The following is a 57,671-nucleotide window of genomic DNA, read 5'->3' as shown; positions in this document are numbered from 1 at the left end:
GGTCTAACATATTGAATTTTATTATTAATCTTAATTGAAAAATAATCAGATTTATTTGAAATTGTAGTCATTATTTGAACTAGAAGATGATGATTTGGATAAACTTTAATAATAATTGCTGGTTGAAATCTTTGCTTACCATTTTCATCAAGATTATCTTTTAATGCTACTCAAATCCCTCGCCCTTTTCGCATTTTTTTTAAATCTCATTTTGGATTTTCAATATTATTCATAATAATTTACCTTTCTTTCTTTAATTATTTTTTAACATTAAAATATTCTTACTATAATATTCTTTAAGAAGGAGCAAAATTTCAAACGTCCAACCTTAAATGTCAATTTATTTTTATAACTATATTTATTCATTTTCATATTCTGATAAATTTTGTTCTTTTAGTTGATTTTTAATGATTTCATTTTCATTTTCTAAAATAATTTGATTACTTTTCAATTGTTTAATTTCTAAAGTTAATTTTTCAATTATTTTTCGTTCTATCTTTTTATCATCTTTTAATTGTTTAATTTCTAATGATTGATTTTTAATCATTTCATCTTTCATATCTAGATCTCCTTCATCTTGTTCAAGTGATTCTTGATACTCCATAGTTCTAACTTTTTTAAAAAAATCACTCTTTTTATCAATTTCAATAATCTCACCTTTTTCATCTTTTCACATAAACTTTACATCATTAATATCAACTGTTCGAAAATAAATTGGTCTAATATATTGAATCTTATTATTAATCTTAATTGAAAAAGCATCATATTCACTTGCTTGACTACTCATTAATTGAACTTTAACATGAGTTGGATAAACTTTAGTAATAATTCCTGGCCGATACTTTTGTTGACCATTTTTATCAAAATCACCTTTTAATCCAACTTTAATTCCACAACCTTTTCGAAACTTTTTTCAATATCATTTAAATTTTACAATATTTTTCATAAATTAATTACCCCATTTCTTAATTAAGAATTTATTAAAAATATTTTTAAAAATTTTATTATTTTAATAGATATTATTAAAAGTAATGCTATAATATTATTATTCAAGAAGGAGTAAGCCTTCCGATTCCCAACCCTAGCTGTTGGGCTTTTTTATACCTTTTTATCAATTATTTTATTTGTCCCTAATCTCTTTTATCTTAATACCTACTTATAGTTAAGTATACTCCCAATTCTTGATTGATAATAAAGAAAATTAAAAATTAAGATAAAAATAATATTTTTAAGATATAATTAAATTATTCAAGAAGGAGTAAGCCTTCGCATTCCCAACCCTAGCTGTTGGGCTTTTTTATCCTTTAAAATAAATAAAAAATGGTACTAAATTTAGCACCATTAAATTAATTTATTAATCACTTCTAGCCATTGTTTCATCATCACTTTCAGAAGCAGTTAATGGTTTTTCTGGATGATTTTTTGCTTTTCATCTTTTATATCATTGAAACTGTCCTTCTTCAGGATAACGATGTTTAACTTTTTTACGAATATCTGCCATTTCTTCTTTTGGCAATTTATTTCACTTTACTTTTTTTGTTTTATGATCAACATACTGATTCATTTCTTGTTCTAATAAAATTTCTGCTAACCTTTTGCTACGATGAGTTCCATAAAGCATATCACGATTTCTGCGATAAGCAGCAAGCATTCCAAAACCTAAGAATAAAGCAATTCAAATAATTAAAAAACCAAATTGTTGCATAATATATAAACTATCAGCACTTGTACCATTACCTGTAGCAATGCTATAAATAATTGCACCTTGACCATGAATTGAATAGGTATATGGCGTAATATAACTTAAAACATTAAAGAATGGTGATTGCATAAAGGTAGGGAAAGTTCCTCAACCCGAAGATAAGCTAATAATTAATAATACAATAACTAAAAACTTACCAATTGTTTCATCTTGAACACTGTACCACAAGGCTTGTTGAATAAAAACAAAGACGGTTGCAGTAAACATCATTCATAAGTACATTAATCCGAAACTAGCACCAATTGCTGATCAACCTAAAGCATAAATCGCAATCATTAAAACTGTTGTTTGAATCCATGCCGTAGCGAGCATTAAGGTTGTTTTTGATAAGTATCAAGCCCATGGAGTTGCTTTTTTAACTCGTTTTGCTCGATCATAAATAAAGGTTTGCATTAAGGTACCAACTCAGATACCAATACATAAGAAGAACTGCCCTAAACCAATTCCATATGGATTATATTGACTACCAATAATATTTGTCTTGACAATTCCTGCTAAATTAGGAAAAAAACCATTTTCAGCTAAAGTACTAGGTTCACTCTTATTTTGACTATTACTGTCATTAAAGACTAATGACATAATAGTATTAAAATCAGATTCTAAATTGTAAACAAATGTTCCTTTTTGTGGCTTACTTGTACTACCAAATGGTATTACATAAGCACTTATATCTGCTGGACTTGTTGAACTAGTACTAGATAAAATACTAACTAAACCAAATTGTTGACGCAATATTGGTGCTGCAAGCGCCATAAAACTTTTATAATCTTTAATATTAAAAGGTGTTCCGGCAAAAGCTCCAGTTGCAGTAATAGCAAAGTTAGCATCAGTTTCTGGAATCAAAGTAGCAGATTGTTCTAAGAAACCAGCAATATTACCAGCGGTAGAAAATAATTTCTTGACACCAGCAGCATCAATCGTAATCGTTCCCAAATTAGGTGGCAAACTATCATTAATTTTTTGCGTTAATTGTGCTGATAAAGTTAAAGCAATCAAATCACCGGATGAACCATTCATTAAAAGATTTCATAACTTCGCAAGGAGACTTAAAAATCCATCAGTTCCTCAATCACTAGTAATACTTGTCCCTGTTGTTCCTTCAATACTCATTGGTGGTAGAGTTCAAGTAGAGTGTTGCGCTTTAATTGCTGCTAGCATTTCTTGATTACGAATAACATACTCAGTACCTTTTGTAACTTGAAAATTAGCTGAATGCGTTGTTGTTGAACCATGATCAGCAATCCCAGTTAAAATTTCATCAACAGTTTCAGGAGCAGTAAATGCTACTGCTGCTTTTGCGTTGTTAAGTGTATCTTGCATAATTAATGAAACTAGTTGCATTATCACTTGTGGTCCCATATCAACTAATAAACTACTTTTAAACTCATTAAAAATATACATAAATTGACCAAATAAGAAATTATGTTTATAAGTTGATCAAAATTGAATATTGTTTTGCTTTAAATCAGTTAAAAAATCACTTGCTGATTTTTGTACTGTAACACTGCTACCACCTATTGTCCGATTAAAATTTTGTAAAGTAGCATCAAGATAACCAATAAAATCTTTTGATAAATTTTTTGGCATTTGTGCTTGAACTCAATATTTTTTTTGGTCCTTAACATTTCAAGTACCATCAGAATTTGTTGTTGCTACTGCTGCTGCTTCATCACCAGTTAAATATTTTAGATTTGTTAAAGTCATATTATCATTTACTTTGACCTTAAATTTATCTTTACTGCTATTATAAGAAATATTTTCAACACTACCTGATTTTCAAGCGTTAACTAGATTGTCTACTAATGACATCTTTTTATGAAGTAACATATTAGCAACAGGAATTTCTGTACTTGCTGTTGTCACAAAAACTAAATTACTAGGAGGAGTTGCATCTCAATTAAAGCTATCATCAATAATTGTTTGATTATTTTTATCATCAGTATAATAACTATAAGCTTCTCCAAATGCAAAATCACCAGTTACAGTCGCCCCAGCAATTGTATCAATTGGCATATCATTACTAATAATTGCCATTGGTGCTGATCCAATTTTGGGAATTGGATTTCAAAAGGCTCAAATACAAACAAAAGCATATAAAAAAGGGACAAAGCAAATCGCAATAAATTTAATTACTCTTTTTCTACTACTAAAAACTCGTTCGCCAAATTCTGCTTTAACACTATCAACATAACCATAATATTTTTTCATAGTTTTCTCTTTCATCTTTTATTTTGCTAATCAGTTTAATTTTAGACAAAAATACTAGGTGACTAAAAAGGAATATAACTGAATGCTAATTTAACTATCTTAATATATCACTTTTTTTTTGCTTTATCTATATTTAATATAAAAAAAGATGCTTTTAAAAGCATCTCTTTAAATCCTTATACAAATGTAATAATTACCATTTTTGCATTATCACCAATTCTGGGATTAATTTTAATTAAACGAGTATAACCACCGTTACGATCTTTATAGCGATCAGCAATTGTCGTAAATAAAGTATCAATAACAATGTCTTTATCACTATCTTTGTTAGTAATTTTTCTTAGCTTAGCAATTGCTAATCTTCGTGAATGTAAATCTCCACGTTTAGCTAAAGTTACTAATGGTTCAACAAAAGTTTGTAACTTTTTACCAGTATGTTCAGTAACAACTAATTTACCATGTAAAATTAACTGACTAGATAAATCTCGCAATTTACCATATTCTTTTGTACTAGTATTACCTAAATCATTAATATATGACATTTTTACCTCCTTTATTTGCCTTCTTCTTTATATTCATCAACAATATTTTCTAATGACTTTTCTTTTCATTTATCAAAGTTCTTTTTAAAACTTTTAATAATCTTTTCAATAGATTCTTTGTTGATTTGGAAAACAGTTAAAACAGAAATAATAATATCTTCTAATGATTTATCTCCTAAATTTTCCATATCTTTTAGTTCAATTAATTTCTTGTGATAGAAATCAGATAAAGTCTTGCAACCTTCTCGTTTTAAGCAATTATATGAGCGAGCAGATAAATCTAAATCTTCTAATAATAAATTCAAGTTATCATTTTCTTTATTATCAGAAGTCGCAATTACTTCAAAACTTCTTACTTCGTCATCTAAATTAACAAATAATTCTAGATGACTAAAGAAAATTTTAGCTGCTGTAGCAATCGCTGTTGATGGACTAATTGCACCATTAGTTTCAATTGCTAATAGTAATTTTTCATAATCAACACCTTTAATTGTTTTTGTGATTGGTTCAACCATATAAGTTACTTTTGTTACTGGTGAGAAGTTAGCATCAATCGCAATAATTCCCATACCATTACCAACTAATTTTTTATTTTCTTCAAAACTAGCATAACCACGAGATTTTTTAACAAAAAATTCAATTTCTAATTCAACATTACGATTAGTTGTTCGAAAAATAACTAAATCTTTATTAACAACTTCAACTCCTGTTGGACAAACAATACTTGCTGCTGTCACAATTTGTTCGCCTTTAACAGTTAATGTTAAATTTTCAATTTTGTTTTCTGAAAAAGTATTATTATATGAAGTTAAAACAATATTTTTAACATTCAAAATTATTTCTGAAACATTTTCAACTACACCTTTAATTGTTGTGAATTCATGAGTTACACCATTAATTTTAATTGCATAAATTGCAACTCCTGGAATTGAAGATAAAAGTGTTCTTCTTAAAGCATTACCTAAAGTTGTCGCAAACCCTCGCTCTAATTGATTAACATTAAATTCCATGTAATTATCATGGTTATTTTCTTGATTTAAAAGAAATTTTGGTCTTAAAAATTGATTCATTTCAATATCACCTACTATTTTCTTGGTTTCTTTGGTGGGCGACAACCATTATGAGGTAATGGTGTTACATCACTTAACTCATGTAATTCAAAATTTAATGCTTGTAAACTACGAATTGCAGGTTCTCTTCCTGGTCCTGTTCCATTAACATAAATTGATAAAATTTTTACACCATGTTCCATAGCAATTTTACCTGCTGCTTCAGTTGCTTTTTGTGCAGCATGAGGTGTTGATTTTCTTGTTCCTTTAAATCCTACTGCTCCAGCACTTGATCAAGCAATAACATTACCATTAATATCAGTAATAGTTACAATAGTATTATTAAAAGTTGCTTTAATATAAGCTTTAGCTTTAAGGAAATTAGGATTAATTTTAATTTTCTTTTTTGTTGTTGATTTATTAACCATTTTAATATGTTCCTCCTATGCTGCTTTCTTCTTATTAGCTACAGTTTTTCTTCTACCTTTACGAGTTCTGGCATTAGTTTTAGTTGATTGACCATTTACAGGTAATCCTTTTCTGTGTCTAATTCCACGATAGCAACCAATTTCCATTAAACGCTTAATATTTAATGAAACATCTCGGCGTAATTCTCCCTCAGTTTTGTAGTTTTTTTCAATTTCTGCACTAATAGCACTAATTTGTTTTTCTGTTAATTCAGCAATTTTAGTAGTTGGATTAATGTTTAAACCAGATAAAATTTTAATGGCACTACTACGGCCAATTCCATAAATTCTTGTTAAACCAATATCAGAATGTAAATTCCCTGGAATATTGATTTGTCCAATTCTTCTACTTGTTATATTAATATTTGACATGTAATTCCTCCATATTTATCCTTGGCGTTGTTTATGTTTAGGATTTTCACAAATAATCATATTACGATTTTTGCGTTTAATTGTTTGACATTTATCACAAATTTTCTTTACTGATGATTGTACTTTCATAATTTTTTAACTCCTAATTATTTTCTTGATTAGAATTTGATGATTTTTTTCCTTTATAACGAAAAGTAATGCGACCTTTAGTTAAATCATAAGTTGATAACTCGACACTAACAAAATCTCCCTTCAAAATTCTAATATGATTTAAACGAATTTTGCCAGACGGAGTTGCATCAATAACAGTATTAAACTCTTTTAATAAAACTTTAAATTTTGCATTTGGTAAAACTTCTACTACTTGTGCTTCAAGCATAATAGTATTTGGTTTACTTTTTTCAAAATTATTAGTAGTTTTATTACTATTATTTTTTTTTGTTTGTTGTTTCTTTTTGGCCATTAATTACCTCTTCAAATTATAACATAATTTAATCATTTTTTAAATAGCAGTTAAGATTTCACAACCATCATCAGTCACAAGTAAAGTGTGTTCAAAATGAGCGGTTGGTTTATTATCTAACGCTACTACAGTTCACTGATCATTTAAAACTTTAACTTTATCAGTTGAAGTTTGGACCATTGGTTCAATACAAATGGCCATACCCGCTCTTAATTTAACTCCTGTGTTGGCAATGCCAACATTAGGAATTGCTGGGTCTTCGTGTAAGAATTTACCAATACCATGACCAGTATATGATGTTGGTAAATAAAAGCCTTGGCTTTCAACATAAGCCTGAACTGTTGCCCCAATATCACCAATTCTAGTGCCTGGTTTAACAATTTTAATCGCTTTCATTAATGCCGCTTTAGTAACATTAATAATCTTTTCTTGTGCTGGAGTTGCTTTACCAACTGCCATTGTAAAGGCGGCATCGCAATGATAACCATTAACAGATGCCCCAGCATCAATTTTAACAAGATCATTAAGTTTAAAGGGCTTTTCATTGGGAATTCCATGAATCAATTGTTCATTAACTGAAACACAAATTACTGCTGGAAAACCATGATAATTAAGAAATGATGGTTTAGCTTGATTTTTTTTAATAATTTCTCTTGCTTTCAAATCAAGCATTTTCCCTGTTGTTCCAACCTTAATCATTTTTGCTAATTCTTGATGAATTAATGCAACAACTTTGCCTGCTTTTTTCATATTAGCAATTTCACTAGCACTTTTAATACTAATCATTGTTTGTTCCTTTTGGTGTTCCAATTACTTTTTTTAATTGTTCGTGAACACTTGCTTGGTCTTGATTAGCATCAATTAGTTTCAAATTGCCTTGTTTTTTAAAGTAAGCAACTAAAGGTTGGGTTGATTGTTGATATGTTTTTAAACGAGTAATAATTTTTGCTTGATCACTGTCATCAGTTCTTTGAATTAATGCTGTTTGATCGTTATCGCAAATATTATCAACTTTTGGTGGTGAGCTAATTGTATTATAAGTTGTTTTACAAACTGGACAAATTAACCTTGTTTGTAAGCGCTTAATAACTGCTTCTTTGCTCACTTCTAAATAAATTACAAAATCAATTTTTTGTTTGATTTTTTTTAATACTGTTTCTAAGAACTTTACTTGATCACTTGTTCTTGGATAACCATCTAAAATAAAATTAGTTTTAATTTTAGTTAGTTTACTTGCAACAACTTGATTCATTAAATCATCAGGAACATATTTACCTTGATCAGAATAACTTTGTGCTTTTAAACCTAGTTCAGTTTTTTGTTGAATTTCTGCTCTTAATAAATCACCGGTTGAAAGATGCAGTAAATGATAATGTCTTACTAAAAATTCTGACTGTGTTCCTTTACCGGCACCTGGTGGACCCATAATAATTAAATTCATATTTCTCTTTCCTTTGAACTTATGATCATAAATGTTCTTGTGAAACTTTTTCGTCTTTATAGTTTAAGAATGAATGTTGAGTAATTCGTCCTTTAATTTGTTTTGCTGTATCTAAAGCCACTCCAACCATAATAATAACACCTGTACCACCAATCGCTAATGATGATGGCAAATTAGCAATCTTGGAAATCAAGAATGGTAAGACAGCAACAAAAGTTAAGAATGTTGCTCCAATTGTACTTAAACGATTTAACATTCTTTTAATATATACTTCAGTCTCTTTTCCTGGTTTAATTCCGGGAATATATGTTCCCGATTTTTGGAAGTTTTGTGTCATTTGTTCAGGATTAATTTGAACTTGAGCATACAAGAAAGTAAATAAAATTGTTAAAATCGCAAAGATACTAATCCCTGGTCACGACTGTAACGATAAATAATTCTGCGTAAACTTAGCAAAACCATTATTAGGATTACTACTTTGAACAATTTGAGCAATTGTCATCGGCGCTGTAATCAATGCTGATGAGAAAATAACTGGAATAACTCCAGCTGAGTTAATCTTTAAAGGTAAATAAGACGACTTATCACCTTTTAGTGTCAGTCCGCTCCCTGATTGTTGAATTGGGATATGTCTTTCAGATTCATTGAAAAATACGACAATCAAAATGATAAACAAGAAAGCCAATAAATATAAGGCAAATTGTAATGCACCTTGAAATATGACAGCATTATTTGAATCAGGTGCTACTCAATATTTAAAAGTAGCAGATAAATTGAATGGTAAATTTGCAGCAATTCCTGCAAAAATAATTAATGAAATGCCATTTCCAATTCCACGATTAGTAATTTGGTCTGCCATTCATAATGATAACATAGTTCCTGCTAACAGCACTATTGGTATTAAAAAATAATAAAACATTGCTGGACCAACTCCAGAACCTGATGTTCAATCAACATTAATGATTCCTTGTGATTGTAATCCAAGAATCGTTGCAAATGCTTGCATAATTGCAAATGGTACTGTTAGAATTCGATTCATTAATTCTAATTTTCTTTTCCCTTTTTCTCCTGATTTTGCCCATCTTGTTAAAGTTGGCACAACATCAGATGATAATAACTGCACAATGATTGATGCAGTAATATAAGGTGAAACTCCAAGAGCCAAAAGTGAAAAACGATTAATCGCTCCACCACCTAACATTGAAATCAAGTTAAAAAACTCTAATCCACTGTTATTACTGTTATTTAAATCAGTATTTAAATGAACTCCTGGAGCAGTAATAAAGGCTCCTACTCGAAAGATTACTAAAACAAAAATAGTAAATAAAATTCGAATAATAACTTCTTTATACTGTTTTGTTATTTCGCGAGCGGTTTTAAACACCTAAATCACCTCAGCTTTTCCTCCAATTTTTTCAATTGCTGCTTTAGCAGCATCTGAAAATTTATGTGCTTGAATATTTTTAGCTGTTGATAAAGTCCCTTTACCAAGAACTTTAATTTGATGTTTTTTATCTTTAATAATTTTTAATTGATATAACAACTTTGGTGTTATATCAGTTTCTTTGATTTTATTAATTTGATCTAAATTAATAATACTATAAGTAATAGTTGTTGGATTTGTAAAACCTCGTTTTGAAATTCTACGGTATAAAGGAGTTTGTCCTCCTTCAAATCCTGGTCTTACTCCACCACCAGTACGAGCATTTTGCCCTTTTGTTCCCTTACCGGCAGTCTTACCAAGACCTGAACTAGTACCTCTTCCTTTTCGTTTTGGTTTTTTTCTAGCTAAAGGAGAAGATGTTAATTCATGTAATTTTAATTCCATTTTTTTTACTCTCCTTTTCTATCTTTTACTTTCAGCATTAACTGCTGGAGTTCTTTTTTTAATAACTTTATTCTTAAAAAAGTCTTCTGATTTAAGGGAACTTAAACCTTGAATTGTTGCTCTAGCTAAATTAATTTTATTATTTGAGCCTAATGATTTAGAATAAATATTTTGAATTCCTGCAAGTTCAATAACATCTCTTGCGCTTCCTCCTGCTTTTACTCCAATCCCTTCTTTAGCTGGTTTTAAAATAATATTGCTAGCACCATAATGTCCAATTCCATGGTGATAAATTGAAGAATTTTCATTAATTGCTACTTGTTTTAGATTTTTATGAGCAGCAGCAATACCTTTTTTAATTGCATCGTTAACTTCGTTTGCTTTAGCAACACCAAGTCCTACTGTTCCTTTTTTATTACCAATAACTACGGCTGCTGAAAATCTTAGTCTTCTTCCACCTGTAGTTACTTTATTAATTCTTCTAATTCAAATAACTTTTTCTAAAAATTCACTTTGTTCTTTTGGTTTACGAAAATCTTGTTTTGATCTTTGTGGTCTTTGATGATTTGGTTTTTTATTATCTTGTCCGCGGAATGGTTTTTTATTGTTACTTTGAGTAACTTCAGGATGTTTTGTCATTTTTTCTTTTGACAAAGTTGTCGGGTTATGACCCTTATTAGTTAATTCTTTTTCTGAACTCATTTTTTTAATCTCCTTTTAAAACTCTAATCCGCTTTTTCTGGCAGCTTCAGCAAATGCTTTAATCTTACCATGATATAAATTTCCACCACGATCAAAGACAACTTTTTTAATACTTTTTTCTTTTGCTAATTTGGCGATTTCTTCGCCTAATTTTGTTGCTGCTTCAATGTTTTTCTTTGATTTTAAATCTTTAAAACTCAAAGAAGATAACCCAATAATTGTATGTCCAGTACTATCGTCAATGATTTGGCCATAAAGACTAGTATTTGATCTAAAAATATTTAAACGCGGTTTTGTTTTAGAACCAACAATTTTCTTTCGAATTCGCAAATGACGAATTTTACGAGCTTTTTTTCTATCAAACATATTTTTTTCTCCTTATTCTGTTAAAGGTTATTTACCTTTACCAGCTGATTTTCCTTCTTTACGACGAATAACTTCATCTTGATATTTAATTCCTTTACCTTTATAAGGTTCAGGACTTCTGAATTGACGAATTTGGGCAGCAACTTGTCCAACTAATTGTTTATCAAAACCACTAATTTGAATTAAAGTTGGTTTTGGAGTAACAACTGTAATTCCTTCTGGAATTTGATATTTAATTGGGTGTGAATATCCTAAACTAAGATTTACAATATCACCTTGAGCATTAGCACGATAACCAACACCATTAATTTCTAATTCTTTAATAAAGCCTTTAGAAACTCCAATTAACATCCCATTAATTAAAGAATTAACAGTTCCGTGTAATTGTTTATTTTTTTTAATATCGTTTGGTCTTGTTGTGCTAATAGTGTTTTTTTCTTGATCAATGATAATTTTAATTTCTTTTGGTAGGGTTTTAGATAAAGTCCCTTTACTTCCAGCAATATTTAAAAGATTATTTTCAGTTAATTTAACTTGAACGCCTGTTGGAATTGTTAAAACTCGATTACCGATTCTTGACATATTTCTTTACTCCCTAATTCTATCAAACATAAGCTAGAACTTCGCCACCAAGGCCAAGTTTCTTTGCTTGCTTGTTTGTCATAATTCCTTTTGAAGTTGAAATAATTGCAATTCCATAACCATTTAAAACACTTGGTAAAGTTTTAGCTTGAGCATATACTTTTAATCCCGGGCTTGAGATACGTTTTAAACCAAGAATGTTATTCTTTGCAGTATTACCTAATAGAATTTCTAAGGTAAATTTCTTTGGTTCATGTTCATTAACACGATATTTTTCAATATAATTATTTTTATATAAAATTTCAGCAATTTTCACTAATTGTTTTGATGATGGAACACTAACAGAACGATGTTTGCTTTTATCAGATGATTTAATTGCATTACGAATTACTGTTAGCAAATTGCTAATTGGATCATTTGTCATTTAACATACCTCCTCTTCTTATCATGAAGCCTTTTTTAAGCCAGGAATTTGCCCTTTATAAGCTAAATCTCTAAAGCATAGACGACAAATCATAAATTTACGAATTACTGCATGTGGGCGACCACATCTTTGACAACGAGTATAAGTTCTAGTACTATACTTAGCTTGTTTTCTTTGTTTTTCTTTTAAAGCTGTTTTTGCCATCTTATGCCTCCTGTTTTACTTGGTTTGGTCTTCTCTTAAAGGGAAAACCAAATGCTTCTAATAATCTTATTGCTGCTTCTTTTTCTGTTGTTGAAGTAATAATTGTTACTTCTAATCCTCTGATTTTATCAACATCTTCATAGTTGATTTCAGGGAAAATAATTTGTTCTTTAATTCCAAAAGTATAATTACCATTTTTGTCAAAGGAATTTCTTGATAAACCTTGGAAATCTCTTACTCTTGGTAATCCGATTGAAATTAATTTATCAAAAAAGTCCATCATTTTTTCACCCCTTAGGGTTACTTTACAACCAATTGCCATACCTTCACGAAGTTTAAATCCGGCAATTGATTTTTTTGCTTTTGTAACTACTGGCTTTTGTCCAGTAATTTTTGTTAATTCTGCTACGGCTTTATCTAAAGCCTTTGGTGTCGCAACAGCATCACCAACACCAATATTAATAACAATTTTTTCAATTTTAGGTACTTGCATAATTGATGAGTATTTTAAGTCTTTTTGCAATTGGTGAACAATTGTTTTGTTATATTTTTCTTGTAAACGATTCATATTTAACTATTGTCCTCCTTAATTAACTTCAGATCCAGATTTGCGATAAACCCGAATTTTCTTATCATCTTTAAATACATAACCTAATCTTGAAACTTTTTTTGCTTTCGCATTTTTACCATCAATAATCATTACATTAGAAATGTGAATTGGAGCAGGAACATCAATAATTCCTCCTTCTTTTTCTTCTTGTGATGGTTTTTGATGTTTTTTCATTGTAATACCTTCAAGGACAACACGATTTTTGTCACGTAATACTTTAATAATTGGTGCAACAGTTCCTTTATGTTTTCCAGCAATAACTTTTACTTTATCGCCTTTTTTTAATTTACTATCAAGAATTTTAATTGCTTTAGCTTTTTTCATTAATGCCATATTAATTCTTTTCCTTTAAACTATTTCTTCTGCTAGAGAAGCAATTCGGTTGAAACCTTGATCTCTAACTTCTCTTGCTAAAACACCAAATACTCTAGTTCCTCTTGGTGTTTTATCATCTTTAATTACTACTGCTGCATTATCATCAAATTTTACACAACTGCCATCATTTCTTTTAACACCAAATTTTGTTCGAACAATTACTGCTTTCACAATTTGTCCTTTTTTAATCGCTGAACTTGGTGTTACTACTTTAGCAGAACAAACAACAATATCGCCAATATTAGCAGTCTTCTTATTACTTCCACCTAAAACTCTAATTACCATTGCTTCTTTAATACCCGTATTATCAGCAATATTAATTCATGATAAATTTTGTAACATGATTAATCTTTCTTTGCCTTTGCTTTAGCTTTCGTTGATTCTGGTTGTTCTTTTGGTTTTACAACCTTTAATAAACGAAAACGCTTTAAAGCTGATAATGGACGAGTTTCAATGATTTCAACAACATCACCAACTTGGGCTTGGTTGTTTGCATCATGAGCATGGTATTTTTTAGTTGACTTAAAACGTTTGTTATACATCGGGTGAGTTTTAGATGTTTCAACGCTAACAGTTATTGTTTTGTCATTTTTATCAGAAACAACTGTTCCAATAAAAGTTTTGCGTCTTTTGATAAGAGTATTACTATTTGTCATTGTTATTGTCCTCCTTTGATGAAGATTTAGATTTTGTTGTCTTTGTTGCTGTTGGTTTTACTTTGTTTGTTTTTGTACTAGCTTTAGTTGATGCTTTTTTTACATCTTTTTTACTAGTTTCTTTTGTTTCTTTTTTATCTGTTTTTTTGTTTTGTGTTTTTTTTGCTTTTTTTTCTTCTGGTAGTTCCATTTTTTGAAAATTTAATGGTTTAATCACTTCACCATTTAAAGCGCGATTTGAGATTTCAGTTTTAATTCTTGCGATATCTTTGCGTAGTTCATTGATCTTGTGTGGAGTATCTAACTTACCAATTGCTTTTTGAATTCTTAAAGCAAATAATTGGGCACGAAGTTCTTCTTCGTGTACTTGTAATTCAAGTGTTGATTTAGATTTAATTACTTGCATGTCCATTGCTTTCACCTAATTCTTTTTTAATGTTTTTTATTCCTAATACTGATGCATTATCAGCACGAGTAACAATTTTACATTTAATTGGTAACTTATGCATTGCTAAACGCAAAGCTTCTTTTGCCATGTCTAAATTTGGATAATCAACTTCAAACATAACAGTTCCTTTTTTAACTACTGCCACTCAATGATCAATTGACCCTTTACCAGAACCCATTCTTACTTCAGCTGGTTTTCTAGTAATTGGTAAATGTGGGAAAATTCTAATTCAAACTTTTCCGCCACGCTTCATATATCTTGTCATCGCAATTCTAGCTGCTTCAATTTGTCTTTCAGTAATATAACTACCCTCTTCAGCTCTTAATCCAATCGTACCAAAATCAACAGTTTTACATCCTTTTGCCTTACCTTCATAACTTAAACGATGAACAGCAGGATATTTATATCTTTTCGGAATTGCCATTTTTACTTAGCCTCCCTACGATGATGATTTGGTGTTTGATGATGATGGTTTTGATTACGATTATGTCTTGGTTTGAAATGTGTTGGTTGTCTTAATTTTTCACCTGGTAAAATTTCACCTTTATAAACTCAAACTTTAATACCAATTTTACCTGAAACAGTATTTGCTTCAGCTTTAGCAAAATCAATATTACTTCTTAAAGTTGCTAAAGGAACACTACCTTCAGAATATCCTTCAGTTCTTGCCATATCAGCACCACCAAGTCTTCCTGAAACCTTAGTTTTAATTCCTTTTGCTCCTGCTCTTAAAGCACGGCGAATTGCTAATTTTTGCACAGCACGATGTGATAAACGATTTTCAATTTGTTGTGCAATTGTATTTGCTAAAATTTGTGCGTCTAAGTCGGGGTTAACAACTTCAACAACATTAATTTTGATGCCAATCTTACGATTGTTAATTGTTTTTTGAACTAATTTTGTTAATACTTCAAGGTTTGATGCACCTTGTCCTAAAACTGATCCGACACGAACACAGTGAATGAATAAGGTAATTTGTTGCTTTGTTCTTTCAATTTCAATTTTTGAAACACCAGAATTTTTTAAACTTTTAAGTAAAGCAACACGAATTTTGTCATCTTCGATGATTCATTTTGCCATTTCTTGATCATTAACAGCATATCAACGAGATTGTCAATCTTTATTAATACCATATCTTAAAGCATTTGGACTAACTTTATGACCCATTTTCTTTACCTCCTACTTTTCATCACTAAGAACAATTGTTACATTGCTTGATCGTTTTAAAATTTGATAAGCACGACCATGTGCTCGTGGTCTGTATCTTTTTAATGTTGGATCTTCATTAACATAAATTGTTTTAATTTTTAATTTATCGGCTTCCATACCGTGGTTATTTGTCGCATTGGCAATTGCTGAATTTAATAAATCTCTAATTGGTTTGGCTGCTCTTTTTGGTTCATGAGCTAAAATTGTGATGGCTCTAACAACATGTTGATTACGAATTAAGTCAGTTACTAAACGAACTTTTCTTGGACTCATTCTTAACTTAGTTAATTTTGCTTTTGCTTCCATTACTTAACTCCTATTTCTTTTTCTTGTCATTACCATGACCACCAAATTTTCTTGTTGGTGAAAATTCACCTAACTTATGACCAACCATATCTTCTGTAACATAAACTGGTAAATGAGTTTTACCGTTATAAACTCCAAAAGTGTGACCAACAAATTCAGGGAAAATTGTTGAACGACGTGATCAAGTTTTAATAATTTGTTTTTTCTTTGCTTTATTTAATTCTTCAACTTTTTTAACTAAAGATTGATCTGCAAAGGGACCTTTTTTTAATGATCTTGCCATAATTTATTTTCTCCTTTATCTTTTCTTGGCAGCATGTCTAGTTCTAACAATGAACTTATTTGATGCTTTTTTCTTATCACGAGTTTTTAATCCTAAGGCAGGTTTACCTCAAGGAGTTACTGGAGTTTTTCTTCCGATTGGTGCTTTTCCTTCACCACCACCATGTGGGTGATCGTTAGGATTCATAACACTACCACGAACAGTCGGTCTAATACCTTTTCAACGGTTTCTTCCAGCTTTACCAATGTTTACTAAATTAAAATCTTCATTACCAACAACACCAATTGTGGCACGACAGATACTTAATACTTTTCTTACTTCTCCAGAAGCCATTTTTAGTAAGGTATATTTACCTTCTTCATCTCTTCCTAAGATTTGTAAGCTTGTTCCAGCACTTCTTGCTAATTGTCCACCCTTGCCTGGTTTTAGTTCAACATTATGAATAAATGTTCCTTGTGGAATTTTATTCAATGGTAAACAGTTACCAACAAGAATATCAACTTTTACTTTATCATTGTTACCAGAACTACTAATAATTTTGTCTCCTACTTTAATTCCTTTTGGTGCTAAAATATAACGCTTTTCACCATCTAAGTAATTAACTAAACAAATATTAGCATTACGGTTTGGATCATATTCAATCGTTTTAATGATGCCAATAATATCATCTTTATTTCTTTTGAAATCAACAACACGATATTTTCTTTTATGACCATTACCTTGATGTCTAACAGTAATTTTTCCTTGGTTATTTCTTCCAGATTTGCGAACTAATTTTTCTACTAATGATTTTTCTGGTTTATTAGTAGTAATAACACTTTTATAGTCAAGTACTGTCATATTTCTTTGACCATTTGTGATGGGGTTTTTTGTTTTAATTGCCATTTCTTACTCCTTCTAAACCTTACTATTTGCTTTGTTCATCGCTAAATAGACTTAATTGTTCGCCAGCAGCTAATTTAATAACTGCTTTTTTAACTGCAGAAGTTTTACCAACGAATCTACCAACAGTTTTAGTTTTCGGTTTATTGTTAACAATGTTAACTTTTTCAACCTTAACTTCAAAAATTTGTTCAAAAGCTTTTCTAATATGAGTTTTATTAGCTTTACGATTAACAGAAAATGTATAAATACCATTTGCCATTTGTGCATAGGTCTTTTCTGTTAAGACTGGACCTTTAATTACTTCACTTAAATGCATTATCCTAAAGCCTCCTCAATATTTTTAACTGCTGCTAATGTTAATAAAACTTTATTTGCATTTAATAAAGCATAAATATTAACATTATTGCTACTAATAACTTCTGTTCTTTCTAAATTTCTTGCTGATTTAATTACTGTTTTTTGATTTTCTAAATCACTAATAATTAAAGTTTTATTATTAGCTAATTTTAGTTTTGTCAATGTTTTTAACATTGTACTTGTTGATGGTTTTTCAAATGTTAACTGATCAATAACTACGATATTATCATTTTGTAATTTCGCAGCCAAAGCTGATTTTAAAGCCAAACTACGAACTTTTTTATTTAACTTAATCGTATAGTTTCTTTCAGTTGTTGGACCAAATACAATCCCTCCACCTTTTCATTGTGGTGATCTAATTGATCCTTGTCTTGCATTTCCAGTTCCTTTTTGTTTTCAAGGTTTTCTACCACCACCCGATACTTCAGCACGAGTTTTAACTTTGTGGGTTCCTTGTCTTTGAGCAGCATTATAACTTAATAAACTATCAAACTGAACTTTTTCGTTAGGTTTGATACCTCAAATTTTTTCGTTTAATGTTAATTCACTAACTTTTTTACCAGTATGATCTACAACATTAATTTTTAAATTAGTTTTGTCCATCATTGCCTCCATTTGCCTTACTTTCAACAGTTTGACTAGGATTTACTCATTGGTGTAAGTTAGCTGCTTCTTTTGTTTTTGAATTTTTAATTGCTGATTTAATTACAACAAATCCTTTTTTTGGTCCTGGAATTGACCCTTTAACTAATAAATAATCACTATCAACTTTAATAATTTCTAAATTACTAATCGTTCTTTTTACATGTCCCATTTGCCCTGGCATTGGTTGTGCTTTAAAAACACGATTAGCTGCAATTGAACCAGTTGAACCCATTTGTCTGTGTAATCCAGACCCATGTCCCATTGGTCCACGAGATTGGTTATAACGTTTAACTCGTCCTTGAAAACCTTTCCCTTTTGAAATTCCTGTTACATCAACGAATTCTCCGGGTTTGAAAACATCTCCAACATTAAGAGTATCTCCAACATTAAAACCTTCCATTCCACGAATTTCTCTTACGAAGCGCTTAGGTTGACTATCAACTTTTTTAAAATGACCAGCTACAGCTTTATTACTTAAGTTCAAACGTAAATCAAATGCTGAAAGTTGTAAACTATTGTATTTTTCTTTTTCAGCAGTTTTAGTTTGACTAACAAGATTTGGTTGAACTTCAATTACTGTAACAGGAACTAGTTGTCCATTGCTTAAGAACACTTGTGACATCCCTAGTTTTTTTCCTAAGATTCCTTTCATCTCTTTCTCCTTTAGACTTTTAAAATATTATTTTTTTGCTTTGTTTCTTTTAATATTTTTTTGCTTTTTTGATTGTTGTCTTACAGTTGCTTGATTTTTTGATTCAAGTACTAATGACACACTAACACTACTTGGAAGTTTAATACCACTTAAAGCATTTAAAGCTTTTTGAGATAACTTTGCAGTAATAATTCTCTTGTGAATTCTTCTTTCAAATTGTTCACGAGAATCTTTGTGTTTATGTGGTGAACGAAGAATTGTATACAACTCACGATGAGTTGGTAACGGAATCGGTCCTGACATTTCAACGTTTTCTTCTTTTAACGTATTAGTAAATTTTTTAACAATATCATCAAGTGCTTCTTGATCATATCCTACTAAACGAATTTTTACGCGATCTTCAATGATTGCCATTGATTGTTTCCTCCTATTAGAACAAATTATTGATAATTTTCTTTCAAAATATCAATGAAATAAAAGAACAATACAGGGTTATTTTTTTACTACAACTAATATTGGTGTATCAAAAAAGACACAAAACAACCATGCCTAGTAAGTATAGCATAGATACTATATATATGGGAAGAGCAAAAAGCAAATTTTTTCCTTTAATTTTTATTGATTTATCAAGTAAAAACAATAACAATCTTTTACTTAATTAAAAGTTCAACTAATTTAGTTTTTAATGCTTTAATTTTAACTAAATTATTTTCTAAATCGTATAATGTAGTTGTAATAACATTTGATTTTAAATTTGATTTTTTTAGTTTAATTAATTCTAATGATGAATTATTAATTCCTTGCATTGTAGTTCCGGTTGAAAGATATTCTTTTTGTAATTTAAAATCATCAGATAACATGAATCCTAAAATATGATCATGATATTCAGTTTTAAAGTTAAAGAAACCAGTTGAAAACACTTCTTTTGGTTTTTCTTTAAAATAAAAAATTTTATTTTCTCCGACAAGTTTAGAAAAAATAAATGAATCTTGTAATGGAGAGACATTTGCTCTAGAAGGAATTTTTCCAGAGAGATTAATTATTTTTTGATAATCAATTTCCAATTCACCAACAGCATTTGTGGCAAAATAATTTCTTTGTTCTTTATATTTATTTGATAATATTTTAATTACTGAATTAAAAACAACTTGGTGTTTATTATTTGAATAATTATAAAGATTAATTAGTAATTTAATTAATTTATTTTTAATCCTCATTATATTAATTTCAATGTTTTCTAATGGTTCAATAATAGCAATTAAGTTCTTCATATCAATTTGAACATTTTCTAAAGTGTCTATTCTAATACAATTTGAATACTTTAGAAAAAGCGTTTCATTTTGTTCAATAATGTCAATTATTTGATTTTGCATTTTAATATTAGGCAAATTTATTTCTTCGTTCATTAAATTAGGTCCATAAAAATGCTTTAATACAATACCAGTTCCTTTACTTGAAAAGATGTTTTTATTTTTGTATAAAAAATAAAAAAGATATTTATTTTTTACATATTTGTTATTTGGTTTAATATTTAAAATACCTCTATTAGCCATTACATTAATTTGTAAAATAGATGTAAGACCAATTGAACCGGATTTTGATCAAACAATTGTTCCTTTTTTAAATATTTGATTTTCATTTTTAGCTAAAGATTCGCCTAATGGTGATAAGTGATATTTTGTAAAATAAATATTCTCACCATGTACTAAATCAGCAACTTTTAATCAAGGCATACCATTTTCTGAAAAGTAATTCTCATTTGTGATTTCTGGATTAACATAGCCTTCTGTATAACTACAAATATTACTAAGTTTATTAATAATCATTATAAAAAAAATAAAAAATCATTTTTTCTTATATTTCTTTCATTATATGATTTTTAATTTAATAATTTATTTTTTTAAATTATTTAATTTTATATAAAAATTAAGTAAAATTAAACAAAGAGAGGTTTAATAATGATTATTAATAAACTTAAAGATTTATACAAAAATAAACCTGAATATGGTGCTTCTTTACCTGCTCTTAGAACAGGAAAGTATAAGTATGTTCGACAAACAGATTTGAAGAATAAATTTTTTCCCACATTTGTAAATTCTGGACCTTTATTAAAGAAGAACGATATATTAATTTCAAGAACTGGAGCAAATGCTGGAGAAACTTATATTCATGATTCTTATCAAGAATGTGTATTTGCAGGTTTTTTAGTTAGATATAATTTTGATGATTCAAAATTAAATAATAAATATTTCTATTATTGAACTAAAACTAATAAATACAAAAATCAATTAAAAAAACTCATTGAAGGTAGTGGTCAACCTCAATTTAATCCCTCAACTGTTTCAGAATTAAATATTTTTATTCCCACTATAGAACTACAACAAAAGATAATTGACATTATTGAACAAAATGAAACGCTTTTTCTAAAGTATTCAAATTGTATTAGAATAGACACTTTAGAAAATGTTCAAACTGACATGAAAAACTTAATAGAAATAGTTAAGCCTTTTGAATTATATGAAAATAAAATTTTGAATATAATAAAATTTATTGAAAAATCTTTTTTCTTTAGATCTTTTGAAATTAATAATTTTATTAAAGAAAATATAAATTGAAAATCTGCTGGTTATACATACAAATATTCTGATAAAAATTTACATGGAGTATATAAAATTTTTACTGTTAAAAATATTAATAATAAATTTAAATTTGAGAAAACAAATATAACAAAGAATAACTTAATTAACATTGGAGATGTTATTACAGGTTTATCTGGGACAATTGGAACTGCTTCTATAGTATATGAAAATAATTGAGTTTCAAATCAAAGAACCTTAGTTTTAAGAAGTAATATTCCTTTAAATATTAAAATTGCAATAATAAAACAAAATAACTTTCTAATAAAACATGCTACAGGAGCTGTACAAAAAAATATTACAATTGATGATATTTTAAATTTAAAAATGATTAAAAAAACTGCAAATGATGAATACATTAATGAATTTTATATAAAATTCTTAATTTTAAAAAATAAAATTAAAGAAATTAAAAAATCCATAATAAATCTTTTAATAAAATAATAATTTTTTCTATTTAGTCAATATTTCACTCATTTTTTTGATTTGTTTATTAATTAAATTTATTTGTTGTTTTAAATTTATTTCTAAAATAAAAATATTTTCAAAAATTATTTTTTGTTTAAAATCTAAAATTAATAAGTCTTTTTTTGAATTATTACTATGTTTAATAGTAATGCCAGTTTCATTTAATTTAATAATATTTTGATTAATTTTATGTTTAAGTGAATAATATATTTGTCAGTTAGGTATAGTTTTTGATTCAATTTTATATAAATATCCATTAAAGCCTAATAAATTGTTATTAACAAGACCAATATTACCATCTAGTGAAAGTGTTATATCTTTAGGAAAAATATTTGGTTCGTTATCACAATATTTATTGGGGTTATTATTTGCTGCAGATACATTTAAAAATAATGTTTTTCCTTCTAAAGAATTAGAAACTGACTCACCTTTAACAAAAATACAATTTTTATTCATTTTTTCTAAAATATTATATTGTTTTGATATTAGTTTTAAATATTTTGAAAAACAATTTGATTGATTAATTAAATTATTTTTAAGTATTTCTAGTGGTTTAACTATTTCTATTAAGTTTTTCATGTCAGTTTGAACATTTTCTAAAGTGTCTATTCTAATACAATTTGAATACTTTAGAAAAAGGAGTTCATTTTGTTCAATAATATCTATTATTTGTTTTTGAACTTTTAATGATGGTACAAAAATCAAAGTATTTTCTATATCTGAATTATAAAGTCTTTTTATTGTACCTCATTGAGTGCCTTTAAAAGGTTTTTTTGATAACCAATAATATGTATATTTTTTTATTAATTTTGATGTAGTTAATCAAACTATATTACTATCTTGAAAATAAGCTTCTTTACCATTAAATTCTATAACTTTACCTATTGTTCCACTACAACTAATTAATGAATCACCCAATTCTGGATATCTATATTTACTTTTTAAATATAAAAAAAGTTCTTTCTTGATAAACGAATCAGGTTTGTTTCCTAATGTTCCAATTTTATAAAATGGTATATCTCCATTTTTAGAAGTTTCTTTTGAAAAAACTCTTTTGCACATATTTATAGTTGCAATATCTTTAAGTTTGAAAACACCCATTATTGAACAAAAAAACAAGTTCTTTTTAATAGAACTTGTCGTATATTTTTTTATTTTGATCAATTGACAATTGTAAATATCTAAATGTTGTTTCAACTTTTTCATGACCTAATTGCATCATTACCATTTTAGGATTTGCTCCTTTTAAAAGTAAATGAGTTGCATGAGATCTTCTTATTGAATGAGGCGTATATTTTTTTCCTAAAATTTCTTTAGTTCATAATCTAATTGTTTTAGTTGTAACATTTCTTGTTTTAATTTTGCTTGTTGTTTCATAATTATGAAATACTTCTCTAATTTTATTTCCTTTGCCAATTATTGTTATTGTTTTCTTATTTATTGAAACAATTTGTTTTAATTCACAAGCTCTTAAACCCGTTTCAAATAGAAACCTAATTATCATTTTTTTATTAATTTTTTCCAAATTATCAATATCTTTAATTTCAGTTTTTGATAACAAATACTTTTTATTAAAGACAACCATAAATTTCTTTGGAATTCTAGGTAATTTCATTTCTTTTAACAATTCTAATCTTTTATCTTTAGATCATTTTAAATAAGAAGAAATTACATTATAGTGTGTTCAAACCGTATTAGGACTTTTAAAATAATAAGTTAATCTTTTTTTAATCAACCTAATATCTCTTAAATCATCTTTATAAATTTCTAAAATACTTTTATATGTAATAATTGTATTTTTAGAATATTTATTTCTTTTTAAATAATTTATATATTCTTTCATTTTTTTACCTCCAATAAAGTTATATAAGGTAAAATTAAATAATACAAAAGGAGAGTTCAATAATGGGTGTTATAAGTATTAAAAATGGAAAATCAAATACTGTTGATTCAAATTCTACAGGTAAATTTATATTTTTTGATAGATCAAAAGAAGCTAAAAAAAGTGATAAATTTTTATTTGATGGAGAGTATATAATTGTTCCTGGCGAAGGAGATTTTACTCCAAAATATTTTAATGGTAAGTTTGATTTGCACCAAAGAACTTATGCAATAAAATCTAACAATACAAATAAATTATTAAATAAATATTTATATTATTTTCTAATTAAATATTCAAATAATTTTAAAAAATATTCAGTAGGTTCTACAGTTCCTTCGTTAAGACTTTCTAGTTTTAATTGAGTAATAAATAATAAATTTGTTTCTTTAAAAGTTCAAAAACAAATAATAGATATTATTGAACAAAATGAAACGCTTTTTCTAAAGTATTCAAATTGTATTAGAATAGACACTTTAGAAAATGTTCAAATTGATATGAAGAACTTAATTGCTATTATTGAACCATTAGAAAATATGAATAAATTACTAAATTTAACTCTTCAAAAAACCATCTTACTTTTTGAAAAACACTACAATTTGCTTAAAGGCAATTTAATTAAATTCAAAAATATTGCAAAAATTATTATAGGAGGAACGCCTAGTACATCAAATAAATTATTGTGAGACGGAGAAATTCCCTGAATTAATTCAGGAAAATTAACTAATACTATTATTTCAAAAAAATCTGACAAAAAGATTACACAACTAGGTTTAACTAAAAGTGCATTAGCAAAAAAATATGATATATTATTTTCAATAATTGAACCAAGAATATCTAAAGTTTCCTTCGCAAGTGAAGTAACAGCTTTTAACCAATCAATAGCCAAAATCGAATCAAATCAAAAATTATTTTTTGAAATTAGAAATGCTATCAGTTATTTTAAATTAATAAAAAGTGGCTCTGCGCAACAATCAATTAATAAATCTTTAATTGAAAACACAGTATTAAAAATAGTAAATTTTAATTATTCTAATATATATAAATTTATTATTAAATTAAATGAACTTATAAATTATTACGATAATCTAATAACTAATTTTATAAAACTATTAATAAAAGAAAATAAGCATTAGACTTTTTCATCTTCTTCAAAGTTTAGTGCTTTTTGAATTGCTTCTTCTACTTTAGGAACCAATTCATTAAATTCTTTTAATAAATTTGAAATTTCACCTGATAATTGTTTAATTTCTTCTTTAACTTGTTTTTTATCAATTTCTTCTTCAAATATATCTACATATCGAGAAATATTTAAATTGAATTGATTCTTTTTAAGTTCTTCTAATGTCGCTAAATGAGCATATTTTTCTATCTCTTTCTTTGATGAGTATGCATCAACTATTTTTTTAATATGTTCATCTCTTAAGAAATTTTGTTTTTTACCCTTATCAAAATCATTGCTTGCATTAATAAAATAAACATCATTATTAACCTTATTTTTCTTAAAAACACATATACATGCTGCTATTGTTGTACCGTAAAATAAATTTTCAGGTAAACCAATTACAGTATCTAAATAATTTCTTGTTTCAACTAAATATTTTCTAATTACTTCTTCTGCGCCACCTCTAAATAATGGACCATGAGGTAAAACAACTGCCATGCATCCAGTTTGACTTAAATTATGTATCATATGTTCAACAAAAGCATAATCAGCATAAGATTTTGGTGCAAGTCTGCCAGCACCTGAAAATCGTTCATCTTTTTCCATCATTACATTTGGTTCTCAAATAGCACTAAAAGGCGGATTAGCAACAACAATATCCATCTTCCCATATTCTTTTTGATCTTCACTAGGATGCTTAAGAGTATCACCTTGATAAATAGAAAATTTATTAAAATCAATACTGTGAACTAATAAATTCATTTTTGCTAAATTACAAGTATTAGTTTTTAATTCTTGACCATAAATTTTTGCAAAATCAATATTTTTTTCTTTTAATTTATTAGCAACTTGAATTAATAATGAACCAGAACCACAAGTAGGATCACTAATAAATTTAACTTTTTCAAGATTTTCAGTAACAATTAAACTAAGTAATTTAGAAACTTGTTGAGGTGTATAAAATTCGCCAGCTTTTTTCCCACCACTAGCAGCAAATTGTCCAATTAAATATTCATATGCGTCACCAAGAACATCTATTTGACTATCTAAAAATTTAAAGTCAATATTATTTATTGACTTAATTAATTTAGCAATTAATTCTCCTTTATCTTTATATGTTTTTCCTAATTTTTCTGAAGCTAAATTAACATCATTAAATAAATTTGAAAGTTCTTCTTCGCTTTCTTTTCCTTTTGTTGAATCTGAATAATTCTTAAAAGCATCAGCTATTTTTTTTATTTCAAATTTTCCTTGCACTATATCAATAACAAGATTTTCAAATAAATATTCAGGTTCAATAAAATAACCCAATGCTAAACTTTCAATAGCAGCATTTCTGCATTCTCTTGGATCTTCTTTATAAAAATCTTTAACACTAATATGAAGCTTCTCATTAAATTCATTAACTTGATGTTCACTAATATATCTATAAAAAATCAAACCTAAAATATAATCCTTAAATTCATTAGCTTCCATTCCACTAGTGCTTCTAAGTGAATCTGCCATATTTCAAAGTTTCGCATGCAATTCATTTCTTTGCTTAATTTCTTGATTCATTATACAAATTTCTCCAACTTCCAAATATCTTTAATACATAATTATAGCATCGTATTTATTAAAAAAAGTTTTAATATCAATAGGTAAATTTTTAGACATATTTAAAATTTCTTTATAACCCATGTTTTTATTGTCTTTATTTAAATACATAATTTTTCTATTAAGTTCAACATCATCTTGATAAAAAGAATAATTCCCAATTATCTTTTCTAACTTTTTTCTATCAATATTATATTTTTTACTAATTTTTGTAATTTCTTGATTTCTTTCATAATTTATAAATTGTTCATATTTATTTATTGGATCTGAATACAACCCTTCTTCGTTTTCATTCATAAAAGAATCAACAAATTTTCTTATAAGTTTTTGTTTAGATTTATCATTAATTTCTAAAATTAATTTATTAATCTTAGAAATTGAATTCTTAGTACCTTTTTTATTTTTATGTTCATTTTGATAATTCTTTAATAATTCTACTAAATAATCAAAATTAACATTTACTCTACTTAATAAATTTATTTCAAAATCAATATCATTTAAAATTGATTCTCTTTTTAAATCTGGTTTAATTTCAATATAAATATCTTTATATGAACTTTGCATATTAAAATATGATTTCATTTTCATTTTTGTATTATTTATATTAAAATCCACATAATTCTTAATTTTATTATAAAAATGCATTAATTCTCGAAACGCTTTCACAAACTCAACCTTATTTATTTCAGACTTTGATGAACTAATTTTTCTATGGCATTCTAAACTATTTTCATAAGCATCATTTAATTTTTCTATTAAGATTTTTAATGGTTCCAATGTTACATCATTATAAACATCTTGATCATTATTAAAATGTGCTAATGCTGTATCCATAGTTTTTTTAGAAGTTTGGTAACAAATAATATTTCCACATATTTTTTGATCATCATACACTCTAATTGTTCTGGAAATAGCCTGTATTAAACCATGCATTTTCATTGATTTATCTAAATAAAGCGTATTACATCTTTTAAAATCCATTCCAGTAAGACATTTATCAACAACAAGTAAAATATCTAAATTTTTATTTCTAAAGTTATTTATTACATCTCTTTCATATTGATTATATATAGTAAGGTTAAAATTTGAGTTATTTTCAATTCTTCTATTATATTCTTCAATGATTTCAACCATTTTATCTTTAGCAATATCTAAATTATCATTTTCTTTAACTTCTTCATTAGGATTATATGAATAAATAGCAGCAATTTTTAGATTATTTTTATTACTTACTAGCAAATCATAATATTTAATTAATAAAGAAATTGATTGACAAGCAAATATTGCATTATATCTTCGCCCGACTGTTTTTTGTTCAAAATGTTTTAATACATCTTCAATTACAAGATTACACCTTTTATCATCAAGTAAAGCTTCTTCATAGTTAATTCCTTGTACAGTTTTATCCAATAAAACAGTTTCATCTCTTATTTTTACAGTTTTTATATAATCAATACACAGAGGCAAAACATTTCTATCACCTATAGCTTCTTTTAAAGTATAAGTGTGAACTGGTTTATTAAAATATAAAGAAGTAAGTTTTGCATTTTCATTTTTAGCATCTTCTTCATTAAAAATAGGTGTACCTGTAAATCCATAATAAAGGGCATTAGTAAAATAATCTTGAATAAGTTTTCGCATTTGACCTGCTTGTGATCTATGACATTCATCAAATATAAAAATTATTTTTTTATTTTTATATTCCTTTAATTCATTAACTTTACCCTTTAATATATAAGCTAATTTATTAATTGTTGAGATAATAAGTTTCTTGCTACTATTTTTTATATCTTTAATTAAAAAATTAGATTTTTTAATATTAGTAAAATCATCAATTGAAGAAGACATATAAGAATTAAAATCATCAATAGTTTTATCATCAAGATCTTTTCTATCTACTAGAAAAAATACTTTATCAATTTCTTTTTTTTGACTCATTTCAAAAGCAAATTTAAACGAAGTTAAAGTTTTACCTGAACCTGTAGAATGAAAACAATATCCATTTTTTTCATCTTTTAAGCATATTTTTTTTAATGCTTCAAAAGCATAAATTTGATATGGTCGCATAACATATAATTTTTTATCTTGCTTACTATCTATCATATATTCAAAAACTACTTTAAATAAAAATGGGCAAAAAAGAAAATTTTCTTCAAATTCATAGAGGGAATTCATCAATTTATTATTTTTATTTAATCAAAAAAATGAGTTGCTTTTCATTTTCATAACATCTAAATCATTATTAGCAAAATACTTGGTATTTTGTTCATTTGAAATAACAAATAACTGAACAAAGTTAAAAAGACCCATATAATTGTTATCTCTTTTATATCTTAAGACTTGATTAAATGCTTGATTAATCTCTACTCCGGGTTTTTTAAGTTCTATTTGAACAAAAGGAATTCCATTAATTAAAAGAGTAACATCAAATCTTCCAGAATATTTTCCTGCAACAGAAATTTGATGTGCAACTTCAAAATTATTTTTTTCAATATCATTAACATCAACTAATTTTAAATAAAGTGTATGACCATTTCTTTTAATTATATCTATTCTTGCATTTCTTAATAATTGAGATGCTTCAAAAATAGATTGCTTTTCAAGATAAACAACTATTTCATTAAATTCACTATCTGTCAAAAATGTATTATTTAAAACATCTTTATTAATTAAATTAATTTTTTCTCTAAAATTTAATAATAATTCTTCATAAGAAGATAAACTATTAAACCTATATCAATTTGTAGTTATAACCTCTATGAATTTTTTCTCTACATCATACTCATTTGTATAATCTTCATTCTTCATAAATTTCTCCTTAATTTTAACCTAATAAATGAAAAAATATTATGTATTAAATTTCTTAATTATGGTAATTTTACTACTAAACTTTTATACAGTACAAGAATTTTATTTATTATGTAAATTAAAATCTTGTAAAAACTTATTCTTAATATATAATTAGCAAACTATTTATTTTACTTGTAATAAAAGAAAATAATAATGTTAGAATACGAATTTCTAGTATAATTAAACATATATAGGAGCCAAGTTATGGAAGAAAAACAAAATTATATAATCGTTAAAGGTGCCCGAGAACATAATCTAAAAAATATTAATATCAACATTCCGAAAAATAAACTTGTTGTAATTACAGGAGTTTCAGGAAGTGGTAAATCTTCATTAGCTTTTAATACCATTTATGCTGAAGGAAGAAGAAGATATGTCGAATCGTTGTCTGCTTATGCTAGACAATTTTTGGGTAATAGTGAAAAACCTGATGTTGATTCAATTGATGGTTTGGCACCAGCAATCTCAATTGATCAAAAAACAACTAGCACAACCCCAAGATCAACCGTTGGCACAGTAACAGAAATTTATGACTACTTAAGATTATTATATGCTCGGGTTGGAACCCCTTATTGTAAAAATGGTCATGGAATTATTAGTCATCAAACTTTGAAAGAAATGATTAAACAAATTCAAACTTTAAAACCAAATACAAGAATGGAAATTTTAGCACCAATTGTCACAAGCAAAAAGGGAACTCATCAAGACTTATTGGCACAATTAAAAAAAGAAAATTTCTTACGAGTAAAAATTGATAACAAAATTTATAACTTAGATGAAGAAATTGAACTAAATAAAAATACAAGACACGATATTGATATTGTTATTGATCGAATTGTTTATCATACTGATGATGAAACAATTTCTAGAATTCATGATGCTTTAGAAGTTGCTTTAAATCAAAGTAATGGTTTAGCAAAAGTGACAGTTAGTGAGCCCGATGAAACTTGATTGTTTTCACAAAAGTACGCTTGTAAAGTTTGCGGTTTTGCCTTACCTGATTTAGAACCACGCTTATTTTCTTTTAATGCTCCTGCTGGCGCTTGCCCTGAATGTAAGGGAATTGGTATGCGTTTAGAAGTTGATGAAAATCTAATTATGCCTGATATGAAATTATCAATTAATCAAGGTGGCATTGAATATTTTAAAAATCTTGTTAATACTACTAATTTAGAGTGACAAAAATTACAAGTTTTATGTCATCATTATTTAATTGATTTAAATCAACCACTAAATACTTTGAGTAAAGAACAAATTCAAGTTATTATGCGTGGGAGCCAAGAACCAATTAGCTACACTTTAACTTCTGCTAACGGCCGTAAATATCCTAATCATGATTATATTGAAGGAATTGCTACCGCAATTGAACGCCGTTATTTAGAAACAACTAGTGATTTTGCTCGTGAATATTATCGTAAATTTATGGAACAAAAAATTTGTGTTACTTGTAAGGGCTCAAGATTGAACCAAGATGTTTTAAGTGTCAAACTTAGCACAATTTTAAAAGGTAAAAATACATTATTAAATATTAGTCAGTTAACTAATTTAGATATTGAAGAAAATTTAGAAGCAATTAGTCATCTTGAGTTATCAGAAAATCAAAAAGAAATTGCTCGTTTAGTATTAGATGAAATAAATAAACGATTGAATTTCTTAATTAATGTTGGCTTGAATTATTTAAATTTGGCAAGAAGTGCTCAAACCCTTTCAGGTGGTGAATCACAACGAATTCGTTTGGCAACCCAAATTGGTGCCCAATTAACAGGTGTTCTATATGTTTTAGATGAACCATCAATTGGACTACATCAAAGAGATAATAATAAATTAATTGCAACCTTAAAAACAATGCGTGATTTAGGAACAACTTTATTAGTAGTTGAACACGATGAAGATACAATGTTAGCATCTGATTGATTAATTGATGTCGGACCAAAAGCAGGAATTCATGGTGGGAAAATTGTCGCTGAAGGAACTCCAGAACAAATAATGGAAAATCCAAAATCAATTACTGGACAATACTTAGTTGGCAAAAAATTTATTGAACTACCAAAAACTCGTCGTGGTGGCAATGGTCAAGTTTTAGAAATACAAAATGTTACTGCTAACAACTTAAATAATTTAACAGTTAAATTTCCTTTAGGAAAGTTTATTTGTGTTACAGGAGTTTCAGGAAGTGGTAAATCAACTTTAGTTAACTCAGTTTTATATAATGATCTTCATAAAATTTTAACTAAAAAACAAAAAACAAGTAGCACAATCAAAGGTTACGAAAATGTTGATAAAATTATTGCTATTTCTCAAGATCCAATCGGTCGAACACCAAGAAGTAATCCAGCAACTTATACCTCAGTTTTTGATGACATTCGTGATTTATTTGCTAGCAGTCCTGAAGCTAAAGTTCGTGGTTATAGTAAAAGTCGGTTTTCATTTAATGTTCCTGGCGGGCGCTGCGAAAGATGTAACGGTGATGGTGTCATTAAAATTTCAATGCATTTTTTACCTGATGTTTATGTTGCCTGTGAAATTTGTGATGGTAAACGATATAATAGTGAAACTTTACAAGTTAAATATAAAGGAAAAAATATTTATGATGTTCTAGAAATGCCAGTTGAAGCTGCTTTAGTATTCTTTACTAATCATCCAAAAATTAATAAGAAACTAACAGTCTTAGAAGAAGTAGGTTTGGGCTATATTAAACTTGGTCAACAAGCAACAGAATTATCAGGTGGCGAAGCACAAAGAATTAAATTAGCTGCTCATTTACAAAAAAGAGCTACTGGTAAAACAATGTATATTCTTGATGAACCAACAACTGGTTTACATATTGATGACATTAAAAAACTAATTAAAGTTTTAAACCAAATCGCTAATAATGGTGATACTGTTATTGTTATTGAACATAATTTAGAAGTAATTAAAGTTGCTGATTATATTATTGATTTAGGCCCAGAAGGTGGTAAATATGGTGGAAAAATTATTGCTACAGGAACCCCAGAACAAGTAATTACTAATGAAAAATCTTATACTGGCCAATTCCTAAAACCAATTCTTGCTCGTGATCTAAAAAGAAAATAATTTTTAAGTAAATAATTAAAATAGAATATTAATAAATATATTTATATTATGTCTTAGCGGTAAGACATACCTATCAAGGTCATTTATTAAGTAACTTAGATTTTTCTTAAAATCTATTGAAAAACCCCTTTAATATAAAGGGGTTTTTATATTAATTTTTTAACTCTTAAATATCGATACAAATATGATATTAGATAATTTTTATTTTATCTTTAATTCTTATTTTTAATCTAAAAATAACATTGATATTATCTAGATTAAAAAATAAGAATATGTTATAGTAGTTTAAAGAAGTTAAGTTGGACTTTTTATTACTGACTTAAATTCTGGGGGGAGAAAGTGGTGTGGTAACTAAACACCCCCCCCAGATGGGCTTTCAAAAATGAAGGTCCATTTTTTAATATCAAAAATTAAAAATCAAAAAAATACAGATCAAAAAAAACTATGATATTATACTAATTAACAAAAGAAGGGGGTATAAATAATGAAAAAAATCTTAACAACAATTGGATTAACTAGTCTTGCAAGCATGACAATTGGAAACATAGCAATATCAACAACTTCATCAGCACAAAATAAACAAGAAATTAATGCAACTGCACAAATTAATCCTACTGAGTGACATTTTAAAGAACAAAGTATTCACACAGAAATAGCATGAAACGAATATATTTACTGTGCAATTGATAATATTAATTTAACTGCTATTGGCATTAAAGATCTTACTCAATTACATAAATATAATGTAATTGATGTCCCTGATTTAAAAATTGAATATAGATTCAATGATATTCTTAAAATTAATGGTGATAAATGAAAAACTAATCGTAACCTTGGTTCAGAAGATTGATATCACCAATATTCAGAATGAATTGGAGAAAGAGGAGCAGATCTTTATACTGCTTCAACATTATGATATGATCAATCTGGTAACTTAATGATGCGTTTAGCATATAAAATTGCATTTGGTTCTTATTGAGCGCCAGACTATGCCCGTGTTAGTATTGATACTGGTTCTCTAGTTTTATTTTATTAAAATCAATTTAGAAAAACTTAAAGTTGTAATCATAAATCTAATGGTATAAAAAAATATATCATTGGATTTTTACTTTAAAAATAAAACATGATACTATACTAATCAATAAGAAAGGAGGATGTATATACTTAATTAAAAAGGAGAATATAAATTATGAAAAAATTCTTAATGACAATTGGATTAATTATCCTTGCAGGTATGACAGTTGGAAACATAGCAACATCAGCAACTTCATCAGAGCAAAACAAACAAGAAACTATCAATGCTAATCAAACCGATTATGATTACATATGAAGATTTCAAGAACAGTCTGTTAGAAAAACTGTCAAACCACACGAGTATGCTGCTTTTGGAATTTACGGTATTAATGTAACTGCTATTTCAGGAGTCCATGAATTTCCAGAGTTAACATCACTCTTTGAAGGATTTGAAGTTCCTGGTTTAAAGGTTGCCTATCGAGGATATAATGGTCAAACTTTCTTACTTACAAAAGATACTTGAAAAATTGGTAGTATTTTACCAGGCCAAGAATCTTGATATGAAAAACAAGATATAAAATTATCATCAACTATGAGAATATATCTTACTGCTCGCTCTACAGTTTGATTTAAATGAGAGAACAACGAAAGACAACTTATGTTGGATTTAGAATATCGAGGTTATATTGACGATACTCCAAATAATTATTATGGTGAAATTGCAGCTATAACTGGTTCTGAAGTGCGAATGGTTTATTAAAAAACAAAATTTAATATTAAAAAAATGTTATCTCGGTTGAGATAACATTTTTAATTAATTATTACAACTTTAATTTGATTTTTCAGTTTATTAACGAGTGATAAATCACCAATTCCTTGACTAAAAGCAGTTGCAGCACCTGCTGCTGTCGCAATTTGTAAACTTATTTTTGGATCGGTAGTTTCAAGATATGTTGCAAGAAAACCTGCTACCATTGAATCACCTGCTCCAACAGAATTGATTAGATTACCACTAGCAGCATTAGCAAAATAATTTCCTTTAGTTGCAGTAACTAAAATACTACCTTCTTTACCATTGCTAATCAAAACATTTTGAGCACCTTGTGCTAATAATTTTTGTCCTAGTTCAATCACTGCTTTTTGATTATCAAAATGATAATTAGTATTAAAAATTTCATTTAATTCAGCTAAATTAGGTTTAATTAATAATGGTCGGTATTGTAGAGTTGGAATTAAATTAACTTTTGTTGTGTCAATTGCAAAAGCAATTTTTTGTTTAAAACAAAATTCAGCAATACTTTGATATAAACAATTATTTGCTCCAGAAGCAATTGAGCCAGCAATCATTAAAAAATCATCTTTTTTTAAATGTTTTTTTAATAAAGTGAGAATTGCTTTTTCATCATTTTTATTAACATTAAACCCTAAACAATTTAACTCTGTTTCTTGATTATTATTTAAATCTTTAATTTTTAAATTAATTCTTACTTGTCCTGGGACAATATGAAAATCATTATTAACTTTCTCTTTTGCTAAATAAGTCTCAAATTGATGATGATAATCTTTACCCATAAAACCTAAAGCAGTATTATTAAAACCTAAATGTTTTAGCATTATCGAAACATTAATTCCTTTGCCACCAAGAATTTGATACTGTTCAATTGCTTTATTAGTAGCATCTAAGGTAAAGTTCTTAGTACTAATCATTTGATCAATTGCCGGATTTAAAGTTAATGTATAAATCATTGTGTTATTTCCTTATTTTAAAATTAATTTACCTTTTTTAATTGCACTCATTCTTCAAAAACCAAGAATAGAAGCACTAATCAAAGCACCAACAACTAAAGCAACAATTGTAATTGCAATAGCAACACCAATTGAGCCGCCTTGGGTTGGCATTTTAAATCAGTTTGAACCATTATCTTGAATATTTAATAATGGAAAGACAAATACCCCCCCGTGCGGAGCACTTAAGGTAATACCAAAACCAGCTAGGATCGCACCTGTAACACCACTACCAACAACAGAAGCAGGAATTACTCGTTTTGGATCTTCTGCTGCATAAGGAATTGCTCCTTCAGTAATAAAGCAAGCAGCTAAGAATCAGTTCGTATTTCCACCATCAATATCTTTTGCAGATCAATATTTTTTAAAAATTCTTGTTGATAACGCAATTGCTAAAGGTGGTACCATTCCTGCTACCATTGCAGCAGCCATAAAAGTTGTTCCACCATTACTTGAACGAATTGATTCATAAGCAGTTTGACTAGCATCAATTGTTACTGTTCCAAAAACATAAGCAGCCTTATTAATTGGACCACCCATATCAACAGCCATCATAATTCCAATAATTAATCCAGCAAGAGCACTTAAATTATATTCTGATAAATATTTTAATCCTAAACCTAAACCATAATTTAGATAACCTAAAGGAATATTAATTGCAAACATAATTACTCCAGCTGCTAATGCAGTAACAACTGGTACAAAAACAATATCTTTAACACCTCGTAATGATTTTGGTGTTTTTTTCAAAACTTTTGTTAAACCATAAACAACAAAGGCTACTAAATAAGCACCAATAATAGCGCCAAAAAAACCGGAGTTAAAATTCTTAATACTATCAGGAAAAATTCGTCCTCAAGTATTTTCTCAGCCAGCACCACCATCATCTTTATATAACATTGCGGGAGCATTAGCGACCAATCCACAAACCATTCCCGGTAATAACCCTTGTGGGCCAACGATTGAATAACAAATATAAGCTCCTAAAATTGGAATCATCATTGAGAAAATAACTTTTCCTAAACCAGAAAATCAAGCAGCAGCACCTCTAGTAACACCAAAGTTACCACCTGAATTACCACTATCAATTAAGAATCCAATTCCTAAAATAATTCCACCAGCAACAACAAAAGGTAACATTCGTGAAACACCACCTAATAAGTTTCGTGTTACATGTTTGAAGTTATCAAATGAAAAATCAACTGCTTCTCCTTCTTTAGCAGCTTGATTAATTGTTGTTAATTTCCCAGTCTTATTTAAATAATCATTAATTAACTTTTTACTGTCTAAAATCGCTTCTTTTGTTCCTACTTGAATAACTTCTTTACCATTAAAACGATCTAAACCTGTTAAAGCTTTATCATTAGCAAAAATAATTACCTTAGCATTAGCAATATCTTCAGCAGTCAAAACATCTTCATTACCACTACGACCTTGAGTTTCAACTTTACATGTCATCTTTAATTCTTTGGCGGCTTCAAGAATTTTTTCTTTTGCCATATAAGTATGAGCAATTCCAGTTGGACAAGCAGTAATTGCAATTACTTCTGGAGATTTTTTTGTTGTTGTTTTGTTTACAGTTTTAGCTCCAGAATCTTTTTCAATTGCCATTCTTTTCTCCTTTCACTTTTCAAATTCATATATTATATGTTAATTTTATAATATCATATAATTATTAAATCAGATAACTTTAAATTTTATTACATTACAACTATCAGCTTAAAAAAAGCAATATCATTTTATCAAAAATAATATAAAATAAGTTTACCCTTATGAAAGGCACAAAATATTATGAGAAAACTTTTATTAATTTTTGCTGGTCTTGAATTAGCAAGTTCAATTATTTTATTAAATCTTAGTTTAATTAATCAAACACCTAATAAAACAATTATTGATAATTCTGTTAATTATCATCAATTATATGTTGTCGGTGATAGTTTATCAGATAATGGCGCAGTAGTTGGTGCTGGTAGTGAAATTTTAAAAACAATAATTGGACATGGCTTTACTATGGATGATCCATTTTATCAAAATCACTCATTTTCTAATGGCAAAGTCGCAGTTGAAATTTTAGCAGATAAACTAGAATTAAATTTAGATGCCGGCTGAAATTTTGATTTTTATTCTAAAACATATAATCATATTGGTAATAATTATGCTCTTGGTGGTGCACACGCATCCGAACTGCCAACAACAGACCTTCAAGGAATGTTTTTTAATAACTTTACCATTAATAAACAAGTTGATGCTTTATTACAACAACATAAAATTGAAGATGATGATTTAACTTTTTTTCAAATTGGAAGCAATGATTTTATGTCAGAAATCTTAGAAACTTCATCAAGTACTGAACAAGAATCAATAATACAAAACCTTCTTAGTGATCAGCAAAGTGCTTTGAAAAAATTAATTATAAATGGTAATAAACATATTTTAGTAATGAATACACCAGACTTAGGAAAAATTCCTCGATATCGTGGTAGTACTAAAGCAATACTAGCATCAAATTTAACTGCTCATTATAATCAATTATGATTAAATATGATTGCTAATTTGAAAGTAGAGTATCCGCATTATATTAAAGTTTTTGATGTTTACAAGCAATTTAATCAATTATTAATTGATTTTGCACAACAAGGTGTAAATATTGAACAAGGTGCTACTGATTATAATCTTGATTTAAATGCTCTTCTAAACGGTAAAATCACACCAAAATATAATCAAGGAGTTAACTTTGAAACTATTAATAATCACTTCTTTTTTGATTTTGTTCACCCAACTGAACTTGTTCATGCAAAAGTAGGAGAAATGTTATACGATATAGTACAAGAAACTTGATAATTTAAAGATTATTCATAAATAAAAAACTTGGTTATTTTAAATATTTTAACCAAGTTTTTTAATTTCTTATCTTAACTAATTAAGATAAAACATATCCTTACGAGTTAATCAAAGTTTTAACGATCATCACCATTGTTAATTGTACCCTTAACAATAACATACTGACATTTTCTTAAAGCCATTAATTCTTTACCTCCAGCATAAGAAATTGCTGACTGTAAATCTTCTTCCATTTCTTGATAAGTATGAGCAATTGGCCCTTTATAAGAAACCAGAATCTTTTTTCCTTCAATATTTTTGGCTTCAACTTTATTGAAAACACTAGCTGATCCATAATATTCTTTATATTTTTTGCCATTATTAACTACTAATTTTCCTGGTGATTCATCATGACCAGATAAAATACTTCCCGCCATTACCATATCGGCACCAAAACAAATTGCTTTAGCAATATCACCATTACAACGAATACCACCATCAGCAATTAATGGTTTTTTAGCAACTTTGCTTAAATCTTGCAAAGCATTTAATTGTCAACCACCAGTTCCAAAACCAGTTTTTAATTTCGTAATACAAACTTTCCCTGGTCCAACACCAACTTTTAAAGCATCAGCACCTCATGCTTCTAAATCTTTAACAGCTTCTGCACTCATAATATTACCAGCAATAACAAATGGTTTAATTTTAGTATTCTTAAAAGTTGTTTTAATAAACTTCAACATATCTTCCATAACTAAACTATGACCATGAGCAATATCAATTGTAATAAAATCAGGAATTAAGTCTAATTTTTTTAATTCTAATAATAAGTCTTTATGTTCTTTTTTAACACCAACACTAATTGAAACAAATAAATTAGCTTGCTTCATCATTTTAACAAAAGCAATTTGATCAATATTAAAACGATGCATAACATAAAAATAATTATTTTTTGCTAATCAAAAACAAAGTTTTTCATCAACAACAGCACTCATATTAGCAGGAACAACGGGAATTTTAAATTTAAAACCATTTAATTGCACACTAGGATTACATTCTCTTCTTGAACTAACTAAACATTTATTAGCAATTAAATTAATGTCTTCAAAATCAAATTTTATGTCCATATATTTTCTCCTCAAGTTACTTTGTTTTAATTAAATCTTTTAATTGATTAAGTAAACTTTCTAAATTATTGACTAAAGGATTATATACATTTATTGTCTCTAAGTCAACACCTGCCTTCTTTAAAATTGCTAATGGATAATCATTTCCACCAGATTTTAAGAAGTTTAATAAGTTATCTTTATTACCTTGCTTAACATCTTCATAAAGTTTATAAGAGACTGTAATTGATGTCGCATATTTATAAACATAAAATGGTGAATGAAAAAAATGTGATACTCGTGGTCAACTATAATGTTTTTCTTTTTCATCAATAACATCTAAAACATCTTGACCATATTCATTAGAAATATTAGTATATAAATCAGCTAAAATATCAGCATTTAATGGTTGCTCTTGTTCAACTAATTTATGTGCTTCTCATTCAAATTTAGCAAATTGAATTTGACGAAAGAAAGTACCAATAATTGTTTCAATATGAGTTTGTAATAAATAAATTTTTTCTTCCTTACTTGTTGCCTTATTATATAAATAATCAAAAATTAAATGTTCATTAACTGTTGATGCAACTTCAGCTAGAATAATTGGATAATTATTATTTGGATAAGGTTGATATTTTTCTGATAACAAAGTGTGAACTGAATGCCCTAATTCATGACCAAGTGTATTAATTGAATTAATTGTATCATCTCAATTCATTAAAATAATTGGTTCAACACCATCACCACCAGTTGAATAAGCACCAGTTGTTTTGTTAGTATCTTCAAAATAATCAATTCTTCCCGGTAATAATGCTAAATCTAATTGTGCTAAATATTCTGGTCCTAAAACACTTAAAACTGATTTAATAATTTGAATTCCTGTTTCAACATCATATTTTTGTTCTGGTAAAGAAGCCATTTTTAAACTTGTATCAGTTGGATAAAGTTTTTTTAATTTAAAAAATTGTTTTTTAATTTTATAAAATTCACGAACTAAATATGAATATTTTTTACCAACAGCAATTAAATTTTGATAAACTTTCAAACTAACATTATCACCAAGTAAACTATAAGTTAATGGTGTCAAATTTTTATCATTATCAACATTACGGATTTTTATTTCTTCAATTGATGATTCAATAATTCCTTGATAAACTTGCGCTAAAGAATGTTTCTTACTCTTAATATCTTGATAAAATTTTTTATTTGTTTCAATTCGCAATTTTTGATCTTTAATTGGATCAGTAGTTTCCAAAATATTTAAATATAAAGTTTGAGTTAATTCTTGATTTTTCTTTTGATAATCAATCATCATCTTTTGTTTATCAGCAAAAACTAATGAATCATATAAATCGCCAACTGCGCCACGAGATTTACTAACTTTACTTAATAAAGTTTCATCGTGCTCACTTAAAATATACTTTTCAAATTGAAAAAACACTTTCATACTATGTTGGTAATTTGCCAAATCAGCATTATCTTTAACTCACTGTTGAATTTTCTTAGCACCAATTGTTTTAATCTCTGGTTCGATTCAAGATAATTGTTGTCCAAGATTGCTAGTTTTAATCGCAAATAAATTATTTAAATTTTGATAAGTTAAATTTGTTTGGTCTAAATCACTATAATGTAAATATTGGCCTAATTTCATAAAAGTTAATGAAAGTTCTTTACTCAATCCTAAATAAGTTTTAAAGTTTTTTAAATCTTTCAATTTACCTTTTAATTGCACCATTTTAGCAACAATTTTGTCACAATTATTTAATTCTTGTTTTCATGCATCATCATTTTTAAATAAATGAGAAAAATCTCAACAATATTTTTGTTGTTGTTCTTTAGTTAATTGACTTCGTGTCACTTTTAACCTCCATATAAAGAATTAATCACAATATATATCATACCATCTATTAGAATTGACAAAAATATATTATAATAAAAGACATAATTATTTATTAAATATTTAGAGTTATCGAAAGAGAGAACAAATATATGGATAGTCCTGTTCAAATTAATCAAAAAAAACTTTATCAATTAAATTTAGTTGGTATTACAAAAAGTAATTTAAAAAACGATTTAATTGTTAAAGTTAATAATAAAATTACTTTAATTAATCAAGAAAAAACTTATTTCGTTTATTTAGGTGAAAAAAATCAATTAACAAGAACTGGTTTAAGAAAATTATTTATTAATATTATTAGAAATCAAGAAATTCAAGATGATGTTGATATTGAAATTAAATCATTTACTAATGAAAAAATTAATGACTCAGAAGCAATACAAACAATTTATGAAGCAATTCTTTATGCAAATCATAAAGCTTATACTTTAAAAAGCAAAAGTCCTGAAAAAGTAACAATTAAATACAATTTATTAACAACTAATAAATTACCTGAATACACATCAGAAGAACAAATTAAGACTCAAAGTGAATTTTTAAACTTTGCTCGTGATTTACAAGATATGCCGCCTAATATTTTATATCCAGAAATTTTTGCTAATCATATTAGTGAAAAAGCGAAAGGAATTGCAAATTTAAAAGTAACAATTTTAGATAAAAAAGCAATTCAAGACTTAGATATGAATTTATTATTAGCAGTTAATGCCGCTTCTCATTACGAACCAAGAGTTGTTGTTCTAACTTATAATGGTGACCCCAAAAATAAAAATGAAATCTTAGGATTAGTTGGAAAAGGAATCACTTTTGATACTGGTGGTTACTCTTTAAAACCAAGTCAATATATGAAAGGGATGAAATTTGATATGTCAGGGGCAGCAATTGTTTGCAATAGTGCTCTTGCTGCTGCTAAATTAGGATTAAAAACTAACTTTATTGCTGTTGCTTGTTTAACAGAAAATAAAATTGGTGGTCATGGAACATTAGTTGAAAGTATTGTTAAATCAATGAATGGTAAAACTGTTGAAATTAATAATACCGATGCTGAAGGAAGATTAGTTTTAGCAGATGGTATTACTTATGCAATAAGAAAAGGTAAAGCAACAAAAATTATTGAATTATCAACTTTAACAGGAGCAATCTTAATTGCTCTTGGTAATTATATGACTGGTGCCTTTAGTAATAACGATCAATTATTTAATAATTTTCAAACTGCTGCTGACCAAGCAAATGAAGAAATTTGAAGAATGCCAATTCATGAAGATAACATTGTTGGTATTAAAAGTTCCGCAATTGCTGATTTAAGTAATGTTACTAAAGATAGTTATGGTGGTTCATCAAGTGCTGCTGCTTTCATTCAAGAATTCTGTGAAGACAAACCATTCTTACATTTAGACATTGCTGGAACTGCTTATGGCAATGACCGTGGTCAAGCTGTTCTAGTTAAAACTTTAGTGCAGTATATGAAAAACAATAAATAATATATATAATTTTAGTCTTATGACAATTAAAAATTCTCTTTAATCAAAGAGAATTTTTTAATATTTATTTTATTTAGCGTTCATAGTCATCAAACTTATTATATTCTTCGTCTACTTCTTGTGAGTTTTTTAAAATGCTTCAGCTTTTTTATTTTTTCCAAAAGTTTTTGCTCAACTAAATTATATTATCAATTGCAAAGATACACATAAATCGATTTTTTAAAAGGTAAACCAATGTGAATTACTCCACCAATTTTATATTTCGTATCTTTAGACATTTTTCAGAAAAAATACTAATATTATTTTCTATTGTTGGATCATTTACAATTTCATCGATAAATGTTTCATATTCTGAATAATATTTTGCAATATCTTCAGCTTTCATGATTGAACTTATATCTGTATTTTTTCAAACATCGTCATGAGCTAATTTTGCTAATTCAATGTCATTATATTTTTTACTTAAATCTATTACTAATGCTTCTAAATCAAAGCGATCTCAATTTGGAATTTCAGGAATTTTTACAAAATGTTCTTCAAGATTAAATAAACGAACACCATTTTTTGAATAATCATAATAAAGTTCTGGTATCACCGGGCCAATTACTCATTTTTCAAAATTATTAGATCATAATGTTTTATTTCATGTTGATAAAGCATAAGCATAAAGAAAATAAAGAATATTTTGTAATTTCAAAGGTGAAACTTTTTGCTCTTCAGTATTATTAATATCAAAATTATTGACATCATAAATTATATTGACAACATATTCGCTAAATTTTTTTAAATCAATATTAAAATTTTCCATATCATTTTCGACCCCTTTCTACAAAATGATAAGTTTGGTTTAAGCTAATTATATGACCGAAATTCAATTTTAAATAAAATAAATATTTATTTTATTTAGCGTTCATAATCATCAAATTCATTATCATCTTCATCTACTTCTTGTCCTAATTGCTGTGATTTTTTTAAAGCTGCTTCAGCTTTTTTAAATCGCTCCATAAATTTTTGCTCATCTTTTTTGATTTTCACTAATTCATCACTAGTAAAAACACTTTCAGAATCTGAGTCTTTTTGTTGGAAAGTAAATGAATCTTCAAAAACAATTCTTTTCTTCAAAAATTTCACTTTATTCTTTTGTAAATTTTCTACATGTTCTTGTAATTCATCAAAACGTTTTTGATTCATAGTACGAGATACATATAATTCTTTAAAATTATCGTATTCTTTTTTATTTAAAAAATAAAATTGATTACATTTAAGATAACCATCACGATTATTACCGTGCTTTTGTGAATATTCAAAATTAACTAACATTTTTAATTTTTTATCTCTTTTTTCTTTGTTATGAAAAGTAGACATTGGTATTAATATTAGATTATCGTTTTCAACTGAAAATACACCCATAAATCGATTTTTTAAAATAATGCCATCATAACTTTCAAAAGGTTTACCAATATGAATTGTTGTACCAACGACTGGTCCTTGGCGTTTTTTCATTTTTAAGAAAAAAACTTAACTTTTGCTTCTAATGATGAGTCATATAAATCATCAAAAAATGTATTATTTTCAGAATAATAATTTACAATATCTTCTGCTTTAATAATTGCATTTGCTTTTGTGTTTCTTCAAACATCATCATATGCAAGTCTTGCTAATTCAACATCATTATACTTTTCATTTAAATCCATTACTAATGCTTCTAAGTTTGTTCTTTCTCAATTTGGAATTTCAGGAAATTTTACAAAATGTTTTTCTCGATTATATAAAGTAACACCATTCTTTGAATAATCATAATAAAGTTCTGGTATCACTGGACCAATTACTCATTTTTCAAAATTATTAGATCATAATGTTTTATTTCATGTTGATAAAGCATAAGCATAAAGAAAATAAAGAATATTTTGTAATTTCAAAGGTGAAACTTTTTGCTCTTCAGTATTATTAATATCAAAATTATTGACATCATAAATTATATTGACAACATATTCGCTAATTTTTTTTAAATCAATATTAAAATTTTCCATATCATTTTTCAACCCCTTTCTACAAAATGATAAGTTTGGTTTAAACTAATTATATTGCTCAAAAATGAATTTTCAAATAAAAAAATAAAAGAAAAATATCTTTCTTTTATTTTTTTTGTTGTAATGATTCTAATGTTTGTAAAAAGATTTTTCGTTCTTTTCCTGATGAGTAATTAATTATTTTCTTATTACGAGAAACAACACGATGACAAGGAATAAAAATTGCTAACGGATTTTTACCCAAGGCAGAACCAACTGCGCGACATGCTTTTGGGTGGTTAATTTTTTGTGCTAACTCTTGATACGTAATGGCTTGATTATAAGGAATTTTAAGGGTTTCTTTTCATACTAACTCTTGAAACTTTGTTCCTTTTGGTGCTAATGGTAAATCAAAAGTAGTTAAATCTTGCTTAAAATATTGATCTAATTGCTCCAGACAATTATTAATAACAAGATTATTTGAATTTAAGGTTTCTTGATTAACTTTTGTTTCAATAAACTCTAAACTAAGCACACTTGCTTCATCAGCAGTAATTTTAATTAAACCAATTGGACTTTGATAATAACCATAACTTGCCATTATTTTTTACCTTTCTTTTCTGGTTTTGATGTTTTTGGACCATCATCTGCTTCAATATTTAAAATTAAATCTCGTAATGCTGCCGCTTTTTCAAAATTTAATTCCTTTGCTGCTTGCAACATTTCAAGTCGAATTTCAGCAATAATCTTTTCTTTAGCAGTAACTTTTGCTTTACCTTTTGCTGTTCGTAATTTTTGTAAATCAGAATCTAATTCTTTGGTACTAATAATTTCACTTAATGGTTTTTTAACATTAGTAGGAGTAATATGATGTTTTTCATTATAAGCAATTTGAATTTTTCGTCTTCTATTTGTTTCATCAATTGCTGCTTTCATTGCTAAACTAATTTCATCAGCATAAAGAATAACATGACCATTAACATTTCTTGCAGCGCGACCAATTGTTTGTACTAATGATCTCGTATTTCTTAAAAACCCACTTTTATCAGCATCTAAAACGCAAATTAAAGAAACTTCAGGAACATCTAATCCTTCTCGTAATAAATTAATACCTACAATCGCATCATAAACACCACGGCGTAAATCCAATAAAACTTTTGTTCTTTCCAAAGTTTTTAATTCATTATGTAAATAAGCAACTTTAACTTTTTGTTCTTGTAAATATGCTGTTAATTCTTCAGCCATTCTAATTGTTAAAGTAGTAATAAATACTCGTTCTTGATTTGCTGAGCGTAATTTAATTTGCTTAATAATATCATTAATTTGATTCACTGATGGTTTAATTTCAACTGTTGGATCCAATAAACCAGTTGGTCTAATTACTTGCTGAATTGTTTGATTAAATTCTTTTGGTTCTTTCTTAATTAAATCTAATTCATAATCACCTGGAGTTGCTGAAGTATAAACAACATAATTTAACTTTTGAGAAAATTCTTGAAAGTTTAATGGTCGATTATCTAAAGCACTTGGTAAACGAAAACCAAATTTTACTAAAGTTTCTTTACGACTACGATCATTATTATACATCCCTCGAACTTGTGGTAAAGTCATATGTGACTCATCAACAATTGTTAAATAATCTTGTGGAAAAAAATCAAACAAAGTATAAGGCGATGAACCTGCTGCTCTTTTTTCTAAATAACGAGAATAATTTTCAATCCCATTACAAAAACCAAATTCTCTTAAACTTTCTAAATCATTATTTGTTCTTTGTTCTAATCTTTGTGCTTCTAATAAATAATTATTTTTTCTCATTTTTGCTAATGTTTTTTCTAATTCTTTTTCAATTTCACCAACAGCAAAATTAACTCGTTCTCTAGTACTAACATAATCTTCAGCTGGGAAAATAGTTAAAAATGGAAAGCGTTCTAAAACATTACTATTTAAAATATCAACTTTAGCAATCTCTTCAATTTCATCATCAAATAAACTAATCCGCAAAAAATACTGGTCAGTTCATGATGGTGCAATTTTAATGACATCACCTTTAGCACTAAAACTTCCTGGTACTAATTCTAAATCATTGCGTTGATAACCAATTACAACTAAACGATTTAATAATTCTTGACGATTAATTTTAGTATTTTTTCGTAATTCAAAAAAAGACTTTTGGTATTCTTTTGGATCTTGAGCACCATAAATTGCTGCGACAGAAGCAATAACAATTACATCTTTTTCTGTTGACAAAGCATTTAAAGTACTCAATCGTAACATTTCAATTTCTTGATTAATTTTTGAATTTTTATCAATATAAGTATCGGTTTTTGGCAAATAAGCTTCTGGTTGATAAAAGTCAAAATAAGAAACAAAATATTCAACACGATTTTCTGGAAAAAAAGTTTTTAATTCACCATACAGTTGCATTGCCAAAGTTTTATTATGAACCAAAATTAAGGTTGGTTTTTGCACTTGTTGAATGACATTAGCCATAGTAAAAGTTTTACCTGTTCCTGTGGCACCAAGTAAAACTTGATTTTTAATATTATTTTTAATTCCTTTAACAATTTGCTTAATTGCTGCTGGTTGATCACCAGTTGGTTGATAAGGAGCAACTAGTTTAAACATAACTCACCATTAATATTTAATTATTAATTTAACTTTCTAATTAAATTATAGTACATTTCACCAATAAAATTGGTTTTTGTTACCAAAAATGATTTAACTAAAACTCAAAATAGTAATAAAATCTTGTAATTATAATAATAATTCTATACAATTTGGTAATATATAAAATATATAAATAAGTCCGGAGTATCTTAATGAAAAATAAGAAAACAATTTCAGCATGAGGCTTTATCATGTCAACTTTGGGTACTTCCATTGGTCTTGGTGGAATTTGAGGATTTCCAACTAAAATGAACCAATATGGTGGTACTTTTTTAATACCATTCTTAATTGCTTTAATTGTCTGTGCTGTGCCGTTATTATTAATTGAATTTAACCTTGGAGCAAAATATCGCAAAAATCATGTTATGGTTTTTGAAGAAATAGCTAATAAACCAGGGAAATTCTTTGGTTTTTTACAATCAGCAATGATTTGATTAATGAGTATTTTTTATAGTGTTCTAGTTGCTTGATCACTGTTAGCTTTAATTATGGCATTTCTGCCAGGTCTAACTAAAGAAGATTATTTTTTAAAAGTTTTAATTGGCGAAACTAATCCCAATCCGAAAAGTTTTTCACAATTAGGAAATATTAGTGTTTGAGTTTTGCTTAGTTTAGTAGCAGTTTGATTAATAGCAGGAATCATTGTTTTAGGTGGTGTCGCAAAAGGACTTAATCTTGCTAACAAAATTCTTACTCCTAGTTTATTTGTTTTAATGATAATTATGATGATTTATACTTTGACTTTAGATGGCGCTGGAACAGGGTTAAAAACAATGTTTAGTTTTCATAGCGATAAACTTTTAAGTCCAAGTATTTGAACTGATGCCTTTGGCTCTGCTTTCTTTATGTTAACAACTGGTATTGGAACGATGATTATTTTTGCCAGTTATTCGCCAAAGAAACAAGACAATACTAATAAAAGTTTAATCATTGCCGGTGGTACAACAGTTGTTGCTTTAATTACCGCTTGTACGGTTTTTGCTGGAATTGGTGTTATTGCTCATCATCAAGGAAAAGAAATTAACGACGTTTTTCAACCAGGACCTACTTTAATCTTTCAAGTTTTTCCACAAATCTTTGCCATTATTGCTGGTAATAATAATATGGGATTATTAGTACTTAGCCATATCTTAGCAATCTTTTTCTTTTTATCAGTTTTCTTTGCCGGAATCTCTTCAGTATACGCAATGTTAGAAACAATTGTTAATCCTTTAGTAATTGAATGAAAAGCAAAGCGTTCAAGATTAATTATTGGCATCATTATCGTTAGTCTTTTAGTTGATATCTTATTTATTTTTAATAATAGCTCAGCATTAATTGATGGATTAGCTGCTTGAGCAGCAGGAATTTGATTAATGATTACTGGAATCTTTGAATTAATTGGTGTTTCATGAATTTGAAAAATTTATCCTGATTTACGAAAATTCAATAATGAAAGATCTTGATTTAAATGAGATAAATATGGTTTTAGATTTTTTTGTTTAATTATTATTCCTGTAATTATTGCATTGAATCTTGGTTTTGCTATATATCAATTAGTAAATAATATTAAAGCCAATACCTTTGTTTTCTTAACAATTGGAACAACTTTGGGTGCATTTGTTACTTTAATCGCTGCAGCAATCTTTACTTATTTCCAAGATATTAAAAAATTCTTTCAAAAAGATAAAAAAAATCATTTAAATTAAAATCTTCAAATAAAAAATAAAAAAACTTGTAATTATCATAATAATCTTATAAAATTTGCTGATATATAAATTTATATATAATTAAATACCAGGAGTATGTCATGAAAAATAAGAAAACAATTTCAGCATGAGGATTTATCATGTCAGCTCTGGGTACGGCTATTGGTCTTGGTGGAATTTGAGGATTCCCAACAAAAATGAATCAATATGGTGGTATCTTTTTGATACCATTTTTAATTGCCTTATTAGTTTGTGGCGTTCCTTTATTATTAATAGAATTTAATCTTGGAACAAAATATCGTAAAAATCATGTGATGATTTTTGAAGAATTAGCTAATAAACCAGGGAAATTCTTTGGTTTTTTACAATCAGCAATGTCTTGATTAACAAGCATTTTCTATAGTGTTCTAGTTGCTTGATCACTGTTAGCTTTAATTATGGCATTTCTGCCAGGTCTAACTAAAGAAGATTATTTTTTAAAAGTTTTAATTGGTCAAACTAATGCTAATCCGCAAGGATTTTCACAATTAGGAAATGTTAGCATTTGAGTTTTACTTAGTTTATTAGCAGTTTGATTATTAACAGGGCTGATTGTTTTAGGTGGCGTCACAAAAGGACTTGATATTGCTAACAAAATTCTTGTTCCTGGTTTATTTATATTAATGATAATTATGATGATTTATACTATGACTTTAGATGGTGCTGGAAGTGGTTTAAAAAAAATGTTCAGTTTTCATAGTAATAGTCTTTTAAACCCAAGCATTTGAACTGATGCCTTTGGTTCTGCTTTTTTTATGTTAACTACTAGTACTGGAGCAATGATTATTTTTGCTAGTTATGCTCCAAAAAATCAAGATAATGTTAATAAAACATTAATAATTGCTGGTGGTACAATTATTGTTGCTTTAATTACATCTTGTACTGTTTTTACTGGCATCGGAGCAATTGCTAAAAACTTAAATCAACCAATTGAAAAAATATTTCAACCAGGTCCAACATTAATATTTCAAGTTTTCCCACAAATCTTTGCCATTATTGCTGGTAATAATAATATCGGACTACTGGTGCTTAGTCATAGTTTGGCAATCTTCTTTTTTCTTTCAGTATTTTTTGCCGGAATTTCCTCATTAATTGCATTATTAGAAGCAATTGTTAATCCTGTTGCAATAGAATGAAAAATAAAACGATCAAAAATAATTATTGGAGTAATTATTATTAGTCTTTTAGTTGATATTTTGTTTATCTTTAATAATAGTGCTGCTTTGATTGATGGTGTTGCTACTTGATCTGCTGGAATTTTACAAATGATTATTGGAATCTTTGAATTAATCGGTGTTTGTTGATTATGAAAAATTTATCCTGATTTACGAAAATTTAATAATGAAAAATCATGATTTAAATGAGATAAATATGGTTTTAGAATTCTTTGCTTAATCATAATCCCACTTATAATTGTTTTAAATCTTGGTTTCGCTTTATATCAACTAATAAATAATATTGAAAATAATATTTTTGTTTTCTTAACAATTGGTACAACCTTAGGTGCATTTTTTACTTTAATTACTGCGGCAATCTTTACTTACTACCAAACAATTAAAATTAAAGTTAATAAATTAAAAAGTAAAATTTCAAAGAATAAAAAATCAAAAGAAAAAGAAACAAATATCGTGAATGAAACGACAAATGAATAAAAACTAATTTGTCTAAATATATTGAATTCCATAATATTTAGTCATGAAACAAAATTAAAAGGAATGGTTTAATCAAGATTTGATTAAGTTCATTCCTTTTTTAATTAAAAAAATTATTATTTTTCTACTTTTCTTAATATATTTCTTAGTTTTCCAGTCTCTTCAATTCAATATTATTTTTATTTTCTCGATTATTATTTGTGATAATAAAATTAAGAAAAAATAACGGCCAACCAAATTGTAAATTAAAAATCATCATAATTTTAAAAACTTTCTTATTAGTTAAAAAATAAGCTCATGAGGATGCTAACCCAATTAACATTAAAATAACAATAATTAAAAAAAATCAACCGATTAAATTTAAATCGCTAGCATTAAATTGAAAAAATATTATTACTCCACTAATAATTAAAAATAAACTAACTACTTGTAATATGGTTGTAATAATAAGAAATTTTCAAATAAAATCTGATTGCTTTACTTGTTGAAAATCATTTTCATTATTAATTTTGACTTTATATTTTGTTTCTAAAATTATTAATGGAACTGAAAAAGGTAAAAATAAATAAAACATAAAAGTTCAAACTAATTTTTTATTAATTTTTTTGCAATAAAAAACATTGAAAATACCACTAATAAAACAAATAATAAAAATAATCAAACAAATGCTTGCTGGTAAAATTTCATTTTTCTGTCAATCAATCAAATCAAAAGTAACATTAAATATCATTGCAAAAATTAAAAGTAAATATGAAGCTAACAATATTGATTGTAAAGAAATTCTAGTTTTAATCATTTTTAGGCCCCCTTCTTTAAAATTATTGTGCCACTTTTATAATTAAAAATAAATAAAATCTACAAAATTACTTCCTTTTGAAAATATTCTTCTTATTAAATCATTAAAATTTTCATTTGTTTCTTTTTCACAAGAAGCATAAAGATTATATCGATAAACTTTAATGTTTAAGTCTTTAGTGACTTTAATTAGATCATTAAATTCTGGCTTATTATCTTTGATAATTGTTTTAATTTTAATTTCATTTTTATTAATTAGTTCAAGTAATTTTTCATTAATATGACTCATATATTTTGATGTTACTTTTATAGCAACCATAACGAGTTTTGCAATTAACTAGTGTTAGTAACGAATTTTTACTTCCTTGTTTTGAATTAATTAAATCTATTTCATAGTCACCACATTTTCGATGATAAATAATTTGAATATTTCTTTTAATTTCTCTTGAAATTGTGCTTTCGTTTTTTAAGGTCTTTAGCTATTTGTGAGATTGATTTATGTTTTTAGTTTAATAAATATTTAATTAAGTTGCTTAGACTTTATTTTTAATTAAATTCTTGCTCTGCTTGATTAACAAAAGCAAAGAAATTATTAATTAATACTTTTTTCAAAATTTTTACATTTTCATATTTTTCTTTTTCAATTACAACATATTGATTATCAATATAATTATTAGAATCATTTTCAAGTCATTTGTAAAAAGTAGCATGTCTTTTTAGATAATTAATATAAAGGATTAATATTTTAAAATTATATTTTTCCTGACTAAGATGATTTCTTTTTTTTGCTAATTGCTTAGTCATTTTAGCAATTCTTTTTTGATTATGTTGTAAAGGTAAATTATATCTAGAAATTTTACTTTTAGATTTATCATTAAAATAATATTTAAACAATTGAAAAGATTTCACTTCTTCAATATTAATTCTTTCTCTATGAATTTGAAAACTAGTAAGAACTTCTTCATTAGTTTGTATACCCAATTTTTTAATGTTTCTTCATAATCTTCTTAATCTGAAATAATAGCCAATAAAAGAAAATAAAAGAATAATTACCTCAGGTATAAGGATTTTTTCTTGAAATAAAAGTCAAGAACCTCATAATAACACACCATAGCTCATATAAGACATTCCACCAATTATAAAATAAGCAGTTAAATAATGATATTTAAATTTTTTAAGCATAAAAGAAAAATTATCAAATTCTGGTTCTTTAGCAAAAATAATCATAGCATTTTTAAATCGTGATAATCCAATATAAGGAGGTAAGTATGAACCTAAACCAGCTAAAAATCCAACATTTAAAGAAAGTAAAATACATACTACATAAATTCAAGAATAAGACATATCATTTTCCTATTTATAAAAACTAATTCAACCTAATATTCCTGCTATAACTCCAATTAAGGCTACATCTGCTGGAAAAGCTCAAGATGTTGCACTTAATGTACCTTCAATTGCTGACAAAGAAGCACTAAGAATAGTATAAGGTAAATGACCTAAAGTAAAAATATCATTAAATGCAATGATTCCAGTGCTAATTTTTTCTTCTAAATTTTTTCGTTCTTTATTATATTTTTATTTTAACACTTTAAAAAATGAAAACAAGAATCCATTATCCAAAAACAAATACAAAAAATGCAAAATTAATTGCAGATTTTTAAATATTATTTGAAATTGCTATTATTTAAAATACGATATTCGGATAAATCGGAAACTGTGCTAATAATTGATCAACTTCATCTTTCAAAGCAATCAAACCAGAATCTTCAATTCCTTTTGGTAATTTTCATGCTTTAATAATAATTTTTGCTAACTGCTGAAACTCTTTTTCTTTAAAACCTCGTGTTGTCATTGCTGGCGAACCAAAACGAACACCACTAGAAATTTTCGGTGATAATTTATCAAATGGTACAGCATTTTTATTAGCAACAATATTAATTTTTTCTAAAATATCAACCGCTTTTTGACCATTTAAACCATTAATTTTTAAAACATTAATTGTTAATAAATGAGTATCAGTTCCACCTGCAACAACATAAAAACCAGCATTACTAAATTCTTTGGCAAACGCTTTGGCATTTTTAATAACTTGTTTTTGATATTCAACAAATTCAGGAGTTAATGCTTCATAAAATGCTTGGGCTTTTGCCGCAATAATATGTTCTAATGGTCCACCTTGATTACCAGGAAAAACAGCACTATCTACCTTTTTTGCTAATGCTGCAGTAGTTAAAATTGCTCCGCCTCGTGGTCCTCTTAAAGTTTTATGAGTTGTTGTCGTAATTAAATCAGCATGGCAAACTGGTGTTGGATGTTGTTTTGCTGCAATTAAACCAGCAATATGAGCCATATCAACCATTAAATAAGCATTACATGATTCAGCAATTTCACGAAACTTGGCAAAATCAATTGTTCTTGAATAAGCAGAAGCTCCAGCGACAATAATTTTTGGTTGATATGATTTTGCTAATTTTAAAATCGCTTCATAATCTAATTGTTCATTTTTTTCATTAACACCATAAGCTAAACCATGATAAGTTTTCCCAGAAAAATTAACAGGATAACCATGAGTTAAGTGTCCTCCAGCATCTAAAGCCATACCCAAAATTGCATCTAACGGATTTAAAACTGCTGCATAAGCTTCAGCATTCGCCTGACTTCCTGAATGTGGTTGGACATTGGCATGAGCATTAGCTTGTTTACAAGTTCATTCTTTACCATTACTATCTTTAAATTTTTCGCCTGGTTTATGACCACAAGCAAATAACGCTTTTAATCTTGTTATTGCTAATTCTTCGGCAATATCAACATTTTCACAACCATTATAATAACGAGCATGAGGATATCCTTCAGCATATTTATTAGTTAAAACACTACCTGCTAACTTTAATACTGCTTGTGAAACATAGTTTTCTGAAGCAATTAATTCAATATGATTTTGTTGGCGTTTGATTTCATTTCTAACAATATCAGTTAACTTTGGATCTAACCCTTTATTAAATGCTTGATCAACCTTAGTTTGATAATTTAAAATTGGTTTTATTTCATCTGATTTTTTCATAAAGACTTGCTCGCATTCTTACTTTTTCTTGATTTTGTATTAATTTAATTTTTTAATTCTAAATTGATGTCGTTCTTCAGTACTCGTTGGTGTATTTAAAAATACCTTTACTAATTCAACACCTTTTTCAGCAGCAATAATTCTTGCTCCTAAAGCAAGAACATTGGCATTATTGTGTGAGCGAGCTAACCGTGCTGTTTCTTCTTCATAAGCTAATGCACATCTAATTCCAGGAACTCTATTAGCTGCAATATTAATTCCGATTCCGGTTCCACAAATTGCAATTCCAACATCGGCTTTTTGATCTGAAATTGCTTTACCAATTTTAAAACCATAATCAGGATAATCAACTGGTTTAGAATTAACAGTTCCCAAATCCAAAACTTGATAACCTTGCTTTTTTAAATATTCAATAATTGGTTTACGAAACTCAAAAGCAGTATGATCGTTAGCAATTGCTACTCTAATTTTCTTTTCCATAAAATCACTCCTCACTATCAAGAGTTATTATTTTAATCTTGCTATTAAAAAATAATTCTTATTGTTTCAATTTTAACAAAATTTAAAAAAAATAACTAATATCAAAAATATTAGTTATTTTATCTTGTTAATTATTTTTTGTTTCAAAACTTATTTTTAGTTGCTTTCTTTGAATTTTCTTTTTTATCACCCAATAAAACTTGAAAAATACACTGGAATGGAAATCAAATAATACTAGCACATATAAAACCAATGAATAGTATAATTCAAAATATCTTAATAATTTTTTTCCCCATATTTATTTTTCTTTCTTATGATTTACCATAAGAACCAAATTCTTTTAATAACTCAATCGCTTTAGTTTTAATTGCTAAAGTTGCATCTTTCATTAATTTTCTTGGATCATAACCTTTATTTTCTTGGTCTTTATTATTAATAATATAGTTTCTAATTGCTCCAGCAAATGCTTCTTGTAATTCAGTATTAACATTAACTTTAGCAATTCCTAAACTGATTGCTTTTGCTACTTGTTCTTTGGGAATTCCTGAACCACCGTGTAATACTAATGGTTTGTTACTTGCTTCAGCGATTTGTTTTAAAACATCAAAGTTTAAACCTTTTCAACCATCTGGGTAACGACCATGAACATTATTAATTCCTGCGGCTAAAATATCAATTCCTAATTTAGCTAAACTTTGACATTCTTGTGGATCAGCAACTTCACCCAAACCAACAACACCATCTTCTTCGCCACCAACACTACCAGCTTCGGCTTCAACTGAAGCATGATATTTTTTAGCTAAAGCAATAACTTTTTTAGTAGTTTCTAAATTTTCTGGAAAACTCAAGTGTGAACCATCAAACATAACTGAAGTAAATCCTGCTTCTAATGCTGATTGACATGCTTGATATGATTGACCATGATCTAAATGTAAAACAATTGGGACAGTAATTTTTAAATCTGCCATTAAAGATTTAACCATATTGGCAACAACATTATAACCACCCATATATTTAATTGCTCCTTCTGAAGCACCTAAAATAATACCACTTTTAGTTTCTTGAGCCACTTCTAAAAGACTTTTTGTTCATTCTAAATTATTAATATTAAAATGAGCAACGGCATATTTACCTGCTTTAGCGTAATCAACTAAAGCTTTAGCATTAACAAAATTTTTCAAACTTGCACCTTCTTATTTTCTATTATTTATTCTAAACACTTATAAAATATTATCACATTTTAAAAAATATTAAATAGCAATTTATTCAATTGTGGCTTTAATAAAACCTAAAAATAAAGGATTAGGATGATTAAGTCTTGAAGTAAATTCAGGATGAAATTGACTAGCAATAAAAAACGGATGAACCTTGTTTGGTAATTCAATTATTTCAACTAAATCTTTTTCTTGATAAACACCACTAACAACTAAACCATTATCAATTAATCGTTGACGAAAACGATTATTAAATTCATAACGATGACGATGTCTTTCTTCAACAATATCTTTTTGATAAAGTTTTCTTGCTAAAGTATTACTTTCTAGTACTGAAGGAAAATTACCTAAACGCAAAGTACCACCAATACCATCAATTAAAGAATTACCTCTTGATAAGTCAAAGATTGGATATTCTGTCTCACGATTAAATTCAGTTGAATTAGCATTAGTTAAACCACAAACATTACGAGCAAACTCAACACATGCTAATTGCATTCCTAAGCAAAGACCTAAAAATGGAATTTTATGTGTTCTGGCAAAATTAATTGCTAAAATTTTACCTTCAACACCTCTTTCACCAAAACCACCAGGAACAACAATCCCGTGATATTTACTCAAAATTTCTTTAATGTTTTTATTAGTTAATTTTTCAGCATCAAGAATATCATATTTCACTTTAACATTAGAACTATAACCAGCAATTTTTAATGATTCAATCACTGATAAATAAGCATCACTTAAATTAGCATACTTACCAGTAATTGCAATCTTTACTTCTTTTTTAAGATTTTCAATTTGATTATTAATTTTTTGTCATTCTTTAATATTAACTGGTGTTTTATTTAAACCTAATAAATTAGTTAAAAGTAAATCAATTTTTTGATCAACCAAAATTAAAGGAACTTGATAAATACTATTACAATCAGGCACTGATAAAACATATTCTTTTTGAACATTACAAAATAATGATAACTTATCTAAAATTGTATCAGGAACTTGTGCATCACTACGACAAAGTAAAATATCAGGTTGAATTCCTAAAGACAATAATTCTTTAACAGAATTCTGACTTGGTTTTGTTTTAAATTCACCAGCAACAGTTAAATAAGGAATTAAAGTTGTATGCAAAATCGCAACATTTTCTTTGCCTTTTTCATAGCGAATTTGTCTAATTGCTTCAATAAAAGCTAAAGATTCAATGTCACCAACTGTGCCACCAATTTCAATAATAACAATATCAGCTTGACTAGACAATGCTACTTTAAAAATCCGATTTTTAATTTCATCAGTAACATGAGGAATTACTTGAACAGTTGTACCATGATAAAGCCCTTTTCGTTCTTTTTCAATCACTGTTTGGTAAATTCGACCAGCTGTGACATTTGATGCTGAAGTTAAATTTTCATCAATAAATCGTTCATAATGTCCTAAATCTAAATCAGTTTCAGCACCATCACT

General features: G+C 27.2%; 62 protein-coding genes and 1 pseudogene (2 of these 63 running past the window's edge). 10 read left to right on the top strand and 53 right to left on the bottom strand.

The features are described from left to right. From LT335_RS02520 to rpsJ, 32 genes and pseudogenes are all read right to left on the bottom strand, one after another. Positions 1-233, bottom strand: the 5' portion of a protein-coding gene (locus tag LT335_RS02520) for a hypothetical protein (RefSeq protein ID WP_249728428.1). It extends 145 nt beyond the left edge of the window; 233 of the gene's 378 nt are visible here — the first part of the coding sequence; its start codon is at positions 231-233; the stop codon falls past the left edge of the window. Between the two features lie 125 nt (positions 234-358). Beyond that, positions 359-946: a hypothetical protein gene (locus tag LT335_RS02515; protein WP_249728427.1), complete on the bottom strand. Its 588-nt coding sequence runs from the start codon at positions 944-946 to the stop codon at positions 359-361. 408 nt (positions 947-1,354) lie between these two features. After that, positions 1,355-3,970, bottom strand: coding sequence for a hypothetical protein (locus LT335_RS02510; protein WP_249728426.1), 2,616 nt, complete (start codon positions 3,968-3,970; stop codon positions 1,355-1,357). A 176-nt stretch (positions 3,971-4,146) separates the two neighbouring features. Next, positions 4,147-4,512 carry a 50S ribosomal protein L17 gene (rplQ, locus tag LT335_RS02505; RefSeq protein WP_249728425.1) on the bottom strand — a complete coding sequence of 122 codons (366 nt, stop codon included), beginning with the start codon at positions 4,510-4,512 and terminating at the stop codon, positions 4,147-4,149. Positions 4,513-4,523: 11 nt separating this feature from the next. Continuing rightward, positions 4,524-5,582, bottom strand: a complete 1,059-nt coding sequence (locus LT335_RS02500; RefSeq protein WP_249728423.1) for a DNA-directed RNA polymerase subunit alpha — start codon at positions 5,580-5,582, stop codon at positions 4,524-4,526. Positions 5,583-5,596: 14 nt separating this feature from the next. After that, entirely contained in the window at positions 5,597-5,989 is a 393-nt protein-coding gene (gene rpsK, locus LT335_RS02495) for a 30S ribosomal protein S11 (RefSeq protein ID WP_249728422.1), read from the bottom strand. Between the two features lie 15 nt (positions 5,990-6,004). Then, positions 6,005-6,400, bottom strand: a complete 396-nt coding sequence (rpsM, locus tag LT335_RS02490) for a 30S ribosomal protein S13 (RefSeq protein ID WP_249728420.1) — start codon at positions 6,398-6,400, stop codon at positions 6,005-6,007. Positions 6,401-6,415: 15 nt separating this feature from the next. After that, the gene (gene rpmJ / locus LT335_RS02485) at positions 6,416-6,529 is read right to left on the bottom strand and encodes a 50S ribosomal protein L36 (RefSeq protein ID WP_249728418.1); all 114 of its coding nucleotides are present in this window, start codon (positions 6,527-6,529) and stop codon (positions 6,416-6,418) included. A 13-nt stretch (positions 6,530-6,542) separates the two neighbouring features. Continuing rightward, on the bottom strand, positions 6,543-6,779 hold the full coding sequence (gene infA / locus LT335_RS02480) for a translation initiation factor IF-1 (protein ID WP_249728610.1): 237 nt from the start codon (positions 6,777-6,779) through the stop codon (positions 6,543-6,545). Between the two features lie 123 nt (positions 6,780-6,902). Next, the gene (gene map, locus LT335_RS02475) at positions 6,903-7,649 is read right to left on the bottom strand and encodes a type I methionyl aminopeptidase (protein ID WP_249728416.1); all 747 of its coding nucleotides are present in this window, start codon (positions 7,647-7,649) and stop codon (positions 6,903-6,905) included. After that, positions 7,642-8,304 carry an adenylate kinase gene (locus LT335_RS02470; RefSeq protein WP_249728414.1) on the bottom strand — a complete coding sequence of 221 codons (663 nt, stop codon included), beginning with the start codon at positions 8,302-8,304 and terminating at the stop codon, positions 7,642-7,644. Before LT335_RS02470 ends, map begins: the two co-directional genes overlap by 8 nt. A gap of 19 nt (positions 8,305-8,323) precedes the next feature. Further along, on the bottom strand, positions 8,324-9,688 hold the full coding sequence (secY, locus tag LT335_RS02465) for a preprotein translocase subunit SecY (RefSeq protein ID WP_249728412.1): 1,365 nt from the start codon (positions 9,686-9,688) through the stop codon (positions 8,324-8,326). After that, positions 9,689-10,126 carry a 50S ribosomal protein L15 gene (gene rplO, locus LT335_RS02460; protein WP_249728608.1) on the bottom strand — a complete coding sequence of 146 codons (438 nt, stop codon included), beginning with the start codon at positions 10,124-10,126 and terminating at the stop codon, positions 9,689-9,691. Between the two features lie 24 nt (positions 10,127-10,150). Beyond that, on the bottom strand, positions 10,151-10,834 hold the full coding sequence (gene rpsE / locus LT335_RS02455) for a 30S ribosomal protein S5 (RefSeq protein ID WP_349665628.1): 684 nt from the start codon (positions 10,832-10,834) through the stop codon (positions 10,151-10,153). Positions 10,835-10,849: 15 nt separating this feature from the next. Further along, positions 10,850-11,200 (bottom strand): 50S ribosomal protein L18, encoded by a 351-nt coding sequence (gene rplR / locus LT335_RS02450; RefSeq protein ID WP_249728410.1) that lies wholly within the window; start codon positions 11,198-11,200, stop codon positions 10,850-10,852. 27 nt (positions 11,201-11,227) lie between these two features. Then, positions 11,228-11,782 (bottom strand): 50S ribosomal protein L6, encoded by a 555-nt coding sequence (gene rplF, locus LT335_RS02445; protein WP_249728408.1) that lies wholly within the window; start codon positions 11,780-11,782, stop codon positions 11,228-11,230. 19 nt (positions 11,783-11,801) lie between these two features. Then, positions 11,802-12,206, bottom strand: coding sequence for a 30S ribosomal protein S8 (gene rpsH / locus LT335_RS02440; protein WP_249728407.1), 405 nt, complete (start codon positions 12,204-12,206; stop codon positions 11,802-11,804). 18 nt (positions 12,207-12,224) lie between these two features. Continuing rightward, positions 12,225-12,410, bottom strand: a complete 186-nt coding sequence (locus LT335_RS02435) for a type Z 30S ribosomal protein S14 (RefSeq protein ID WP_249728405.1) — start codon at positions 12,408-12,410, stop codon at positions 12,225-12,227. A 1-nt stretch (position 12,411) separates the two neighbouring features. Beyond that, positions 12,412-12,978 (bottom strand): 50S ribosomal protein L5, encoded by a 567-nt coding sequence (rplE, locus tag LT335_RS02430; protein ID WP_249728404.1) that lies wholly within the window; start codon positions 12,976-12,978, stop codon positions 12,412-12,414. A gap of 18 nt (positions 12,979-12,996) precedes the next feature. Then, positions 12,997-13,344, bottom strand: coding sequence for a 50S ribosomal protein L24 (gene rplX / locus LT335_RS02425; RefSeq protein ID WP_249728605.1), 348 nt, complete (start codon positions 13,342-13,344; stop codon positions 12,997-12,999). A 24-nt stretch (positions 13,345-13,368) separates the two neighbouring features. Next, a complete protein-coding gene (gene rplN / locus LT335_RS02420) occupies positions 13,369-13,737 on the bottom strand; it encodes a 50S ribosomal protein L14 (protein ID WP_249728402.1) in 369 nt (122 codons plus the stop codon). Between the two features lie 2 nt (positions 13,738-13,739). Continuing rightward, on the bottom strand, positions 13,740-14,051 hold the full coding sequence (gene rpsQ, locus LT335_RS02415; protein ID WP_249728400.1) for a 30S ribosomal protein S17: 312 nt from the start codon (positions 14,049-14,051) through the stop codon (positions 13,740-13,742). Next, complete coding sequence (gene rpmC / locus LT335_RS02410) at positions 14,041-14,463, bottom strand: 50S ribosomal protein L29 (RefSeq protein WP_249728398.1); 423 nt, start codon at positions 14,461-14,463, stop codon at positions 14,041-14,043. The genes rpsQ and rpmC overlap by 11 nt, the downstream gene beginning before the upstream one ends. Continuing rightward, a complete protein-coding gene (gene rplP, locus LT335_RS02405) occupies positions 14,444-14,923 on the bottom strand; it encodes a 50S ribosomal protein L16 (RefSeq protein WP_249728397.1) in 480 nt (159 codons plus the stop codon). Before rplP ends, rpmC begins: the two co-directional genes overlap by 20 nt. 2 nt (positions 14,924-14,925) lie before the next feature. Beyond that, positions 14,926-15,666: a 30S ribosomal protein S3 gene (gene rpsC / locus LT335_RS02400; RefSeq protein WP_249728395.1), complete on the bottom strand. Its 741-nt coding sequence runs from the start codon at positions 15,664-15,666 to the stop codon at positions 14,926-14,928. Between the two features lie 12 nt (positions 15,667-15,678). Next, positions 15,679-16,014, bottom strand: coding sequence for a 50S ribosomal protein L22 (rplV, locus tag LT335_RS02395; protein WP_249728393.1), 336 nt, complete (start codon positions 16,012-16,014; stop codon positions 15,679-15,681). Positions 16,015-16,024: 10 nt separating this feature from the next. After that, on the bottom strand, positions 16,025-16,297 hold the full coding sequence (gene rpsS, locus LT335_RS02390) for a 30S ribosomal protein S19 (RefSeq protein WP_249728391.1): 273 nt from the start codon (positions 16,295-16,297) through the stop codon (positions 16,025-16,027). Positions 16,298-16,312: 15 nt separating this feature from the next. Further along, on the bottom strand, positions 16,313-17,182 hold the full coding sequence (rplB, locus tag LT335_RS02385; RefSeq protein ID WP_249728389.1) for a 50S ribosomal protein L2: 870 nt from the start codon (positions 17,180-17,182) through the stop codon (positions 16,313-16,315). A gap of 22 nt (positions 17,183-17,204) precedes the next feature. Beyond that, the gene (gene rplW, locus LT335_RS02380) at positions 17,205-17,498 is read right to left on the bottom strand and encodes a 50S ribosomal protein L23 (RefSeq protein ID WP_249728388.1); all 294 of its coding nucleotides are present in this window, start codon (positions 17,496-17,498) and stop codon (positions 17,205-17,207) included. Further along, positions 17,498-18,127, bottom strand: a complete 630-nt coding sequence (rplD, locus tag LT335_RS02375) for a 50S ribosomal protein L4 (RefSeq protein WP_374982213.1) — start codon at positions 18,125-18,127, stop codon at positions 17,498-17,500. The genes rplW and rplD overlap by 1 nt, the downstream gene beginning before the upstream one ends. 1 nt (position 18,128) lies before the next feature. Then, positions 18,129-18,836 (bottom strand): 50S ribosomal protein L3, encoded by a 708-nt coding sequence (gene rplC / locus LT335_RS02370; RefSeq protein WP_249728383.1) that lies wholly within the window; start codon positions 18,834-18,836, stop codon positions 18,129-18,131. Positions 18,837-18,941: 105 nt separating this feature from the next. Beyond that, a pseudogene (rpsJ, locus tag LT335_RS02365) lies at positions 18,942-19,250 on the bottom strand (30S ribosomal protein S10); the annotation flags it as partial. Between rpsJ and LT335_RS02360 the strand changes: the two are divergent. Next, complete coding sequence (locus LT335_RS02360) at positions 19,240-19,389, top strand: hypothetical protein (RefSeq protein WP_249728379.1); 150 nt, start codon at positions 19,240-19,242, stop codon at positions 19,387-19,389. The pseudogene rpsJ and the gene LT335_RS02360 sit on opposite strands and share 11 nt — an antisense overlap. A gap of 97 nt (positions 19,390-19,486) precedes the next feature. Here the strand turns inward: LT335_RS02360 and LT335_RS02355 are convergent, their stop codons facing one another. Beyond that, positions 19,487-20,662, bottom strand: coding sequence for a restriction endonuclease subunit S (locus LT335_RS02355; protein WP_249728377.1), 1,176 nt, complete (start codon positions 20,660-20,662; stop codon positions 19,487-19,489). A gap of 132 nt (positions 20,663-20,794) precedes the next feature. On the opposite strand from LT335_RS02355, the gene LT335_RS02350 reads away from it, so the two are divergent. Then, positions 20,795-21,916: a restriction endonuclease subunit S gene (locus LT335_RS02350; protein ID WP_249728376.1), complete on the top strand. Its 1,122-nt coding sequence runs from the start codon at positions 20,795-20,797 to the stop codon at positions 21,914-21,916. 9 nt (positions 21,917-21,925) lie between these two features. Here the strand turns inward: LT335_RS02350 and LT335_RS02345 are convergent, their stop codons facing one another. Both LT335_RS02345 and LT335_RS02340 read right to left on the bottom strand, forming a co-directional pair. Further along, on the bottom strand, positions 21,926-23,041 hold the full coding sequence (locus LT335_RS02345) for a restriction endonuclease subunit S (RefSeq protein WP_249728374.1): 1,116 nt from the start codon (positions 23,039-23,041) through the stop codon (positions 21,926-21,928). A gap of 25 nt (positions 23,042-23,066) precedes the next feature. Further along, positions 23,067-23,783, bottom strand: a complete 717-nt coding sequence (locus LT335_RS02340) for a tyrosine-type recombinase/integrase (RefSeq protein ID WP_249728372.1) — start codon at positions 23,781-23,783, stop codon at positions 23,067-23,069. 62 nt (positions 23,784-23,845) lie between these two features. On the opposite strand from LT335_RS02340, the gene LT335_RS02335 reads away from it, so the two are divergent. Further along, positions 23,846-24,955, top strand: a complete 1,110-nt coding sequence (locus LT335_RS02335; RefSeq protein ID WP_249728370.1) for a restriction endonuclease subunit S — start codon at positions 23,846-23,848, stop codon at positions 24,953-24,955. Here the strand turns inward: LT335_RS02335 and LT335_RS02330 are convergent. Both LT335_RS02330 and LT335_RS02325 read right to left on the bottom strand, forming a co-directional pair. Next, positions 24,952-26,541, bottom strand: a complete 1,590-nt coding sequence (locus LT335_RS02330) for a type I restriction-modification system subunit M (RefSeq protein WP_249728368.1) — start codon at positions 26,539-26,541, stop codon at positions 24,952-24,954. The genes LT335_RS02335 and LT335_RS02330 overlap by 4 nt on opposite strands. A gap of 30 nt (positions 26,542-26,571) precedes the next feature. Continuing rightward, the gene (locus LT335_RS02325) at positions 26,572-29,388 is read right to left on the bottom strand and encodes a type I restriction endonuclease subunit R (protein WP_249728366.1); all 2,817 of its coding nucleotides are present in this window, start codon (positions 29,386-29,388) and stop codon (positions 26,572-26,574) included. Between the two features lie 246 nt (positions 29,389-29,634). Between LT335_RS02325 and uvrA the strand changes: the two genes are divergently transcribed. From uvrA to LT335_RS02310, 3 genes are all read left to right on the top strand, one after another. Then, entirely contained in the window at positions 29,635-32,505 is a 2,871-nt protein-coding gene (gene uvrA, locus LT335_RS02320) for an excinuclease ABC subunit UvrA (protein ID WP_249728364.1), read from the top strand. Between the two features lie 484 nt (positions 32,506-32,989). Further along, a complete protein-coding gene (locus tag LT335_RS02315) occupies positions 32,990-33,541 on the top strand; it encodes a hypothetical protein (RefSeq protein WP_249728363.1) in 552 nt (183 codons plus the stop codon). A 153-nt stretch (positions 33,542-33,694) separates the two neighbouring features. Beyond that, positions 33,695-34,279: a hypothetical protein gene (locus LT335_RS02310; RefSeq protein WP_249728361.1), complete on the top strand. Its 585-nt coding sequence runs from the start codon at positions 33,695-33,697 to the stop codon at positions 34,277-34,279. A 50-nt stretch (positions 34,280-34,329) separates the two neighbouring features. On the opposite strand, the gene pfkB is transcribed toward LT335_RS02310, so the two are convergent. Then, entirely contained in the window at positions 34,330-35,265 is a 936-nt protein-coding gene (gene pfkB, locus LT335_RS02305; protein ID WP_249728359.1) for a 1-phosphofructokinase, read from the bottom strand. Between the two features lie 12 nt (positions 35,266-35,277). Beyond that, entirely contained in the window at positions 35,278-36,915 is a 1,638-nt protein-coding gene (locus LT335_RS02300; protein ID WP_249728358.1) for a fructose-specific PTS transporter subunit EIIC, read from the bottom strand. A 180-nt stretch (positions 36,916-37,095) separates the two neighbouring features. Between LT335_RS02300 and LT335_RS02295 the strand changes: the two genes are divergently transcribed. After that, entirely contained in the window at positions 37,096-38,145 is a 1,050-nt protein-coding gene (locus LT335_RS02295; RefSeq protein WP_249728356.1) for an SGNH/GDSL hydrolase family protein, read from the top strand. A gap of 116 nt (positions 38,146-38,261) precedes the next feature. On the opposite strand, the gene LT335_RS02290 is transcribed toward LT335_RS02295, so the two are convergent. After that, a complete protein-coding gene (locus LT335_RS02290; RefSeq protein ID WP_249728355.1) occupies positions 38,262-39,251 on the bottom strand; it encodes a GMP reductase in 990 nt (329 codons plus the stop codon). Positions 39,252-39,267: 16 nt separating this feature from the next. Next, a complete protein-coding gene (gene pepF / locus LT335_RS02285; protein ID WP_249728354.1) occupies positions 39,268-41,088 on the bottom strand; it encodes an oligoendopeptidase F in 1,821 nt (606 codons plus the stop codon). 131 nt (positions 41,089-41,219) lie between these two features. Here pepF and LT335_RS02280 point away from each other — a divergent pair, with 131 nt between their 5' ends. Next, positions 41,220-42,605: a M17 family metallopeptidase gene (locus LT335_RS02280; RefSeq protein ID WP_249728352.1), complete on the top strand. Its 1,386-nt coding sequence runs from the start codon at positions 41,220-41,222 to the stop codon at positions 42,603-42,605. Between the two features lie 241 nt (positions 42,606-42,846). On the opposite strand, the gene LT335_RS02275 is transcribed toward LT335_RS02280, so the two are convergent. The 5 genes from LT335_RS02275 to uvrB form a co-directional block, all read right to left on the bottom strand. Continuing rightward, entirely contained in the window at positions 42,847-43,413 is a 567-nt protein-coding gene (locus LT335_RS02275; RefSeq protein ID WP_249728351.1) for a Panacea domain-containing protein, read from the bottom strand. 95 nt (positions 43,414-43,508) lie between these two features. Beyond that, positions 43,509-44,108: a hypothetical protein gene (locus LT335_RS02270; protein WP_249728350.1), complete on the bottom strand. Its 600-nt coding sequence runs from the start codon at positions 44,106-44,108 to the stop codon at positions 43,509-43,511. A gap of 2 nt (positions 44,109-44,110) precedes the next feature. Next, complete coding sequence (locus LT335_RS02265) at positions 44,111-44,635, bottom strand: Panacea domain-containing protein (RefSeq protein WP_249728348.1); 525 nt, start codon at positions 44,633-44,635, stop codon at positions 44,111-44,113. Between the two features lie 106 nt (positions 44,636-44,741). Beyond that, positions 44,742-45,215, bottom strand: coding sequence for a methylated-DNA--[protein]-cysteine S-methyltransferase (locus LT335_RS02260; RefSeq protein ID WP_249728347.1), 474 nt, complete (start codon positions 45,213-45,215; stop codon positions 44,742-44,744). Beyond that, positions 45,215-47,239, bottom strand: coding sequence for an excinuclease ABC subunit UvrB (gene uvrB, locus LT335_RS02255; protein ID WP_249728346.1), 2,025 nt, complete (start codon positions 47,237-47,239; stop codon positions 45,215-45,217). Before uvrB ends, LT335_RS02260 begins: the two co-directional genes overlap by 1 nt. 194 nt (positions 47,240-47,433) lie before the next feature. Here uvrB and LT335_RS04545 point away from each other — a divergent pair, with 194 nt between their 5' ends. Both LT335_RS04545 and LT335_RS04540 read left to right on the top strand, forming a co-directional pair. Then, complete coding sequence (locus tag LT335_RS04545) at positions 47,434-48,969, top strand: sodium-dependent transporter (protein WP_249728345.1); 1,536 nt, start codon at positions 47,434-47,436, stop codon at positions 48,967-48,969. A 101-nt stretch (positions 48,970-49,070) separates the two neighbouring features. Beyond that, a complete protein-coding gene (locus tag LT335_RS04540; protein ID WP_249728343.1) occupies positions 49,071-50,660 on the top strand; it encodes a sodium-dependent transporter in 1,590 nt (529 codons plus the stop codon). A gap of 145 nt (positions 50,661-50,805) precedes the next feature. On the opposite strand, the gene LT335_RS02240 is transcribed toward LT335_RS04540, so the two are convergent. From LT335_RS02240 to pyrG, 7 genes are all read right to left on the bottom strand, one after another. Continuing rightward, positions 50,806-51,456, bottom strand: a complete 651-nt coding sequence (locus LT335_RS02240) for a hypothetical protein (protein ID WP_249728342.1) — start codon at positions 51,454-51,456, stop codon at positions 50,806-50,808. Between the two features lie 42 nt (positions 51,457-51,498). Continuing rightward, positions 51,499-51,774: a hypothetical protein gene (locus tag LT335_RS02235; protein ID WP_249728341.1), complete on the bottom strand. Its 276-nt coding sequence runs from the start codon at positions 51,772-51,774 to the stop codon at positions 51,499-51,501. Between the two features lie 227 nt (positions 51,775-52,001). Further along, the gene (locus LT335_RS02230; protein WP_249728339.1) at positions 52,002-52,799 is read right to left on the bottom strand and encodes a hypothetical protein; all 798 of its coding nucleotides are present in this window, start codon (positions 52,797-52,799) and stop codon (positions 52,002-52,004) included. Between the two features lie 340 nt (positions 52,800-53,139). Beyond that, positions 53,140-54,516 (bottom strand): serine hydroxymethyltransferase, encoded by a 1,377-nt coding sequence (gene glyA / locus LT335_RS02225; protein WP_249728338.1) that lies wholly within the window; start codon positions 54,514-54,516, stop codon positions 53,140-53,142. Positions 54,517-54,555: 39 nt separating this feature from the next. Further along, complete coding sequence (locus tag LT335_RS02220) at positions 54,556-54,996, bottom strand: RpiB/LacA/LacB family sugar-phosphate isomerase (RefSeq protein WP_249728337.1); 441 nt, start codon at positions 54,994-54,996, stop codon at positions 54,556-54,558. A gap of 311 nt (positions 54,997-55,307) precedes the next feature. Next, entirely contained in the window at positions 55,308-56,177 is an 870-nt protein-coding gene (gene fba, locus LT335_RS02215) for a class II fructose-1,6-bisphosphate aldolase (RefSeq protein WP_249728335.1), read from the bottom strand. An 81-nt stretch (positions 56,178-56,258) separates the two neighbouring features. Then, on the bottom strand, positions 56,259-57,671 hold the 3' portion of the coding sequence (pyrG, locus tag LT335_RS02210) for a CTP synthase (RefSeq protein WP_249728334.1). It continues 189 nt past the right edge of the window; only the last 1,413 of its 1,602 coding nucleotides appear in the window; the start codon falls outside the window, past its right edge — the gene reads right to left on this strand; it ends in the stop codon at positions 56,259-56,261.

Origin of the sequence: Spiroplasma attinicola (assembly GCF_023509825.1) — a bacterium.
Classification (GTDB): domain Bacteria; phylum Bacillota_I; class Bacilli_A; order Mycoplasmatales; family VBWQ01; genus Spiroplasma_D; species Spiroplasma_D attinicola.
This window is presented reverse-complemented; position numbering and strand designations above follow the sequence as displayed.